This is a genomic window from Leucobacter sp. UCD-THU (assembly GCF_000349545.1).
In the GTDB taxonomy this organism is placed as follows: Bacteria; Actinomycetota; Actinomycetes; order Actinomycetales; family Microbacteriaceae; genus Leucobacter; species Leucobacter muris.
Genome location: NZ_KB714600.1, coordinates 1 through 54,829 on the forward strand (window position 1 = coordinate 1; position 54,829 = coordinate 54,829).

The following is a 54,829-nucleotide window of genomic DNA, read 5'->3' on the forward strand; positions in this document are numbered from 1 at the left end:
TCTCGTTATCCAAAAAAGGAATCTCCAACACCAACCAAAACAGCCGATGCCGGGGATAAATAATTGGCATATGACAATCAAGTGCACACTATTGAGTTCTCAAAGACCAGACACCACCCGTACCAGCCAAAGCCTTCCGAACAGCAACCTGTCTAAGCTAGCACATGTTCTGTGCCCGCTGCGCATTAGTTTGAACCGAACCGCTCTGCGGCCCGGCTTCGTTGCGCTGACAAGGGAATACATTACGCAGATCCGGGAGCCCCCGCAACACGCGACCGTTTCCCGGGCGTGTCGCCGCATGATTCCGCGGATTCACCTCTTCGCCACCTGCTCGACACCTGGCACCGCTACGTCCCGCAGCGGCCCGATATCGGCTGTTTCCCGTTCACCGCGCCGGTTTCCCGGGCGCGCCGCGACGCCCACCCAAAGGCGGTCTACAGGTTCACCGGCGCGCGCACCCGTGCTCGCGCGCTCCTCGATCCTCGGCACCGGCCGCGAGCACTCGCCCCTTCCTCGCCATAACCCGCTCCTCGCCAGAACTCCCGGCTCATCGTGTTCCAATCCCCCTGTCACCGCTCCCCTGCTTAGATGGACTCCGTGACTGAGCAGACCGCATCGCCCCTTCCCCCCTCCCCTGCAGACTTCGGGTTCGCCGTCGAGCATCGACTCGACCAGGGCGGGGATCACGGCGGCGACGGCCGGCCGCTCGGCCGGGCCGGCACGATCCGCACCCCCCACGGCGACATCCAGACCCCCGCCTTCATCCCCGTGGGCACGAAGGCGACGGTGAAGGCTCTGCTGCCCGAGACCGTCGGCCGACTCGGCGGCCAGGCCGTGCTCGCGAACGCCTACCACCTGTTCCTGCAGCCCGGCAGCGACATCGTCGACGAGGCCGGCGGCTTCGGCAGCTTCATGAACTGGCACGGCCCCACCTTCACCGACTCGGGCGGCTTCCAGGTGATGTCGCTCGGCGTCGGCTTCAAGAAGGTCATCTCGATGACCGAGGGCATGCACCAGAGCGACGACGTCATCGCGAAGAACAAGGAGCGCCTCGCGCACGTCGACGAGGACGGCGTCACCTTCAAGTCCTTCCTCAACGGAGATCGCCACCGCTTCACCCCCGAGGTGTCGATGCGCATCCAGCACCAGCTGGGCGCCGACATCATCTTCGCCTTCGACGAGTGCACGACCCTGTTCAACACCCGCGCCTACCAGGAGGATTCCGTCGACCGCACCGCCCGCTGGGCCGTGCGGTGCCTCGACGAGCACGCCCGGCAGACGGCCGAGCGCTCGCACCGCCCCTACCAGGCCCTCTTCGGCGTGGTGCAGGGCGCCCAGTACGAGGATCTGCGCCGCAAGGCGGCCCGCGGGCTCGCCGAGATGAGCGGCGCCGACGCCCCCGAGCAGCAGTTCGACGGATTCGGCATCGGCGGCGCGCTCGAGAAGGCGGAGCTCGGCACGATCTGCGGCTGGGTGAGCGACGAACTGCCCGAGAACAAGCCCCGCCATCTGCTCGGCATCTCCGAACCCGACGACCTCTTCGCGGGCATCGCGGCCGGCGCCGACACGTTCGACTGCGTCGCCCCGTCACGGCAGGCGCGCGGCGGCACCATGTACTCGAGCACGGGCCGCATCAACGCGAAGGCGGCGACCCAGCGCCGTCGTTTCGAGCCGCTCGACCCCGAGTGCGACTGCTACACGTGCGAGAACTACACCGCCGCCTACCTGCACCACCTCTTCAAGGCGAAGGAGATGCTGTCGTCGACCCTCGCGACGATCCACAACGAGCGCTTCATCGTGCGTCTCGTGGAACGCATCCGGGCATCGATCATCGACGGCACCTTCGTGGAGCTGCGCGAAGAGGTGCTGGGCCGCCAGTACGGGATGGAGTTCGCGCGGAAGGCCGCGGCGCGCTACGCCCGCTGACCGAACCGACCCCCGCTATTGCCGCGGCGGCGGAGCGGAGCGGCACGCGGGGTCGCCGACGACGACGACCAGGGCCCCGAGCGCGCCGACCCGGCGGCTCGTCCGGCAGTGCGTCCGTTACGCGGCGGTGCCGCGTTCCTCGGCGGCGCGAACGGCGCGGATCACGCGCGTCGTCACCGGCAGCAGCACGATCTCGGCGAGCACCTTCACCACGTAGCCGAGCACGATGTACATCACGAAGTCGAGGCCGGTGATGATGCCGGCGAACGCGATGGTGCAGAACAGCAGCGTGTCGATCAGCTGACCGACGAGGGTCGAGCCGATGAGGCGGGTGCGCAGGAACCGGCCCGAGGTGCGCCGGCGCATGCGATCCAGCACCCACGCGTTCATGAGCTGGCCCGCGAGGAACGCGACCAGGCTCGCGGCCACGATGCGCGGCACGAAGCCGAGCACCGCGGCGAAGGCCTCCTGGTTCTCCCAGCCGGCGGCCGGCGGCGACACCTGCACGGCGAGGATCGTGAGCGACGCGACCATGGCGAGCCCGAACGCGGTGAGGATCGCGCGGCGCGAGGCCTTCAGCCCGTAGACCTCGGCGAGCACGTCGCCCAGGATGTAGGCGAGCGGGAAGAGGAACACGCCGCCGTCGAACACGAGCGGCAGCGAGAACTCGCCGAAGGGGATCGCGCCGAACGCGATCGGCTTGACCGCGACCACGTTCGAGATGAGCAGGATGCCCACGAAGATCGCCGAGATCAGCGCGTAGCGCCCTCCCGCCGAGGCGGCGCGTGCGCCGGGCGTGAGGTACTTCGACGGATCCTCGGTTCCCTGTACGGCGTTCATCTGCTGCGTCTCACTCATCGATCATTCCCACCCCGAGCATGCCTCGGATCATATCCATGTTCAACTTGGCCGCCACGCGGGCGCCGTTGCCGGCCGCGATGATCAGCTGCTGCGGCCCGGGCGGCACGATGTCGCCCACCGCGTACACGCCGCGCACCGAGGTCTCGCCGCGCTCGTCGACTACCACGAGCCCCCAGTCGTCGCGCTCGATCTCGAGCTCGCCCATGAACTCGACCGGGGCGTGCCAGCGCGGCCGCACGAAACCGCCGACGCGGGGAACGACCTCGCCGTCGGCGAGCCGCACCCCCGTCATCTCGGCCTTCTCGCCCACGATGTCGTCGATCGTGCGTCGTTCGACCCGCACCCCGATGGAGGCGAGCTGCGCCTCCTGCTCGGTGCGCAGAGTGTCGGCGCCGTTCGTGAAGACGATCAGATCTGAGCTGAATCGGCTGATGAGCAGGGCGCGGGCGAAGAGATCGCTCGTCTCGCCGATCAGCACGAGCGGTTTGTCGGTCTTCTCGAAGCCGTCGCACTCGACGCAGCTGTGCAGGGCCGTGCCGTAGTAGGCGCGGATCATGGGAAGCGCCGGCAGATCCTCGGTGAGCCCCGCGGCGATGAGCACGCGACGCGCGACGTACTCGACATCGGCGGCGCCGCGGATGCCGGTGCCCCTCACGCGGAAGCCGATGCCGTCGGGGAATCCCGCCGTGATCGCCTCGTCGGCGGAGAGCGGGATCACCTCGCGCGTCATCGCCTGCGAGAAGACGGCCGTGGGGTACGCCTCGAACTCCTCGCGGCCGAGCCGACGCAGTTCGAGCGGCGACGCGCCGTCACGGGTGAGGAAGCCGTGGGACTGCAGCGTGGCCGAGTGGCGCGGGCGGTTCGAGTCGAGGATCGCGATGCGCCGATTGGCGCGTACGAGCTGCAGCCCGGCCGAGAGCCCTGCGGGGCCGCCACCGATGATCGCGACGCCGACGCGGTTCACCCCGTCGTCGGGCTCGTCGGCGAGCTCGCCCGTTCGGGAGCCCGTCGGCTCGAAAGGCTTCGACTGCTGGCCGGCCGACACTGCTACCCCCGATCCGCGAGCTGCGCCTCGAGCCGCAGCAGGCGCGCGAGCGACTCGTCGCGGCCCAGCAGCTCGAACGACTCGAAGAGCGGCGGGGAGACTCGGCGGCCCGACGCAGCGACGCGCAGCGGCCCGAAGGCGAGGCGCGGTTTGAGGCCGAGCCCGTCGATGAGGGCGGCCTGCAGCGCGGCCTGGATGCGCTCGGTCTGCCACTCGGTCTCGGGCACGGCCTCGAGCGCCGAGATGCTCGCGGCGAGCACCTGCGGGGCGTCGTCCTTGAGCGACTTCAGCGCGTCGTCCTCGTAGACGAGGGCGTCGGCGGAGGTGAACAGGAAGCCCATGAGGCCCACCACGTCGGAGAGCACGGTGATGCGGCTCTGCACGAGCGGCACCGCGCGGCGCACCACGTCGAGCTGCTGCTCACCGGGCTCGACCGGCAGCGCGCCGCCCGCGATCAGGTAGGGCAGGATGCGCGACTCGAAGTCGCTCTCGGAGAGGAGACGGATGTGGTCGGCGTTGATCGCGTCGGCCTTCTTCTGGTCGAAGCGGGCCGGGTTCGGGTTGACGTCTGCGACGTCGAACGCCGCCACCATCTCGTCGCGCGAGAACACGTCGCGATCCGGGGCCAGCGACCAGCCGAGCAGCGACAGGTAGTTGAGCAGCCCCTCGGGGATGAAGCCGCGCGAGCGGTGATGGAGCAGGTTCGACTCGGGGTCGCGCTTCGACAGCTTCTTGTTGCCCTCCCCCATGACGTAGGGCAGGTGGCCGAACTGCGGGATCGCCTGTTCGATGCCGAGGTCGACGAGCGCGCCGTGCAGCGCGATCTGACGCGGTGTCGACGAGAGCAGATCTTCGCCGCGCAGCACGTGGGTGATGCCCATGAGCGCGTCGTCGACCGGGTTGACGAGCGTGTACAGCGGAGCTCCGTTGGGGCGCACGACCACGAAGTCGATCGTCGACCCGGCGGGGAACGAGATGTCGCCGCGCACGAGGTCGGTGAACGAGAGGTCGGTGTCGGGCACGCGGAAGCGCAGCGCGGGCTGGCGGCCCTCGGCGCGGAACGCCTCGCGCTGCTCGACGGTGAGGTCGCGATCGTAGTTGTCGTAGCCGAGCTGCTTCGGGCGGCCGGCGGCCTCGTTGCGGGCGTCGATCTCGTCGGCGGTCGAGTAGCTCTCGTAGAGGTAGCCGACCTCGGTGAGGCGGGCGATCACGTCCTGGTAGATCTCACCGCGCTGCGACTGGCGGTAGGGCCCGTGGGGGCCGCCCACGTCGATGCCCTCGTCCCAGTCGAGGCCGAGCCAGCGCAGGGAGTCGAGGATCTGCGCGTAGCTCTCCTCGCTGTCGCGCGCCGCGTCGGTGTCTTCGATGCGGAACACGAAGGTGCCGCCCGTGTGCCGGGCGTACGCCCAGTTGAAGAGGGCGGTGCGCACCATGCCGACGTGCGGGGTGCCCGTCGGGGACGGGCAGAAGCGCACGCGCACGTCGCTGCCGGTTGCGGTGGAGAACTGGGAAACGCTGCTCGTAGACATCGTCTCCATTCTAGTGCCCGAGCGGCGGCGAAGAGGCGATCGCGCGCGCCCTCGTCGCGCTCCCGCACCGATCGACGTGAGAGCACCCCGATTCCGAGAGCATCGGTGCTTGAGCGTCGATCGGTGCGGTTACGGTGTTGCGGAACCACGGGGAGACGGCGGAACGGCGGCCCGACGGGAGCAGGGCGGAACGGAGGGAGAGCGGGCAGCGCCGGGGCTCAGCGGCGCACCCACAGCATCGCGAGCGCGCCGAGCGCCAGCAGGCCCCCGCTCACGAGCGCGAGGAACGAGAAGTCGCCGATCGCGAACACGACGCCCGAGAGGGCTCCGGCGATCGCGCCCGCGGCGCTCATGATCGTGTCGGATCGCCCCTGCCAGCGGGGACGGTCGGCCGACGGCGTGACCTCGGTGAGCAGCGCTGCGCCCGCCACCGTGATGGCGCCCCAGCCGAGACCGAGCAGCACGAGCGCGATCTGCACGAGCGCGTGCGACGGCCCCGCGAAGTAGGCGAGGGCGACTGCGCCGAGCAGCATGGCCCAGCCGATCCCGATCACCTGCAGTCGCCCGATGCGGCCCGCGAGCACCCCGAACACCGGCGAGAGGGCGTACATGCCGGCGATGTGCAGGCTGAGGGTCACGCCCACGAGGTGCGGTGTGCCCTCGTGGTGCATGAGGTGCAGCGGCGTCATCGCCATGATCGCCACCATGATGGCCTGGGCCATCGCGATCATGAAGACGGTGAGCACCTGGGGACGGTTGGAGCGCGGGGCGGATCGGGATCCGGATCCAGCCCGTCGCGATCCGGCCCGGGACGCTCCGTCGACGACCGCGGTCGCGCCGCCGCTCTCGACGGGCGCGGCCGGCACCGTCGGCACGCTGTCGGTCTCGGGCGGCAGCCGGCGCGCGGTGAGCAGCGGATCCGGCCGCAGGCCGAACCAGTTGACGAGCACCGCGAGGATCTGCGCGACGAACGGGAACGCGAACACCCCCGCGAGCGGGGTGACGCCGAGCGCCTCCCCCACGACCGCGCCCGGGCCCATCAGGTTCGGGCCCACGACGGCCCCGACGGTGATGGCCCACGCCACGAGCGACAGGTCGCGCGCGCGGTTCTTCGGCAGCGCCAGATCGGTCGCGGCGAAGCGCGACATCAGCTGTACCGAGCTCGCGACGCCGAGCATGGCGATGCCCACCGCGAGCAGCCACCACTGGACGACCACCGTCGAGTAGATCGCGACGACCGCCCCCAGCATCGCGATCGCGCTGCCGGTGACGAGCGCGCGGCGACGGCCGTGGCGGGCCGCCACCCGGGCGAGCGGGATGCCGGCGACGGCGGCGCCCGCGTTGAACATGGCCGAGCCGAGCCCCGAGATCGCGTCGTTGCCGCTCACCTCCGCGAGCAGCAGCGCACCCACGGAGAGCGAGGCGCCGACTCCGAGCCCGCCGAGGATCGTGGCCGCCGCCAGCACGGCGACGGTGCGGCGCTGCAGGCGCCCTCCCCGCTGCAACTCGTCGGTTTCGAGGGTCGGAGCGGCGGCGTTCACGCGACGGGCTCCAGCCCCCAGCACGAGCCGTCGACGCTCGCGAGCAGCCGCTTCGCGAGGCGCACCTGGGGGCTCTCGTTCGCGGTGACCATGGAGACGATGCCGATCGTGCGGTAGCGGGGCGGGTCGAGCCGCAGCGCGTGCGCGTCGTCGGGCAGGGTGCGGGCCGCGGCGAGTGCGAGCCCCGGCACGAGGGCGACGGCGCCGCCCGCCGCGGCCATCGCGAGCATCGCGGGCACGTTGTCGGTCTCCTGGATGATGTCGGGCTCGAAGCCGGCCTCGCCAGCCGCGCTCAGCAGGTGGCCGCGGCACTTCTCGCAGCCGGCGATCCAGTGGTCGGCCGCGAACTCGCCGAGCCTCACCTCGTCGCTGCCGGCGGCACGGTCGTCGGACGCCACGAGTCGCACCTCCTCGCGCCACAGCGGCAGGAAGGCGCTGCCCGCGGGAAGCTCGGCGGCTCCCTCGTAGTCGAAGATGAGGGCGCAGTCGACCTCGCCGTCGCGCAGCATCGCGGTCGCGGCGGGGGGCTCGGCCTCGCGGTACTGCAGGGCGACGTCGGGGGCCTCGACCGCGAGCTCGCGCATCAGCGCCGGCACGAGCGTGGCGCTCGCGCTCGGGAAGCCGACCATGCGCAGCGTGCCAGCCCGCTCCCCGCGCAGGTCGTCGATCGCGGCGAGCGCGGCGTCGATCTCGGCCACCACGGTGCGACCGTGGTCGGCGAGGATGCGGCCCGCCGGGGTGAGGCGGATGCCGCGCCCGCTGCGCTCGATGAGCGGCACGGCGAGACGCGTCTCGACGCGCTTGATGCGCTGGCTCACGGCCGGCTGGCTCAGGCCGAGGCTCGCGGCCGCCGCCGTGAGCGAGCCCGTCGTCGCGAGCGCGTGCAGGATGCGCAGCTCGGTCGAGTCGATCGAGCCGAGGGGGTCGGTGGTGCGGAGCGTGGTCATGCCATCGATGATACGCCAGCCATAACCGGGAATGAAGCAAAATATAAGAATGATTCTGTTTCATTATGCATCGCGGTCTCCTAATCTGGCGGCATGACCGCCGACGAGGCCCGTAGCTCCCGCACCGACCACTCGGCTCTGCCCATCGCGGAGCTCGGATTCTGCGCCGGCGCCGGTTACCTCTCCGCGTGCACGGCGGGGCTGCCGACCGCCGCCACCGCACGCGCGATGCGGGTGTTCGTCGACGAGTGGGCTGCGGGGCGCGCCGACGCCGGCGCGCTCGGCGAGCAGGCCGACCGCTGCCGCGAGCTCTTCGCCGGCCTCGCCGGTGTCGCCTCCGACCGCGTGGCACTCGGCTCGCAGGTCTCTCAGCTCGTCGCCGTCGTCGCGAGCTCGGTGCCCGATGGCGCGGAGGTGATCTGCGCGACGGGCGACTTCTCCTCGCTCACCCACCCCTTCGAACAGCTCGCCCATCGCGGGGTGCGGGTGCGCTACGCGCCAGTGGCGCGGCTCGCCGACGAGGTGGGGCCGGACACGGCGCTCGTCGCGTTCTCGCTCGTGCAGTCGGCCTCGGGCGAGGTGGCCGACGCCGAGGCGATCAGGATCTCCGCCGAGCGCGTCGGGGCGCGCACCCTCGTCGACCTCACCCAGTCGCTCGGCTGGCTGCCCGTCGGCGCCGCGGCCTTCGACTTCACCGTCTGCCACGCCTACAAGTGGCTGTGCGCGCCCCGCGGCACGGCCTTCCTCACCGTGCGTGCCGGGCTCGAAGACGAGCTCGTGCCGATGGCGGCCGGCTGGTACTCGGCCGACGACGTCTGGAGCTCCTGCTACGCGGGGCACACGCCCCTCGCCGCGGGCGCCGGGCGCTTCGACGTCTCCCCCGCCTGGCCGGTGCTCGGCGGCACCGAGGCTGCGCTGCGCGATCTCGCGTCGCTCGATCCGACCGCCGTGCACGCGCACGACCTCGGACTCGCGAACACCGCGCGCCGGGTGCTCGGGCTGCCGGCCGGCGACTCCGCCATCGTCACCTGGGCCGATCCCGACGGCCGAGACCTCGCCGCGCTCACGGCCGGCGGCATCACGGCCTCGGGTCGGGCGGGCAACGCGCGCATCGCGTTCCACCTCTGGAACACGACCGACGACGTCGAGCTGCTGGTACGCGCGCTCGGGCGCTGAGCACCCGGGGCCGCGGCGAGCGCGGTCCAGCAGTCGCCCGGGTGCCGAGCGCAGGGAGAAGCCTCAGCTCGCGGCGAAAGCCGCGGCCTCCTCCTTGTCCTGCTCGGTCGCGACCAGCTGACCGCAGGCGCCGTCGATCTCCTTGCCCCGGGTATCCCGCAGCGTCGTCGGCACACCGGCCGCGTTGAGACGGTCGACGAACTCGCGGGTGACCTCGCGCGTCGAGGAGGTCCAGATCGAGCCGGGCGTCGGGTTGAGCGGGATCGGATTCACGTGCACCCAGCCGCGCCCGCGCTGGTTCAGCTTGTCGGCCAGCAGATCGGCGCGCCAGGCGTGATCGTTCATGTCCTTGATGAGGGCGTACTCGATCGAGACGCGGCGGCCCGTCTTCTCGTAGTAGTGGTAGGCCGCGTCGAGCACCTCCTCGACCTTCCACCGGCTGTTGACCGGGATCAGGTCGTCGCGCAGCTCGTCATCGGGCGCGTGCAGCGACAGCGCGAAGGTGATCGGGATCTCCTCGTCGGCGAGCTTGCGGATGGCGGGCGCGAGCCCCACGGTCGACACCGTGATGCCTCGCGCCGACATGCCGAGCCCCTCGGGCGACGGAGCGATCATGCGGTGCACCGCGTTCATGACGCGCTTGTAGTTGGCGAGCGGCTCGCCCATGCCCATGAAGACGATGTTGTTGACGCGCTCGGGTTCGGCGCCGTTGCCCGACTCGCGCTTGCGGCCGAGCCCGCCCTCGGCGATGACGCGGTTGGCCTGCACCACTTGGTCGAGGATCTCGGCGGTCGACATGTTGCGGGTGAGGCCGGCCTGTCCGGTCGCGCAGAACGGACAGTTCATGCCGCAGCCGCACTGGCTCGACACGCACAGGGTGATGCGGCCCGGGTAGCGCATCAGCACAGATTCGACGAGCGCGCCGTCGAACAGGCGCCACAGGAACTTGATCGTGGCCCCGTCGTCGGTGACGAGCCGCTTCACCTCGGTGAGCAACGGCGGGAAGAACGCCTCGACCAGCTCGTCGCGGCGATCCTTCGGCAGATCGGTCATCTGCTCCGGGTCGGTGGTGCGGTGCTCGAAGTAGTGCTTCGAGAGCTGCTTGGCGCGGAACTTCGGCAGCCCGATCTCGACCACCTTGGCCTCGCGCTCGGCGAGCGTGAGGTCGGCGAGATGCGTGGCGGGCTGCTTGACGCGCGGCGACGCGAACTGCAGCGTCGGGCGGCCGTCGGGGCTGGTGATCTGCGTCCAGCCCTCGGCCTTGGGCTTGACCTGCGGGCGCGCGCCGTCAGCACCGGCGCGCGGGCGGGTCTTGATCAGTTTGCCCTCTGCGGGCTGCGCGTCATGGTTGAGCTTGTTGGGATCCATCGCCCCCATTGTCTCATCCGCGAGCTGGACGCGCCCGGGCGCGTCGGATCCGCGGGTCAGAACTCCTCGTAGACCGCTGGATCCTGCCCCGCAAGGCGGCCGTCGGGCCGGCCGAGCGCGGTGATCGCGTCGATCTCGGCGTCGCTGAGCCGGATCTCGGCGGCCGCGAGGTTCTCCCGCTGGCGATCGGGGTTCTGCGACTTCGGGAGCGGCACGACACCGCGGGCCACGTGCCACGCGAGGATCGCCTGCACCGGGCTGATGCCGCGCGCTGCGGCGATCTCCGCCACGGCCTCCGCGTGCATCGGCTCGCGGCCGCGGCCCACCGGGCTCCACGCCTCGGTGATGATGCCGCGCTCGCGGTGGTAGTCGAGCGCCTCCTGCTGGGGGAAGAACGGATGCACCTCGATCTGGTTCACGACCGGCAGCACGCCCGTCTCGCGTTCGAGGCGCTCGATGTGCTCGGGCAGGAAGTTCGAGACGCCGACCTGCCTCACGAGCCCGCGCTCGCGCGCCTCGAGGAGCGCTCCCCAGGCCTCGACGTAGCGGTCGGTGATCGGATTGGGCCAGTGGATCAGGTAGAGGTCGATCGCGTCGAGACCCGTGCGGTACACGCTCTCCTCGATCGTGCGCAGGGCGGCGTCGTGCTCGTGATGCCGGCCGGGCAGCTTGCTCGTCACGATCAGCGACGCCCGATCCGCCCCCGAGTCGCGGGCGCCCCGGCCCACGGCGCCCTCGTTCTCGTAGCGGAACGCGGAGTCGAGCAGGCGGTAGCCGCCGCGCACGGCCTCGCTCACCGCGGCGGCGCCCGCCGAGCCGTTCAGCTGATAGGTGCCGAGTCCGATCGCGGGAAGGCTGAATCCGTTGTGGGCGCGCTGTGCGGTCATGCCCCCACCCTACGCGCCGGCCTCGGAGGCGTCACGGTAGAGATCGAGCAGCGCGCCGATGCCGCCCGCGCTCCAGGCTCGCAGCTGGAGCGCCGCGGCGCCCCCGTCGCCGCGGCGACGCTCCACGAGGCGCTGCACATGCCCGAGATCGCCCGCGGCGTCGAGCGAGTCGGCGACGTGCTCGACGAGGTCGTCGATCACGTCGAAGGCGGGCTTCGGGCTGCCGCTCGCGGGATCCATCAGGTCGCTGCTCAGGCCGTTGCGGGCGGCGAGCCAGTGCGCGCCGCGCAGCACGTCGCGCTGCTGCTCGGGAACCGGAACTCCGGCCTCTCGCTCGCGCAGGGCGCGATCCACGAGGGCTCGGAACACGAGCGCGAACCCGACGGCGTCTCCGCTCTCGAGCTGGGCGTCGGCGGTGCGCAGCTCGATCGTGGGAAACCGCTCGGAGAGCCGGATCGACCAGTTCACGAGTGCCGTGTCGAGTAGAGCGCCGGCGCGCACGAGCTGCTGCACGACGTCATCGTAGGCCGCGGCGTCGGCGAAGTGCGGCGGGTAGCCGGAGCTCGGCCACTGCTGCAGCTGCAGGTAGCGCCAGCTCGCATAGCCCGAGTCGTCTCCGAGCCACAGCGGCGAGTTGCTGGTCAGGGCGACGAGGGCCGGCGACCATCGGGCGATGCGCGCGAACACCTCGACGCCCGCGTCGCGGGAGGGCACCTCGACGTGCACGTGCGTGCCCGTCGAATAGTAGCGGTGCACCATCCCCCGCATGGTGCGGTCGATGTCTCGATAGCGCTCGTTGTCGGTGACGCGACCGGCAGCATCGCCTCCGAGGGGCGGCAGACCGGTTCCGGCCAGCACGAGCCCCTGCTCGGTGGCCGCCCGCGAGGCCGCGGTGCGGAACTCGGCGAGCGAGTCGAAGGCCTCGGCTGCGGCCGAGCAGGGCGGCGTCGCGGTCTCGAGCTGACTGTGGAAGTACTCGTGCTCGGCCCGCAGCCCGGGCAGCGCCGCGATCATGCCGTCGGCGCCGTCGCGGGGCAGGCCGGTCTGGGCGTCGAGCAGCAGATACTCCTCTTCCACTCCGAACCGGGGCGGGGCGGGGGTGTCGGCTGCCATCTCAGGACCGTCCGTTCGAGGTGGGGTGCAGCGCGGCGGATTCGCCGTCGCCCGTCGCGTCATGCTACACCGATCGAGCAGTGCTCGTCACGCCGCCCGGCAGGCCTCTGCAACGTCGCGTAAGAGTGGGTGCGGGCCCGCCGAGGCGTCTGTTTCGGGGTGCGGGCGGGCGGACCGGCCGCACCCCGGGAGGCCGACCCCGTCTCTGACTCGCATGATCCATCGTGAGTCGCGGTTCGGCAAGCGGATCCGTCGTCTCCGTTCGGGGTCAGGCCCCGACTCCGAAGAGGCCCTGCCCGTACTTCTGCAGCATCGCGTAGGCGTCGGCGAAGGTCTGCGGCGGTTTCGCGCGCTCGGCAGCCGTTCCGTAGCGGGAGATGAGCAGGCCGAGCAGCCCCTTCGCGGGCGGGCTCAGCGGGCGGTCGGGGTGGGCGTCGGCCGGGTGCGGCCCGCCCTCGGGGTTCGGCGGTACGAACGCGGGTGAGGGCTGGGGCCAGTCGGCCACGTGCCTCGGCACCTTGCGGTTGAAGGAGTCGGCGATCGAGCGGGCTCCGGCGTCGCGCGCGGTGAGCGGTTCGAGCCCGAAGCGGTCGCTGAGCGTGGCGGCGAGCGACCCATGGTGCATGGTGTCGGTGAAGACGCTGCCGCGCTCGATGTGGGCCGACACGAGCACCGCAGGCACGCGGCAGCCGAGTCGGTCGAAGGTGAAGCCCATCTCTCCCGCACCCGGCACCGGGGGCTCGGCGGCGGGCGGTGCGACGTGGTCGTAGGTGCCGCCGTGCTCGTCGAAGGTGAGCAGCATGGCCGTGTTGAGGTAGTTCGACCCCTGCTCGGACATGGAGGTGCGGATCGCGGTGTAGACGCGGTGCACGAGGGCGTCGCCGGCGCGCACGTCGGAGAGGGCTCCGTTGTAGACGTTCTCGCCGTCGACGGCGCTCTCGCGCGCGACGCCCACGGGCGGGTGGAAGTCGTTGTGGTTGAACACCATGCGGGGCTCGATGAACGCGTACTCGGGCAGGTCGCCGTTCTTCGCGTCGGTCTCGAACTGCTCCATCGTGGCGAAGCGCTCGGTCTTCCAGAACCGCTCGAGCACGGGTGCGTGGATCATGCCGGTGAACGAGATCAGCTGCAGTTCGTCGAAGTAGACGCGCCAGCTCAGCCCGGCCTCTTCGAGCCGGTTGAACACGGTGGGCGCAGGGGCGGCCCGCAGCCACTTGTCGTAACCGTCGCCCAGCGAGTTGGTGACGTAGCCGTGCGAGGTCGAGGCGTGGAAGAAGCTGCGGTTGCAGAACGTCTGACTGGGTACGGCGCAGAACCAGTGGTCGTAGACGCCGAATTCGCGCGCGAGGGTCGATGTGACGGGAAGCATGTCGGGGCTGAACGACCCCATGATCTGGTTTCGCTCGGCGGCCGAGGGCTCGCGGCCGGTGCGCCCGCGGAAGTCGGTCTCGTAGTCGAGCACGAACCCCTCCATCGTGGCCTGCTGCCCGGGGGCCGGCGCGTTGTAGGGTTCGCGCATGTCGGCCACGTGCTTGCCGCGGTTGTGCTCGTCGAGCGTGCCGAAGAGCTGGGTGTTGACGTGCGGATACTCTTCGCCCGGGTCCGGATCTGGCTGGCGCATGATGCGGTCGGTCGGCCCGGTGTAGACGTGGGCCGGCACCGAAGTGCCGTCTGATGCGCGGTTCGACTGTTCGCGGAAGGCGAGCCCCTCGAAGGACGCGCCGTCCGGGAGCGTGTCGGGTGCGTAGAGGTAGCCGAGCAGGTTGTCGAAGGATCGGTTCTCGCCCATGAGCACGACGAGGTGGTCGAAGCCCGGCGTCTTGCGGGCCTTCGGCGCGGCGAACTCCTCGGGGATGTAGGGCTGACCGACCTGACCCTGTTCGCTCATGCCGCGCGCGACGGCGGCGCCGCCGATGCCCACCGCGGCTCCCGCGGCGAGAAGGCCGCCGCCGCGCAGGATCGACCTGCGGGTGGTGCCCCCGGGAGTGCGCTCTTCACGTTCGTCGCTGCTCATGCCGCTCCCCCTCGCGCGCGTCACACGACGGTGTTGCGCAGGATTCCGATGCCGTCGATCTCGACCTCGACCGTGTCGCCCGCCTCGAGCCTGCCCACCCCCGCGGGGGTGCCGGTGAGGATCACGTCGCCGGGCAGCAGGGTGAACGCCTGGGAGGCGTGCGCGACGATGCGGGCGAGCGAGAAGATGAGCTGCGAGGTGCGACCGTCTTGCCTGATCTGGCCGTTGACCCGGGTGACGACGCGCGCGTCCTCGAGGTCGGGATCGGTCTCGATGACCGGGCCGAGCGGGCAGAACGTGTCGAAGCCCTTGCCCCGGGTCCACTGCCCGTCTGCGATCTGCAGGTCGCGGGCGGTCACATCGTTGGCGCAGGTGAAGCCGAACACGTACTTGAGCGCCTCGTCTTCGGGCACGTTCTTCGCGACCGCGCCGATCACCATCGCGAGTTCGCCCTCGTGCTCGACGCGATCCGAGATCTCGGGGCGCACGATGCGGTCGCCCGGCCCGATCACGGAGGTGTTCGGCTTGAGGAACAGCAGCGGCTCCTCGGGCGTCTCGCCGCCGGTCTCGGACCGCATCTCCTCGACGTGGTCGGCGTAGTTCTTGCCCACGCAGACGACCTTGGAGCGCGGGATCACGGGGGCGAGCAGGCGCACGTCTTCGAGGCGGAGGCGGCGCCCCGTGGTGTCGAAGCCGGCGACGAGCGGATCGGCGGCGAGCTCGACGATCTCGATGCCGCCGCCGTCGGCCTCATCGAGGATCCCGAACGAGATCTCTCCCGCTGTCTCGAAGCGTACGACCTTCATGTGCCTTCCCTCTGGGTTCGTGTGACTGGTGCGGAGCGGATGGAGCGGATCCGCCGGGCGGACTCTCAGCCCTCGGCGGTGACGATGCGCTCGACCCAGCCGAAGCGATCCGCGACGGTGCCGAACTGGATGCCCGTGAGCTCGTCTCGCAGCGACATGGTGAGTTCGCCCGGGGCGCGATCGCCGAAATCGACGAGCACCCCCTGCTCGCTCTTCAGCTGCCCGATGGGGGTGATCACGGCCGCGGTGCCGCACGCGAAGGCCTCGGTGATCGAGCCGTCGGCCGCGCCGGCGCGCCACTCGCCGACGGTGACCTTGCGCTCCTCGACCGTGAGCCCGCGATCCTGCGCGAGGCGGATGAGGCTCTTGCGGGTGATGCCGTCGAGGATGTTGCCGTTGAGCTCGGGGGTGACGAGCCTGCCGTCGCGGTGCACGAGGAACAGGTTCATGCCGCCGAGCTCGTCGATGGTGTCTTCGGTGGCCGAGTCGGTGAAGAGCACCTGGGCGCAGCCGTGCTGGGCGGCGATGCGGGTGGGCAGCAGCGACGAGGCGTAGTTGCCGCCGCACTTGGCCGCCCCGGTGCCGCCGCGGCCGGCGCGGGCGTGCTCGCCCGACAGCCAGATCGAGACGGGCTTCACGCCGCCCGTGAAGTACGGACCGGCCGGGCTGGCGATCACCATGAAGCGCGCCCGCTCGGCCGCGCGCACCCCGAGGAAGCTCTCGTCGGCGATCATGAAGGGGCGCAGGTAGAGGCTCTGATCGTGACCGCTCGGCACCCAGTCGGCGTCGACGGTCACGAGCTCGCGGATGGCCTGCACGAACAGCTCGACCGGCAGTTCGGGCAGCGCGAGGCGCGCGGCGCTCTCGTTGAGCCGCTGCGCGTTGGCCTCGGGGCGGAAGGTGACGATGTCGCCGTTCGGGTGGCGGTACGCCTTGAGCCCCTCGAAGATCTCTTGACCGTAGTGCAGCACCGACGAGGCCGGATCCATGGGGATCGGGCCGTAGGGCAGCACCTCGGCGTCGTGCCAGCCCTGCTCGCGGTCCCAGACGATCGAGATCATGTGATCGGTGAATCGCTTGCCGAAACCGGGGTCGGCGAGGACGGCCTCGCGCTCGGCGTCGGGGAGGCGGGTTGCCGGGGTGCGGGTGAAGGTGAGCTCGGTCATGGAGTTGCTTTCTGTCGCCCGAACGGGCGGCCGTGAGAGGGGTTCGGGAGGGGCCGGCCGGTGCTAGCGCGCGGCGATGCGATCGATGATCGCGCTGCCCACCTCGGTGGTGGAGCGGGTCGACGCCCCGCGGACGGCGAGGTCCGCGCGCACGGCGTCGCGCACGCGGTCGCCCTCTGCGGAGAGCCCCAGGTGGTCGAGCATGAGGGCTGCGGACAGGATCGCCGCGGTCGGATCCGCCTTCTGCTGCCCCGCGATGTCGGGCGCAGAACCGTGAACGGGTTCGAACATGCTCGGGAACGTGCCGTCGGGATTGATGTTGCCGCTGGCTGCGAGCCCGATGCCGCCGCCGATGGCGCCGGCCAGGTCTGTGAGGATGTCACCGAACAGGTTATCAGTGACGATCACGTCGAAGCGCGACGGATCTTGCACCATGAAGATGGTGGCGGCGTCGACGTGCATGTAGTCGACGGCGATGTCGGGGTACTCGGCGGCGACGGCTTGCACGATGCGCTGCCAGGTGGCGCCGGCGTGCACCAGCACGTTGGTCTTGTGCACCCAGGTAACCTTCTGGCGCGGGCGCTTGCTCGCCACTTCGAAGGCGTAGCGCACCACCCGCTCGATGCCGAACGCGGTGTTGACCGAGACCTCGGTCGCGACCTCGGCCGGGGTGCCGGCGCGCAGACGCCCGCCGTTGCCAGCGTAGGGGCCCTCGGTGCCCTCGCGCACGACGAGGAAGTCGACGTCGCCGGGGTGCTTCAGAGTGGACTCGACTCCAGGGAAGAGCGTGCAGGGGCGCACGTTGGCGTAGTGGTCGAAGTCGAAGCGCAGCTTGAGCAGCAGACCCCGCTCGATGTTGGCGTCTTTCAGGCGCGGGTCGCCGGGAACCCCGCCCACCGCGCCGAAGAGGATCGCGTCGTGCTGCGCGATCTCGGCCTGCTCGGCCTCGGGCAGGGTCTCCCCCGTGGCGAGGAAGCGCTCGGCGCCCAGTTTGAACTCCGTGCGGTCGAGCACCACGTCGCCGCCGGCGAGCACGGCGTCGAGCACGCGGTTGGCCTGCTCGATCACCTCGGGTCCGATACCGTCGCCCGGAAGGACGGCGAGCTTGATGGTGCGGGTCACTGAACGCTCCTCTTCGTGCCTGAACAGAACGTGACCAGCTTACTCGCGACCGCGGACATTGATCCCCAAGCGGGCGCCTGCAATACGCAAGGGATATCCCGCGGTTCCCAGGCGCCGGGACGACGGCACCGGTTCCGCCGCACCGATCGACGTTCACGCACCGCAGCACTCGGAATCGAGGTGCGTGAACGTCCATCGGTGCTCGAATGGTGGTACTGCAGGGCGGATCCGGTCACGGTTCGAGGCGCAGTCACCAGGCACGGCGGACAGAGGCCCGCAGGCCTCCCGCCTCTGAGCGTGTCGCAGGGAGCGGGAGGCCCGAGAGCGCGGCGGGGGTCAGGCCGCGCTGGTGGTGCCCGCTGCCCGCTCCTGCTGCTTGCGGCGTCCGAACACCGCGAAGAGCACACCGCCGGCGATGAGGATCGCGCCCGCGACCCCGATCGCTCATGCCGGCGCCGCCGAGCACGGGCAGAGCGCCTGCTTCGTGCTGCGCGTTCGCGACGTTGACGGCGGAGCCCGTTCCGGCCAGCTCGGTGCCCGGATACGCCGTGATCTCGGGGGGGGGCGCGGCCGCAGCATCACTCCATGGAGACTGCGCTGCCACTGTCAGAATCACGCCCAGGGAAGACTTGTTCAGCCGAGGATCGAGCTGCCGTGCCGGCGGAGCCTCCGAGAGGCGTCCCATGAAGCAAACGCCGGGCCGGGAAACGCAGAAAGCCCCACCCGAAGGTGAGGCTTTCTTTCCGTGACCCCAGCGGGATTCGAACCCGCGTTACCGCCGTGAGAGGGCGGCGTACTAGGCCGCTATACGATGGGGCCGGACACTGTCGCAGCTCTTCGGGCTTCCCCGCCGCGCTGGCAACTCATATATATTGGCACACCTTCGAGCCACTCGGCAAATCGAGCCGCGTATCCCGGGTGTGTCCCGCATGATCACGCGGGCTACGAGCCGGCGGTGCGTGCCGCAGTGCTCTGTGTCACCGCCCTCAGCCTCCTGGCCTGCCGAGCCGCACCCGCGCCCAGAGCAGTACCGCCGCCAGCCCGACGCCGCTCACGACCAACGCGGTGATCGGGGGGATCCCCCCGCCTTGCGCCAGAGCCCACACGAGCGCGAGGCCCGCACCGACGAACACCGAGGCGATGGGCCCGTCGAGCGTCCAGAGCAGCACGTTGATCCCCGAGGCGTCCCCGACCGGCGTGGGCACCGGCGCGAGCAAGCGCATCGGGATCGTGCCCTTCAACGCGGCGACCGCGCGCAGGGCGACCGCCGCGCAGCCGACGAGCGCGGCTGACAGCACCGCCCACGCCGTCCCGTCTCCGGCACCGCCGCCGGCACCGGAGCCGAGCAGCGACCTGATCGCCTCACCTCCGATCGCCCCCGCGACCATCGCGATCACGGCGAGCCCGACCGGCGCGAAGAGGTGCCGCGCCATGAGCCCCGCGGGCGACGCCGGCAGCAGCGAGGGCGAACCGGTCGCCTGGGCCGCCGCCGCGAGCCCGCGGCACCACGCCGAGCTCGACAGGTAGGCGAGCAGCAGGGCCGCGGCGCCCCACAGGGCGGCCGAGCCGAACGGCAGCAGACCGTCCCCTGTCGGACTCACTGCGGCGAACCGATCAACGGCGCCGCCAGAACCGAGTGCGGCTGCCCACATCGAACCGGCCCCGAGCACCCCGCCGAGGCCCACCAGGCTGCGGCCCGGCGTTCGGGCGATGCCGAGCAGGTCGCGCTGCACGATCGACGCGGTGAAACCCCCGCGCGGCTGGAGCCTCAGGCGCCGCCCCCACCGAACCGGGGAGCCCAGCCGGGCGAGCCCGGCGCTGGGATCGCCCGCGACGACGAGCGTCTGCACGGTGTCCCAGCGCAGCGCCTGCGCTCGCAGATCCTCCCACCGCAGCCGTGAGGCGAGCAGCGGCGCGCACGCGGCCGCTGCGATCGCGCACCCCATCGGCGCGAGTGCGAGCAGCGGGGAGGCGGCGCCGTCGACGAGCAGGCGCGCGGCGCACGACCAGGGATCGATCGGCGCGCTCCAGGCCGCCGCACCCAGCAGTTGCGCGCACACGAGCGCGGCGAGCACCGCTGCGGCGCCCGCCCGCGTGCGGCGCCCGAGCTGCCCCAGGAGCGGAGCGACCGCGGCGAGCAGCCCGACCGCCGCGCCCGCCAGGGGAAGCGCGACGGCGAGACCCGGGTCGAACTCTGCCCGCATCGCGCGCGCCGCCACGACGATGCCGGCTGCGACCGCCCCCGCGAACGCCCCGAGAACGAGACCGCGGGCGAGCGGGCCGCCGAGCAGGCGCCACCTCGGCACCGGTGCGGTGAGCAGCAGGTCGACCTGCGGCAGGTCGGCACGGGCCGGGCCGAACTGCGCGCCGGCCAGCACGAGCAGCGCCGTGACGGCGGTGAGGGCGGCTGCGACGAGACCGACGGTTCCGTCACCCGCCGCGGCCGACTGCGGCAGCTCGTGCTGCAGCCACAGCAGAGCGACGCGCACCACGGGTGCCACCACGATGATGACCAGCATGATCGCGGCGTAGACGCGGAACGCCATCTCCCCCGCGTCGACGCGGTCTGCGCGACGGCGCAGCACACCCCGGATCGCGCGCAGCGTCGCCCGCGTCGATCCGGGCGCCGACGTCGTCACCGAAACCGCGGCACCCGTGCGCGCCTCACCCATCGGAGCCTCTTCCTCGGCTCACCCCTGGGTCACCTCGAGCTGCGCGTCGGCGACCCGTTCGACCAGCTCGGCGTCGTGGGAGGCGAATGCCACCGCGGCACCCGACCCGCTCGCCCGTCGCAGCACCGCGGCGACGAGCGCACGACGGTCGGGATCGAGGCGCTGCTCCGGCTCGTCGAGCAGCAGCACCGAGCAGGGCCGAGCGCAGGTCACCGCGAGCGATACGAGTTGCCGCTGGCCGCTCGAGAGCTCGTGGGGAAAACGGTCCGCCAGCGGCTCGAGGCCGAACGCGTCGAGCGCGTCCGCTCCCATCCCGCTCCAGGACGCCCAACGCTCACCCGACCACGCGGCCTCGATGAGCGCGAGGTGATCGCGCAGCGTCAGATCGGGGTAGAGCGTCGGAGGCTCGATGAGGGCGGCGATGTGCCGCCTCGCCTCACGGTCGCGCTCATCGAAGCGACGATCGTGCAGCCGCACCGATCCCGAACTCGGGCGCAGTCGCCCCGCGAGTACGCGCAGCAGCGTCGTCTTCCCCGCCCCGTTCGGCCCGCGCACCGCCACGCAGGCGCCCGCCTCGAGCCGGAGCGAGGTGGGGTGCAGCAGGATCGCTCCGTCGCGCTCCACCGCCGCGTCTTCGGCCGTCAGCAGCGTGCCGCCGCCGCTCGCACCGCCGCCGGCCGTCACGGTTTGCTGCGCCGCAGCGCTTTCTCGGTCGCCCGCGCCCTCAGCCGTTTGTCGACGAAGAAGGCCATGAAGATCCACCCGCCGAGCGCGGTGACCACCCAGACGATGATCGGCGCGAGCACCCAGGTCTCGACGCCGTGGATGCGGATGCCGCCCTGAAAGAGCGATGCGATCCAGAGCGCGAGCAGCGTGGCCACCAGACCGACCCCGCCGGCGAGGGGGGCCGCGTAGCGCTGGGCGATGTTCAGCACGAACGGGCCGAGCACGGCGTGCGCGATGGTGAACACGCCGAGCGCCACCAGGAACCCGCCGAGGTGCAGCACGAAGCCCGGCAGCACGAAGTGGCAGAGGATCATGGCGATCGCGGCCAGCACGACCTGGGAGACGATCTGAAACAGCAGCCGCATCGCGCGTTCCCTTCACTCGGCGGAGCCCCGCTCCGCGCCTGTGCTCTCAGCCTAGCGCGGTGCGCGAGCCCGGCGAGCCCCGGTGATCGAGGCCCCGCCGAGTGCAGCCGCACCGAGCACGAACAGCCCGAGCCCCGCAGCACCCGGCAGGAACGGATCAAGCCCACCGCTGCGCGCGAGAGACGCAGCAGGCTTCGGCGACGACCCGCCGGTCGGCGCTTCGTCGGCCGATACGTCGACTGCGACAACCGCGGAGCTGTCCAGCACGCCGGGCACGCCCGAGGTGAAGCGCAGTTCGACGCGGTGGGAACCCACACCGAGACCCTCGAGCGTAAGGCTTGCGCGCCCGCCATCGAGCATCACCGCCTCACCCAGCGGGGCGCCGTCTGCGAAAGCCTGCAGGGAGCCCGTCACCGGCTGCGCACGGGGCGCGGCCGGCGCAGCGAGCACCCCCTGTCTGCCCTGCGCACCAGGATCGCCCATCACCGGCTCGACCCCGACCTCCACGACCGCGGGGCGAGAGGGGGTGGCCCGCAGCAGCTCGGCGCTCACCGCGAGACGGGTCTGCCGGCTGAGCACATCGAGCGCCACGGTGGCGCTGCGCGAGTCGAGGAAGCCGGTCTGCGGCACGAAACGGGCCGACACCTCGTGCTCCCCGAACGGGAGCTGCGCGGTGTCGACGCTGAACCGCGCCTCACCGTCGCCCGTCTCGGGATCGAGATCGTCGGCGGCCGGGATCGTGAACGCCACGACTCCGTCGACCAGCAGCTCGACGTCACCCCGGGGGTCGGTGGGTACTGACCGGTCGACATTGCTCACCACGACTGCAAACTCGACAGTGTCGCCCACGTGGGCTGCGGTGGGCGACAGGGTGAGCGTCGTCGTAGTCGCGTGCGGAACGACCACCAGCGGCGCCGCCGCCGACTGCGATGGCGCGAAGTTGCCCGCAGCGTCGCCGAGATAGGCGACGGTGAGTTCGGCAGTCGCCGCGGGTGCGGCGACGTCGGCGAACACCACCGCACCGTTCGGCTGCAGTTCGGCCGAGGCCAGTTCGACGCCGTCTGCGAGCAGTGCGGCCCGGCCGCTCAACCCGACCGTCGGCGAGGTCACCTGCGCCGCGACATCGATCGGGGCGAATGCTCCCGCCCAGGCGGGAGAACTCGTGATCGCGGTGCTGCTCGGGGCCTGGGCCACCGTGACGGGGAGCGCCGCACTCTCGGAGGGCAGAGCGCGCGCCGGGAACGAAGCGTCGCCGGCCTTGCCCGCGAAACGCGCGATCAGATCGTGGTCGCCGGCGGCAAGATCCAGCACTGCGACGAGCGCTAGGAACTCACCGCTCCCCGCGTAGCCGAGCGTCCCGGTCCCCACGACGACGCCACCGGCCTCGATCACCACTGGTTCGCCGCTGAGCATCGCGGGGCCGGAGAGCGACACCGTTACCGTGAAGAAGGACGGGTTGCCGTAGGTCGTCGGCGCCAGGATCGTGGCGATGCTGGTCGAGGTCGATACATCAGGCACGGGATCGGCCTGCGCAGCGGCGGGCTGAGCCAGCACCGCGGCACCGAGCAGCGCTGCGGTGGCGAGCAGCAGACCGAGACCTCTGCGCAGCGTCGAATGAAACGGTGTCTGAACTTGAACCATGTACAGATATTAGCACCCCGCTGTACCTCGGCTTCCCCTCTGCAGTACGCGGCAGACCGCGGGAACGCCCGGCGATCGCCTCTCCGCTCACACCTCGCCGGGTTTAGGCCTGAACGCCTTCGCGGGCAGGTCGGGCCCGTCCCACACCTGGATGATGCCCCAGGCCACCGCAGCGATCGGCACCGCGAGCACCGCACCCAGGATGCCGCTCAGCACCGTGCCGATGGTCAGGGCCAGCAGGATGACGAGCGGGTGAAGCTTGAGCGCACGCCCCATGAGCACCGGTTGCAGGAAGTTGCCCTCCAACTGGTTGACGAGCACCACGACACCGACGACCAGCACCGCACTGAGCGGGCCGTTCGCGACGAGCGCTACGAGCGCGGCGAGGATCCCCGCCAGCGTGGCACCGACGAGGGGGATGAAGGAGAGCACGAAGACGAGCACCGCGAGCGGCAGCGCGAGCGGCACCTGCAGCACGACGAGCCCGATTCCGATGCCGATCGCGTCGACCGCGGCGACGCCAGCCGTGCCGCGCACGTAGTGGCCCAGCGTCTGCACCGTCTTATCGCCAGCCCGCTCGGCGCGCGCCAGCGCTTCGCCCTCGAAGGGGCGCAGCAGGAAGCGCCAGATCCGCGGACCGTCCTTCAGGAAGAAGAACAGCACGACGATCATGAGGACGAGGCCCGTCACGAAGTTCGTGACCACGCCGACGCCCGCGAGCGCTCCCGAGCCGAACTGGGCACTCGTAAGGAAGTCGGCGATCTGATCCCACCACTCGTGCAGCTGCGCGTCGTCGGGCATGAACGGCAGTGTGCGCAGCCAATCGAGCACCTGCGCGAAACCGTCCTGGGCTTGGGCCGAAAGTTCGTCCCACTGATCGCGCACCGCCCACACGATGAGCCAGCCGATCCCGGTGAGCAGGAGCACGATCGTCAGCAGCACGAGCACCGTCGCGAGCGCCGAGGGTACGCGATGGGCCCGCAACCAGGTCATTACTGGAGAGAAGGTGCTCGCGAAGATCAGCGCGAGCAGGATCGGGATCACGACCGTCGATAGGGTGCGCATGCCGATCACGACACCCGCGGTGAGCACGAGCACGATGATGATCTGCAGCGACCGCGTCGCGAGCAGCCCGAAGCTGTCGCCCCAAGCCCCGCCCGCGCGCGCCAGCTGCTTCGCCCGCGCGACCGGGCTCTCGGGTGCTCCGGCGCTGCGCTCGAGCCTCGCGACCCGATGCTCCAGCTCTCGCCGCGATCGTCCACCGAACATGTCAGCCTCCCGCCGTCTGGTCCGTGCCCTCCACCTTACGGGGTGCCTCCGACATCACGGGATCGCACCGCGGCCCACGCGGGAGGCCGGTGCGGGATCCGCCGCCCGCGCTCAGCGCTCGACAGCGTGCTCGGCGATGAAGGCGCGCAGCTCGTCCTCGTCGCCGCTCATCTCGGTGACGCGCTGCGGCAGCGAGAGCAGGTCGGCGAGGTGCTCGGGCATGCCGATGCGCTGCCCCGTCGCCTCGAGCACGATCTCGGGGAACTTCGCCGGTTTCGCGGTCTCGAGCACGAGCATCGGCACGCCCGGCTCGACGAACTCTCGGGCGACCTTCACACCGTCGGCGGTGTGCGGGTCGATCACCGTTCCGCTCGCGTCGAAGACCGACTTGATCGTCGCCACGCGATCCGCGTGCGTGCTCGTGCCGCTCTGGAAACCGAACTCCGCCTCGAAGCGGGCCAGCTCGGCGGTGAGGTCGATGCGCCCCGTCTCGGCGAGCTCCTGCCAGGCCGCCGCGAGACGCTCGGGGTCGCGGCCGACCACCTCGAACACGAAGCGCTCGAGGTTCGACGCCTTCGAGATGTCCATCGAGGGGCTCGAGGTGGCGTGGGTGTCGGCGGCGCCGCGCGGCGCGTAGACACCGGTGCGGAAGAACTCGTCGAGCACGTTGTTCTCGTTGGCGGCGAGCACGAGCCGGCGGATCGGCACGCCCATCGCCTTCGCGAGGTATCCCGAGAAGATGTTGCCGAAGTTGCCCGACGGCACCGTGACCGAGACCTCGAACGAGGCGCGATCCTCGGCGGCCGCGCCGTCGCTCGCGCGCAGCCACGCCCAGAAGTAGTAGACGACCTGTGCGCTGATGCGGCCCAAGTTGATCGAGTTGACGGTGCCGAGCTCGTGGGCTCGCTTGAACTCGAGGTCGCCCGAGAGCGCCTTCACGAGGTTCTGGCAGTCGTCGAACACGCCCTTCACCGCGATGTTGTGGATGTTGTCGTCGGCGAGCGAGTACATCTGCGCGCGCTGGAAATCGCTCATGCGACCCTGGGGAGAGAGCATGAACACCGCGATGCCGTCTTTGCCGCGCAGCGCGTACTCGGCGGCCGATCCGGTATCGCCCGAGGTGGCGCCGATGATGTTGAGCGCGCGATCGGTCTTGGCGAGCACGTACTCGAGCGACTGGCCGAGGAACTGCATCGCCATGTCCTTGAACGCGAGCGTGGGGCCCTCGGAGAGACCGACGAGCGAGATGCCCGCCTCGAGCTGCGTGACGGGCACGATCTCTTCGGCCACGAAGTTCTCGGGGTTGTAGGCCGCGCGGCACATGCGCGCGAGGTCTTCGCGGGGGATGTCGGTGGCGAAGATGCCGAGCACCTCGGTCGCGAGCTCGGGGTAGCTGAGCGAGCGCCACGCCTCGAGCTGCTCGGCGGTGAGCCGCGGCACCGTCTGGGGCACGACCAGGCCGCCGTCGGTGGCGAGCCCCTCCAGCAGGATCGCGCTGTAGGGTGCCGGCTCCATGCCGCCGCGGGTCGAGATGTACTTCACCGGTGCTCCTCGTGTCGTGATCGGTGTCGCGGTCGGCGGTGCGCGCCGACTCCCCCATCCTATTCGGCGGTGCTGCGAGCCCGGTGCGATCGCATCCCGAGCCCTACCAAGAGACCGGCAGCGCCTTGCCCTCCTCGTAGCCCGCGGCCGACTGCAGACCGACCCGGGCGCGCACGTGGAACTCGCGCAGCGAGTCCGCTCCGGCGTAGGTGAACGAGGAGCGCACGCCCGAGGTGATCATGTCGATCAGATCTTCGACGCTCGGACGCAGCGGATCGAGGTAGATCTTCGACGACGAGATGCCCTCGGCGAAGAGCTCCTTGCGCGCCCGCTCGTAGGCGTCGAGCCCGCCGAACCGGCCCTGCACGGCCTTCGTCGACGCCATGCCCCACGACTCCTTGTACTGGCGGCCCTCGGGATCGGTGCGCAGCTCGCCCGGCGACTCGGCGGTGCCCGCGAACCAGGACCCGATCATCACCGATGCCGCGCCGGCCGCGAGCGCGAGCGCGACGTCGCGCGGGTAGCGCACGCCGCCGTCCGCCCAGACGTGCGCGCCGAGCTCACGGGCGGCCTGCGCCGTCTCGAGCACGGCCGAGAACTGCGGGCGGCCCACGGCCGTCATCATGCGGGTGGTGCACATCGCGCCGGGGCCGACGCCTACCTTCAGGATCGTGGCACCGGCCGAGACGAGGTCGTTCACCCCGTCGGCGGTGACGACGTTGCCCGCCACGATCGGCAGCCCGAGTCCGAGATCGGCCACGGTGCGGATGGCGCGGATCATGCCCGCCTGGTGCCCGTGCGCGGTGTCGATCACGAGCACGTCGGCACCGGCGGCGGCGAGGGCGCGGGCCTTCGCGGCGACGTCGCCGTTGATCCCCACGGCCACCGCGACGGCGAGCCGCCCGTCGCGGTCGAGCGCGGGGCGGTAGATGGTGCGCCGCAGCGCGGAACGGCGCGAGAGGGTGCCGATGAGCGACGCGCCGCTCACCACGCACACCGCCTCGGCGGGGTGCGGCTCGACCCCGTGCAGGTCGACGCCGTGCGGGTCCTCGCCCGACGCCGCAGCCCCTCCCTCGATCGCCGACGAGACCGCGTCGAATGCCGCACGTGGATCCTCCAGGTCGTCGGCCTCGAGCAGCGGTGCGGGGGCGATCACCAGGTCGCCCAGCTGCGCATCGGACGGCACCGACGCGAGCCTGGCGGCAGAGAGGACGCCGCGGATCCCCGATGCCCGCACCGCAGAGTGCTCGTCGGGGCGATCCGCCACGACCACCGCCTGGCCCTCGGCGCGCGGGATCAGCCGCAGCGCGGCGGCGGCCGTCGCCTGCGGGGGCAGCACGATCGGGGTGTCGGTGGCGACCGGCTGGCGCTTCACCCAGCGGATCGCGCGCTCGGTGTCGTCGGGCGCGAGATCCTGCGGAAGCACGGCCAGACCGCCGCGACGGGCGAGCACCGCCGCGAGCCGCGGGCCCGCGACCGAGTTCATGTTCGCCGCGACGAGCGGCAGCGTCGCCGGGGTGCCGTCGGTCGGGGTGAGGTCGACGCCCAGCCGGCTGCCGACGTCCGAGTGCCGCGGCACCAGAAAGACGTCGGAGTAGGTGAGGTCGACCGTGGGCATCGCGCCGATAAACTCCATGCCCCCAACGCTACCCCCTCGACCCCCAGCCGGGCCCGTGCGATGCCGCACCTCGGGAACACCTGTCGCACGCTCCGCATAGGATGGTCTGCGTGGGGGTCGGCCTCGGCTCGCGCGCGATTGACACAGCGGATCCGCGATCCAGCCGCCGCCGGCGGCCGCACCCGGGTCTCCGCGAAAGATTGAAGGAGCTGTAGCGGCCATGTCTGAAACGAACGATCCCGGAAAGCCGACCCCGCCCGAGACCCCGGCACCGCCGGTACCCCCCGTGCCCCCGGCTCCCCCTGCACCGCCGGTTCCGCCGGCGCAGCCCGAGCAGCCGAGCTTCTCCGACGCCGATGCGCAGCCGACGACGGTGACGCCGCAGGCCGACGGCGGTCAGCAGCCCACCACGGCCCTGCCCCAGTTCGAAGGCGGGCAGAGCGCCGACCAGCAGCCCACCACGGCGCTGCCGCAGAGCCAGCCGCAGCGGTTCGACGCCGCGCCGCCGGCTCCGCCGCTGCCGCCTCAGCAGCCCGCACCCGGCGCCGGCTACCCGACCGCGCCGCAGGCGCCCATGAACACGCTCGCGATCGTCGCGTTCATCGCCTCGTTCTTCGTGAGCCTCGCCGGCATCATCTGCGGCCACATCGCGCTCGGTCAGATCAAGAAGACCGGTGAGCGCGGTCGCGGCTTCGCACTCGCGGGCACCATCATCGGCTATGTGAGCCTCGCGATCACCGTCATCGCCGTGATCTTCTCGATCATCATCGCCGCCACGGCCGTGTCGGTCGCGAACGAGTCGCTCTCTCAGCTCGAGCAGACCACCCAGGAGCTCGAGGATTCGACCGACTTCGACGCGCTCACCGAGGAACCCGGCGTCGAGGAGTCGCCCGGCGCCACCGCGGGCGACCGCTCCCCCGAGTTCTGCGCCGCGATCGACGCGGTCGCCACGGCGAGCGAGGGCGCGACCGGCGCAGAGGTGCCGCCGGAGCTGCTCGACGCCTACCGCCAGCTCTCCGAGATCGACAGCCCCAACCGTGCGGTCTACGAGCGCTTCTACCTCTTCGCCACCGACCCCACGAGCGCCGCGGGCGAGGACATGAGCGCGCTCATGGAGGAGTACTTCGACGCCGCGATGGATGACGCGATGGCCTGCATGTAACCCTGTCATTCAGCCGGGTCACCAACTTCGGAGCCCGGCGCACCCGGATCCCGCGCGACCGTCGTCGCGCGGGATCCGGCCGTTCCGGGCCGCCGTGCACTAACGTTTTTCTCGAAGCATCGGCATCATCGAGTGGGGAAGGGCTTATGTTCAAGGGTTTCAAGGAGTTCCTGCTGCGGGGCAACGTGATCGACCTCGCGGTCGCCGTGGTCATCGGCGCGGCGTTCAACACCGTCGTGGAGCGGGTCGTCGACTCGCTCATCAATCCGATCATCGGAGTCGTGTTCAAGGCCGACTCGCTCGACAACGCCATGCAGGTCGGCTTGCCGGGCGGAGGCACGATCGCGTTCGGCGCGCTGATCGGTGCGCTCATCAACTTCGTGATCGTCGCGGCGGTGGTCTACTTCGTGTTCGTGCTGCCCATGAACAAGCTGCGTCGGCCCGAGCCCGAGCAGCCTCCGGTGGCGCCCACCGAGACCGAGCTGCTCACCGAGATCCGCGACCTGCTGCGGGCGCAGGGCGGTCCGCGCACCGACGAGGTGCCCGTAGCCGGCGAGGAGCCGCCGGGCGGCCCCCAGCACAAGCACTGAGCGCTTCGCAGCGAGACGGCCGTGGCCCCCGATCGTGATGATCGGGGGCCACGCTCGTCTTGACGCGGGGCGGGTCAGCCCGCGCGCGCGTCGAGCCGAGCGAGGAACAGCGCCTCGGTGAGCAGCGACCTGCGGAACGACTCGATGTGCAGCGACTCGTTGGGGCTGTGGGCTCGCCCGTCGGGATCCTCGACCCCGGTGACGAGGATCTGCGCGGCCGGGAACTCCTCGACGAGCTCGGCGATGAACGGGATCGACCCGCCCACCCCGATGTCGACGGGCTCGCGCTGCCAGGCGTCGGCCATCGCGCCGCGCACCTCGGACACCGCCCAGCCGCTCGTGTCGACGAGGAACGCCTGGCCGAGGTCGCCGCCCTCGAACTCGACGCGGGCGCCGTACGGCGCGCGATCCGCGAGGTGCTTCGTGATGGCCGCGTAGGCGGCCGCGGGATCCTGCCCCGGGGCGATGCGGGCGCTCACCCGCACGCGCACGCTCGGGATCAGGGTGTTGGAGGCGTTCGCCACGTCGGGTGCGTCGATGCCGGTGATCGTGATCGCGGGCTGCGCCCAGACGCGGCTGAGGATCTCGCCGCGTCCGATGGGGCTCACCCCGTCGAGCAGGCCCGACTCCTCGCGCAGGCGCGCCTCGTCGTACTCGGGGGTGTCGATGTCGGCTCTGATGAGGCCGTCGACCGCGACGGAGCCGTCGGCGTTCCAGAGGGTGTCGAGCAGGCGCACGGTCGCGAGCATCGCGTCGGGCACGGCCCCGCCGTGCATGCCGGAGTGGAGGGCGTGGTCGAGGGTGCGCACGCTCATGTTGAAGGCGACCGCGCCGCGCAGGGCGACGGTGAGCGCGGGCGTCTCGGTGTCCCAGTTGCTCGAGTCGGCGACGATGATCGCGTCGGCGGCGAGCAGCTCGCGGTTCTCGCGCAGGAAGTTGCCGAACGACTGCGAGGCCCACTCCTCCTCGCCCTCGGTGAAGATCGCGATGCCGAGATCGAGGTCGCGCCCCTCGGCCTCGGCCGCGGCGGCGAGCGCGCGGATCGCGCCGATGTGGGCCATCACGCCGGCCTTGTCGTCGGCGGCGCCGCGCCCGAAGAGGCGGCCGTCGCGCTCGGTCGGTTCGAAGGGCGGCGTGAGCCAGTCGTCGTCGCGGCCGGGCGGCTGCACGTCGTGGTGGGCGTAGAGCAGCACGGTCGGGCGGCCGTTGCGGGCTTCGCGCCAGGCGACGACGGCGGGCTGGCCGAGCTCGGGATCGGCGCCCTCGACGCCCTCGCCGTCCGCGACGGGCGCGCGGCGGATGTCGACCACGTCGAACACTCCGGTGTCGCGCAGCAGTTCGGCGATGGCCTCCGCGCTCTGCGCCACGTGGGCCGGGTCGAAGGCCGGCCACGAGACCGATGGGACGCGCACGAGGCGCCGCAGATCCTCCATCGTGCGCGCGAACTGCGCCTCGACCGTGGTGCGCAGCGCCGCCTCGAGCGCCGCCTGCTCGGGTCGCTGCCCCGCCTGATCCGTCATGTGTGCTTCCTCCAGCGTCTCGCGTGTGAGCGGAGCCGAGCGGGCTCCGTCTCCGCGCTCAGCCTATCGGCGCGGGCGAGGAGAACTCCGGACGCGGAGCGCCGGACGACCGCTGCGGCGCCGGGGCGGCGGTTCGGCGCCCCGCGTTCGGAGGGACGCCTCAGAAGAGGGTCGGGGCGGCGGATCGCGGGTACTCTCCCGCGGCATCGGAGGCCTCGACGGAGGCGGCGGCATCGGCGGCATTGACAGCACCGACGGCACCGACGGCACCGACGGCACCGACGGGAGCCTGCCCGACGGGCGGCTCGGGATCCGCCCAGCCCCGCTCCCCGATCGCCCGCACCGCGAGCGACAGCTCCTCGGACCCCGCCACGGCCGCCCCGAGGAGGGCGGCGTCACCGGGGCGCCAGGGATCGAGCCACTCGTCGTGCATGCCGCGCGGCAGCAGCAGCGGCATGCGCGGGTGGGTGTCGGCCGCCGCCCCGACCGCGTCGCGGGTGACGAGCGAGTAGCTCATGAACGCGTGCCCATCGCCGCGGTGAACGGGGGTGACGATCGCGGCGATCCCGAACAGCTCGTCGCCGGGCAGCGCGAACGGCGTGCCGCGCTCGATGTACCAGTGCGCGGGCACGATCGCCCGTCGCTGGAACGGCGACCGCCACTTGCGCAGCAGGGTGTCGTCCCGGGAGTTGAACGCGCTGTAGGGCGCCGGCTCCCCGCCGCTGTGGAGCCACCACCAGCCGAGCTCGACGGTGCGCTCGCCGTACCCGCGGTGGATGATCGGGTTGAGGTTGCGGGCTCGGCGCCCGGTGATGCGGGCCCGGCCCCGCTGCTCGCGCGCCCACGCCTCGAGCAGCAGGCGGCTGTCGGGCTCGTGCATGGGCGGCAGGTCGAAGGTGAGCCCGAGCCCGTGGGGGCCGCCTCCGAATCCGTAGCTCGAGCACATGCCCTCAACTGTAGGCGTCGCGGCGCCGCACGCGTAGCATGAGCGCATGGCACTGCAGATCGACACCACGCTCGAGCCCCGGGGGCCGGCCACCGCGATCGAGCTCGACGACGAGCAGGTGGCGGCGCTCGGCGGCGGCAGACGGGCGGCCGTGCGCGTCACCATCGGAGGCCGCTCCGCCAGGCTGCGACTCGCGTCGATGGGCGGCAAGAACCTCATCGGCCTGTCGAAGGCCGCCCGCGCCGAGCTCGGCGTGGAGATCGGCGACACCGTCACCGCCCTCGTCGAGCTCGACACCGTCGAGCGCGCCGTCGAGCTGCCCGACGATCTCGCGGTGGCGCTCGACGCGCAGCCGGGACTGCGCGCCGCCTTCGACGCACTCGCCCCGTCGCGTCGCAAGGAGCACGCGCGCTCCGTCGTCGAGGCGAAGCGCGCCGAGACCCGCGACCGCCGCATCGCCGCGATCCTGGATCGGCTGCGCGACGCGCGGGGCTGATCGCCCGCCCGATCCGGGTGCCGGCTGCGGCTCAGCGCAGCTGGGGGCGCAGCAGAGAGCAGCGGAGGGCGCAGCGGGGCAAGACCGCCGCGGACCCCCGATGGTGCGCGCCCCGATTCGGGTCAGCGCAGCGGGGGCGAATCGGCGGCGGATCCCGCCCCGGGGTCGGGATCGCGGCCGGCCTCCTCGCGCTCGGCCGCGCGGGCCGCGCGCAGTTCGCGGGTCGCGGCCTGCAGCGCGTCCTCCGCCCGCTGCCGTCGGCGCTGCGCGAGCGTGCTCGCGCCGTACTTGACGCGCACCCGGTCACGGGCCTCGTCGGCGCCCGTGATGATGTAGCTGCTGGCGATGAGGATCACCTGCGCCGACAGGTTGAACCACAGCAGCAGGGCGATGAGGGCCGCGAACGAGGCGAGCAGCGGGTTCGAGGTGGCCCCGCGCACGAAGAGGCCCGAGAGCTCCTGCAGCACGGTCAGCCCGACACCGCCGATCATACCGCCGACCCAGAGCGCCCGAGCGGGGGCCCGCACCCCGGAGAGCAGCCGGAAGACCACCACGATCGCGACGGTGTCGATCACGAACACCACGATCACGCCGACGACGCGGGTGAGCGCACCCGAGACGGCGTCGCCGTCGGAGAGGCCGAACCACGAGGCGACCGCGTCGATGCCGACGGAGGCGACCATGCTCATCACCGCGGCGGCCACCAGCAGGCCGCCGAACACGATGCCGACCAGCAGGTTGCGCAGCAGCACCCACAGGAAGAAGCCGTCGTCGTGCAGCTGATCCGCGAGCACCCGCAGCGCGGTGCGCAGACTCGCGATGGCGCTGATCGCCGCGCCCACGAGGCCGAGCAGCGAGATCACACCCACCACCGTGAAGCCTGCCGGCGCGTCGATGCTCTCCGGGTCGACGACGTCGGTCAGGCCCGGCAGGAAGTTCTCGAGCGCCCCGGTGAGGGCGTTCATGGCGTCGGGGTTGCCCCCGAGCCACAGCGCCGCGAGCGAGAAGCCCAGCAGCACCGCCGCGAAGACGCTGAACAGGGCGCGGTAGGTGATGCTGTCGGCCAGCATCGTGCCGCGGTGCTCGCTGTAGAGCAGATAGGATCTCACGATCCTGAGCCGCAGCGCCCCAGCGATCGCCCGCTGCGCGAGGCCTGCGATACCGCCCTTGCGCGCATCCTCCGTGCCGTGTTGCCGCCCCTGCTTCGCCATGGGTTCAGCCTATCCAGAGCCGACGGGCGCGCCAGGGCCTTCCCCCAGCGCGCGGCGATGCGCTATAAGCGAGGGGCGGAGCGAGGCCGTCCTCGCTCCGCGCACCGCTCTCCGCGTTCCTCTCGCGCGCCCGGCTCACGGCGCCGCCCCTGCGACGCTACTGCTCGGCGCCCGTCTCTTCCGGCTCGTCGTCGAGCGGCACCGCTCGCTGCTGCTCCACCCAGTCGACCTCGCTCACCGGCTCGGCGGCGGTCGAGAGCGGTTCGGGATCCGGCTCCTCATCGCTCGGGTCGACCGGCGCGAGCTGATCGAGCAGGTCGGCCTCGGGCACATCGGCGGGGGTCTCGAAGGGATCGGGGGTCATGATGGTTCCTCCTGGGTTTCTCTTCGGTCAGCGATCGGTCTGCCGGGCGAGCTGCTCATCGGTGACGCGGGCGCCCGACTGCTCGGGGCGTATCCAGCGACCGAGGTCGAAGCCCTGCCGTCGAGCCTCTGCGAGCAGCTCCCGCTCCGTCGACTCGTCGACGCGGGGCTCGCGCGCGAGCAGCCAGAGGTGCTTGCGATCGGGCGTGCCGACGAGCGCGTGGCGATAGTCGGGGTCGACGCGCAGCACCCAGTAGTCGGCGCGAGTGAAGGGGATCCACCGCAGCCCCTCGGGCAGGAAGCTGACCCGCAGCCGGCCGGCGTGGTCCTCGTCGGGCTCGGCCTGCCCGAGGGCCTGCGTCGGCGCACCCTCGGCGTCGATGCAGCGGTTGTCGACGCGCACCGTGCCGTCGTCGCGCAGCGAGTACTCGGCGGTCACGTCGCGCGCGCCGTCGTCCTCGAAGCGCAGCGGCAGCCGCCCCAACTCGTACCAGAGGCCCAGATACCGCTGCAGGTCGAGATCCTCGACCGACCGCACGTCGCCGTGTTCCTGCTCGCCCATCGCTGCTCCCTCCATCGCAGATATCTCCACCAGTCTGCAGAAGATCGCACCGCGGGGCCAGGCCTTGACACCCGCGCGCCGGCCCCCGTCCACCGCCCCACCGCCCCGCCCGGCGCACCGCCCGGCGCACCGACCCTCCGCCCGCCGCCACGCCCCCAGCGCACCGCCCAGCGCACCGACCCTCCGCCCGCCGCCACGCCCCCAGCGCACCGATCGACGTTCGAGCACCCCGATCCGTCGGATCGGGGTGCTCGAACGTCGATCGGTGTGCGAAGCAGCGCAGCCGCCTAGGATCGAGCCATGAACGGCACGGGGGGTCCAGGCGAGTGCATCGGCGCGGTCGGCGCTGCGACCAACAACCTTCGCGACGTGAGCCTCGAGGTGCCCAAGAAGGCGCTGACCGTGTTCACGGGCGTCTCGGGCTCGGGCAAGTCGTCGCTCGTGCTCGACACGATCGCGGCCGAGGCGCAGCGCCTCGTGAACGACTCCTACCCGAGCTTCGTGCGCAACCGGCTGCCGCAGCTCGCCGCGCCCGAGGTGCAGTCGATGAGCGGCCTCACCTTCACGGCGCTCATCGACCAGCGCCGGTTCACGGGCAACGCGCGGTCGACCGTGTCGACCGCCTCGGACACCGCACCCCTGCTGCGCCTCGTCTTCTCGCGGATCGGCGAGCCGAACGCGGGTTACTCCCCCGCCTACTCGTTCAACGACCCGAGCGGCATGTGCCCGGTCTGCGAGGGCCTCGGCACGGTGGTCGACATCGACATCGACGAGCTCATCGACCCCGAGAAGAGCATCGACGAGGGGCCGGTGCGTTTCAGCCAGTTCAGGCCCGGCGTCTACCGGTGGAAGCGCTTCGCCTACTGCGGCCTGTTCGACCGCGAGAAACCGCTGAAGGACTACACCGACGACGAGATGGATCTCTTCCTCTACGCCGACCAGCTGAAGCTGCCGAACCCGGATCCGCGATTCCCGAAGACCGCGCGCTTCGACGGCGTCGTCACCCGCATGCGCGACGTGTACGTGAAGAACCGCCCATCGAAGATCTCGAAGCCGGTGCGGGAGGAGCTCGATCGGCTCACCGCCCAGCGGGTGTGCCCCGAGTGCGGCGGCGCCCGCGTCAACGCGGCGGCGCGCGCGAGCCTCATCGACGGGCGTTCGATCGTCGACTGGACCGCGATGTCGGTCGCCGAGCTGCGCCGCCTGCTCGACGGCTTCTCCGACGCCCGCGTGGAACCCGCGCTGGCCGGCATCCGCCGCACGCTCGACGCGCTAGTCTCGGTCGGCCTCGGCTATCTGTCGCTCGACCGCGAATCGTCGACCCTCTCGGGCGGCGAGGCGCAGCGCGTGAAGATCGTGCGCCACCTGGGCAGCGCCCTCACCGACGTCACCTACGTGTTCGACGAGCCGTCGACGGGGCTGCACCCGGCCGATGTGCAGCGCCTCAATCAGCTGCTCATCCGCCTGCGCGACGCGGGCAACACGGTGCTGGTGGTGGAGCACCACCCGCAGGTGATCCGCGTCGCCGACCACGTGGTCGACATGGGCCCCGGCGCGGGATCCCGCGGCGGCGAGGTGCAGTTCGAGGGCACCCCCGCCGAGCTGCGGCAGAGCGACACTCTCACCGGCCGGTTGCTCGCGCGTCCGCTGCGCCTCGCCCACGCGCCGCGCCGCCCCTCCGGCGAGGTGCTCGTCGAGCGGGCGAGCGCCCACAACCTCGCCGGCTTCGACGCCGCGGTGCCGCTCGGGGTGCTGACCGCGGTGACGGGCGTCGCGGGGTCGGGCAAGAGCTCGTTCGCCACCGATGAGCTGCCGCGGCAGCACCCCGAGTTCGCGGTGGTGGGTCAGGATCCGCTGCGGGGCGGTGTGCGATCCACCTCGCTCAGCGTGCTGGGCGTCGCCGACGACGCGCGGCGGGTGTTCTCGGACGAGTCGGGGCTCGCGCCCGCGTGGTTCAGCTTCAACTCGAAGGGCGCCTGCCCGGCATGTCGCGGCAAGGGCTACATCACCACCGAGCTCGCGTTCCTCGACGACGTGGCCACCCCCTGCGACGAGTGCGGCGGGGAGCGGTTCAACGAGCGGGCGCTGTCGGTGCGCGTCGAAGGGCGCACGATCGCCGACGTGCTGACGATGACCGCGGAAGAGGTCGCCCGGCTGTTCGGCGACCGCGACGAGATCGCCGCGAAGATGCGCTGGCTCGACCGGGTGGGCCTCGGCTACGTCGCGGTCGGTCAGTCGCTCGACACGCTCTCGGGCGGCGAGAAGCAGCGACTGCTGCTCGCGAAGCACCTCAGCGGCGTGACGGATCTCTCTCGTGAGCGCATCGTGCTCGACGAGCCGACGACGGGCCTGCACCCGGGCGACGTGGATCGCATCAACGCGCTCTTCGCCGAGCTCGTGGAGGGCGGCGCGACGCTCGTGGTGGTGGAGCACAATCTGCGCGTGGTCGCCGAGGCCGATCACGTGATCGACATCGGGCCGGGCGCCGGTGTCGACGGCGGGCGCCTCGTCTTCGCCGGCACCCCCGCGGAGTTGGCCGCGCACCCCGATTCGCTCACGGGGCTGGCGCTGCGGATCGCCTCGGGCGCGGCCGAGTGACGGAGCCTCGCGCGCGCCGGCCGCTCAGCCCTTCCGCAGATCCTGCGCGAGCATCACGAGGATGCCGCTGGGACCGCGCAGGTAGGTGAGCCGGTAGACGCCCTCGTAGTCCGCGACGCCGCGCAGCGGGCGGCAGCCGTGTTTCGCCGCGACGGCGAGGGCCTCGTCGATGTCGTCGACCGAGAAGGCGACCCGGTGCATGCCGATCTCGTTGGGCTGCGCGGGCGGGGTCTCGACCGCCTCGGGGTGGAGGTATTCGAAGAGCTCGAGTCGCCCGAGGCCGTCGGGAGTCTGCAGCAGGGCGATCTTCGCGCGGTTGCCGTCGAGGCCGACCGCGGTGTCCGCCCATTCGCCGCTGATCGTGTCCCGGCCGACGAGCGCGAGGCCGAGATCGGTGAAGAACGCGACCGCGGCCTCGATGTCGCGAACCGCGATGCCGACGTTCTCGAGTGCGATGCCCATGGGGGCATGCTAACAAGCGGAACCGAACCGGTGCCGCGACTGCGGAGCTGCGGGGGCGACGGACCGGGGCCGAGTGTCTCGCGGATCGGTGCGGTGCGAACGCGGATCAGCGCCCCGTGCCCTCGCGTGCGCCGTCGACGGCCTCGATGATGGCGGTGAGTTCGTCGCGCAGGGCGAGCAGGCGCTCGACCGGCAGGCCGAGCCGCTCGACGACCGCGGGCGGCACGGAGAGCGCCTGCTCGCGGAGCGCACGACCTCGCTCGGTGGGCACGATCTCGAAGGTGCGCTCGTCGCCCTCGACGGGCACGCGCTCGATGAGCCCGGAGTGCTCGAGCCGCTTGATGATCGGCGAGAGGGTGGCGGGATCGAGGCGCAGCATCTCGGCGATCGCGCCGAAGCGCAGGGGGGCGTCGCCCCAGAGCGCCAGCATCACGAGGTACTGCGGGTGCGTGAGCCCGAGCGGCTCGAGGATCGGTCGGTAGACGCCGATCACGCTTCGACTGGCGACCGCGAGCGCGAAGCAGACCTGCCGGTCGAGTTCGAGCGCGTCGTCGGGAAGATCCTGCATGCCGCCATCCTACCTCGTTCGTGCACGAATGAACCTGCTAGCATTTCGTTCGTGGGCGAACAAAAACGCAAGAAGCGTCACCTCTGGCACCAGACCCCCTACGACGGGGTGCCGGGCGCGTACGCGGCGATCCAGCGGTTCCTCTACCAGTTCGAGGGGCCGGCGCAGCTCGGCGACCGCAACGAGCCGCCGTATGTGCCGCCGGCCGATCCGAAGTGCCCCATCTGCGGGCGATCGATGAAGCAGCACCGCATCGACCGAGGCGGGCCGGGCAAGCCGACGCACCTGACGTGCCCGCCGCCCGAGCCGCAGGAGCCCCGCGACCGCGTCGCAGACACCGAGGCAGAGGCCTGACGAGCCGGGCACGAGGCACTGGCCCCGGCGCCCGCGTGCGGGCATCGCCGTGCCGCGCTACTCCTCGGTGATGACGATCTTGCCCGTGGTGCGGCCGGTCTCGCCGAGGCGGTGCGCCTCGGCGATCCGCTCGAGGGGGAAGGTCTCGGCGACCGCGGGGCGCAGTCGACCGGTCTCGACCAGCGCGACGATCGAGCCCAGGTCGGCGCGTGACGAGTCGACGAGCATCCGCACCGCTCGCACCCCCAGCCGCTCCGCCTCACGATCGAAGTCGTCGGAGCCCATCGGCAGCGTCGAGACGACCGTGCCGCCGGGGCGGAGGGTCTGCACGGACCGGATCGAGGTGTCGCCGCCGACGGTGTCGAAGACGACATCAGCACCCCGGGCGACCTCGGCGAAATCCTGTGCGCGGTAATCGATGGTCTCGTCGACGCCCAAGCCCCGCAAGAAGTCGTGTTTGGCCGCGCTGGCCGTGCCGAGCACGAACGCCCCTCGCGCCTTGGCGATCTGAACGGCGACGTGCCCCACTCCTCCGGCGGCGGCGTGGATCAGCACGCGGTGCCCGGGCTGCAGATCCGCATAGTCGATGAGCGCCTGCCACGCGGTCAGCGCGACCAGCGGCAGCGCCGCCGCTTCGACGTGACTGAGCGGGGCGGGCTTCTTCACGAACACCCGTGCGGGTGCTGCGACATACTCGGCGTGGGAGCCGTGGTCGAACGGGTAGGACAGCATGCCGAACACCTCATCGCCCGGCCGGAAGCGCGCGACCCCGATGCCGACGGCTTCGACCACGCCCGACAGGTCCCACCCGAGCACGAACGGCGGGTCGCCGATGAAACCCTCGGCCGATCGGTGCTTCCAGTCGGTGGGGTTGAGGCTCGCAGCGCGAACGCGCACGAGGATCTCGTTCGGTCGCGGCTCAGGGCGGGGCACATCGACGACCTCGAGGACCTCGGGGCCCCCGAAGGAGCTCTGGACGGCGGCTCGCATCGTGGCATTCGCGCTCATGGCCACCACGATGCCAGATCCGCTGCTTTCTCGAAACCGTCGACGCCCGGCGACGCCGACGCGGCGCGGCGACGGCCGTCGTAGTCGACCGACACGCCCCGGCGCGCGCATGAATGTCGGTGGCGGGCCGTAGGCTCTGCGCTCAGAACCCGTCTTCGAGAAATGAGGATCCATGCGCATCCGCGAGGGAACGGTGCTCGACAGCAGCACGGCGGTCACGGCACACGAACTGGTGCTCGAGGCGATCCGAGAGCTCGAGCAGCAGCGCGAGCGGGGGGAGATCGAGAACGCCGCCTACTTCATGAAGAGCGCTCGCTCGTGAAGATGCTCTGAACAGGCTGGATCGCCGGGCTCCCGCGAACAGCGGAGCGCCCTCCCTCCGGCCTCGTCTCCTCGGCGTCGCAGAGGCACGGCTTCTCAACGCTCGACAGCCCGATCGCGATCGCCCCGCAGCGCGTGAGCGCCCGAGCGCTTCGAGCCGTGATCGCCTCACCGGGCTCCGGCGCTGCCCCGCTCGCCCGCGATTTCGTCAGCGGGTTCAGCCTCCTCCTCGACCCCGCCCATGGGAACGAAGATCCACAGCACGATGCTCAGCAGCAGCGCCGCGGCCAGAGCGGTGAGCCCCGCCCCCCGGCTCACCGCGAAGTCGAAGATCAGCCCGGTCACGCCGGCGATGAGCAGTGCGACGACCACGAGGTTCGCCATCAACAGACCGTTGCCCACGCGCACGATGCGCCCCTTCTGGCGCTTGCCGAAGAACCGGCGGTGCACCACGACGAGCGACAGCCCGAGCAGCGTCGACGCGCCGGCGAGCGAGACCAGCGTCAGGTAGAGCACCAGCTGGATGTCGTCGAGCTCCGTGAAGCGGGGCTGGAAGGCGACGGCGAGCAGGAAGCCGCCGAGGATCTGCGTGCACGTCTGCGTGACGCGCACCTCCTGCAGGATCTCGTTCCAGTTGCGATCGGCGCGCTCATTGGCGCTCTCGCCCCTGCCGTCGTCGAGCACACCCCGGGAATGGGCCGCCATCGACTACCGCCCGGGATCCTCGAGATCCTCGTGGCCCCGACGCGCGGCAGACGACGACACGTCCTCGCCGAGCTCGTCGAGCGCGGCCCGGGGATCCTCCTCGGTGGTCTGCACGGCCTGCTCCTCGTCGGGGTCGACGGCGGGCTCGGAGTCGTCGCGATGCTCGGTGACGACGAGCTCGTCGTCTTGGTCCTTCTCCTCGTTCTGCTCCCAGATCTGCGCCATGGCGTCCTCCTTCGTCGCGAGCCTCACGTCGGTCGCGGCCCGCCCGCCCGTCAGACCGGATGCGCGCCGCGATGCTCTCAGCCTAGAAGCGGCGGGGCGGGGCGTCAGCGGGGTTGACGCGGGGGCCGCGATGCGAGTAGCGACTCAGCCGAGCGTCTCGATCGCGAGATCGGCGCGATCGGTGACGATGCCGTCGACGCCGCGTTCGATGAGCGCCATCATGCGAGCGGGCTCGTTGACCGTCCAGACGTGCACCTCCACGCCCGCGCGGTGGGCGGCGTCGATGAGCCTCGGCCCGAGCACGCGGATCGGCCCCTGCCGCTCGGGGATCTGCAGCGCATCGAGCCCGTCGAGCGCGCGCGCCTCCGCGCGGCGCGATCGCGACGCGACGGCGGCGAGCAGCGTCGCGATGCCGCGCTGGCCGGGCGAGGTCGCCGGGCGGGCCCCGGCGGCCGCGGCCGAACGAAGGGTGCGCAGCCGGTGCGCGTCCGAGAAGCTCGTGATGAGCACCCGGTGCGCGTGAGGTGCGACGATGCGGCCCGCGGGGTCGGCCGCCTCGCGGGCTTTGACGTCGACGTTGAAGCGCGCGCGGGGGAACTCGTCGAGGGCCTGCTCGAGTGTGAGCAGCCCGCCGCGTTCGGACATGAGGGCGGAGAGTTCGCGCAGCGTGATCTGCGAGACCTGCCGGGGATCCCCGGTCACGCGCCGCAGCTCGGCATCGTGGAACAGCACGACCTCGCCATCGGCCGTGAGGCGGCAATCCGATTCCAGGTAGACGGCGCCCGCGTCGACCGCCGCGTCGAAGGCCGCACGGGTGTTCTCCGCCACACCCGCGGCGGCGGCGCGCGGCGCCACGAGCCCGCGGTGGGCGAGCACGCGCGGCGGGAGCACCCGCCGCTGCCCGGGCACCGCAGCCGAGAGGTAGGGGTGCTGCTCGCTACGTGGCGGCACGCGCGCTCCCGCTCGACGCGGCGGATGGGCTCTCGGACACGGTGACAGTATGCCACCGCGGCGGCTCGGAACGGCCAAAGTAGCCCACCCCACCCGGTTTGTCGACCCCCTGAACCGGCGCCCTGCTCAGGTGTTAGCTTCGCACCAGAGGCGCGGCGCCGAACTGCGCCGTGCCCGGGTCTTCGAGAGGAGCCGATGATGGACGCGAACGACCGACCGCAGGACCAGCCCCCGTTTGGCGGCAGGGACCGAACCTCACCCGCTCACGGAGCCTCGCCAGAGGCGGAAGCGCCGGCGGCGGAAGCGCCGGCAGGGCCGGCTTCGGATACGCCGCGCGCACCCGACCCCGAGCCGCAGCCCGATCCCGGGCCCGATCCCGCGCCGCAACCCGACCCGCTGCCGCAACCCGATCCGGCACCGGACCCCGCGCCCGCGCCGACACCCGGTCCCGGGCCGGCCCCCGGTCCGGGACCGGGTCCTGAGCCACCGCTCGACCCCGTGCCCGAACCGGCTCCCCAGCCGCCGCTCGACCCCGTACCCGAACCGGCTTCCCAGCCGCCGCTCGACCCCGTGCCCGAACCGACTCCCCAGCCGCCGCTCGAGCCGGATCCCGAGCCGCCGCTCGACCCCGACAGCAAGGAACGCCTGCTCGAGGAGTCCCCCGACGCCCCGCACTCGGCGTCGCGCTTCGACGCGGGCAACGGGCAAGGCACCGTGTCGGGCCCCTCGTGGGGTCAGTCGACGCAGGATCGGCCGATCCTCGACGGCTCGACCCAGGATCCGTCGGCGGAGGCCTCCGTACCGAACCCTCACCGCGGCCAGAGCGACCCGGCGACGATCGGGCGCCAGCCGGCGCTCAACAGCACGAAGACCGACCGCTGGCTGATCTCCTCGACCGTGGCGGCAGCCCTCGTGACGGCCGTGCTGCTGATCCTCGCCCAGTTCGATCCGGTGTGGAGCGGTGTCGGCATCGTGGTCGCCCTCGTCGGTCTGCTCGCGATGCTCGTGGTGCGGATCAGCAAGCTCGGCCGCCGTCCGCGACTGCGGGTGATGGCGGTGCTGCTCGCCGTGACCTGGCTCGTGCCGCTCGCGGTGATCATCTCGATCATGATCGGCCGATCCGGCCAGATCTGGGGGTGAGCGCGCCGCCTCAGTGGTTGCGGAGCTTCTCGATGAGCTGGGGCTTGCGCAGCTTCGAATAGCCCGTGATGCCGAGCTCCTTCGCGCGGCGCTTCAGCTCGTCGACGGTGCGATCCTCGTAATCCTCCGCCTCGCCCCCTCGACGGCCCACCTTCGAGCGGCCCTCCTTCGCGGCGGCGTTCGAGATGCGCGCCGCCTTCTCCTCGGAGTTGCCCTCCTTGCGCAGGCGATCGTAGAGCTCGGGATCCTTCAGCTGCGGGGTCTTCGACTTCGGCACGACGCTCACATCCTTTCCGACATCGAGCCGCGTCCGTGCGCGCTCGACAACCATCCGTTCGTCTCGAAGCTAAGCCGCCGGGGCGGTGCTCGACAGGCCCTCGACAGCCGTGCCGCGAGCGGGTACGCTGTCGCGCCGCCGCCTGCAGCGGTGGCACACCCGAAGGGCGCTCCGCAAGGCCCTACCGCCGTGGATCGGGCCGGCCTTACGATCACCACTATGAAGGCGATGTTCTGGTTATGGATGGGACTGGTGCTGGTCGGGCTGCTCGCGATGTTCGCGATCGTGATGGTGGGCCGCTGACATGAGGATCAAGGATCACGCCCTCTCGCTCTGCTTCGCAGCGGCGTTCGTCATCACGCTGGCCGCCCAGTCGCTGGCCGGGCTCTCGGTCTACAACGAGGAGCAGCTCTCGCACGGCGGGCAGCCGAGCGGCTGGCTTGAGTTCGTCACGTCGTCCGACTTCGTGGTGGATGTCGCCGAGAACTGGCAGTCGGAGTTCCTGCAGTTCCTGCTGTTCATCATGGCGACGGTGTGGCTCGTGCAGCGCGGCTCACCCGAGTCGAAGAAGGTCGGCGACGAGGGTCTCGGCACCGACGAGGATCAGCTCGTCGGCGAGCACGCGAGGCCCGACTCGCCGAAGTGGGCGCGCGCCCGCGGGTGGCGGCGCCGCATCTACAGCAACTCGCTCGCGCTCACCATGGGCGCCATCTTCATCGCCTCCTGGCTGCTGCAGGGACTCGCGGGCTCGGTCGTGTACAGCTCGGAGCAGCAGCAGCACGGTCTTCCGCCGGTCTCGTTCGGCGAGTACCTGCTGACCGCAGACTTCTGGAACCGCACGCTGCAGAACTGGCAGTCGGAGTTGCTCGCGGTGGGCTGCATGGTGGCGTTCTCGATCTTCCTGCGCCAGCGCGGGTCGTCGGAGTCGAAACCTGTCGGCGCTCCGCACGGCCTCTCGGCCGTCGAATCGGAGTAGGGGCCGCTCACATCGGGCTCGCGGAAGCGGGCCCCGCATCGTCGAGGCGATCGAGATCCCGCACCGCAGGCCCCTCGAGCAGGCGCCCGTCGGCCGCGAAGCGCGAACCGTGCAGGGGGCAGTCCCACGACTGCTCGGCGGCGTTCCAGTTCAGCACGCCGCCGAGGTGCGTGCACACCCCGGATACCCGGCAGACCTCGCCGTCGACCTTCGCCATGCCCACGGGCGAGGCGCCGTCGCGCGCGACCACTCCCTCGCCCTCGACCGGCACGCCGACCTCGTCGCTCGATCGCAGCTGGGCGGAGGCCCACCCCGAGACGAGGTGCCCGGCGACCGCCGCGTTGGCTCCGATCGCGTCGCGCATCTCGGGCAGTCGCGCGGCGTGCCGTCGCAGCTCCAGCGCCCACTCGAGGTGGCCGCCGAGCACGTCGGCGGCGATCGTCAGCGCGGCCGCGACGGCGTTCGTCATGCCCCACTTGTTGTACCCCGTGGCCGCGTAGATGCGCCCGCCACCCCGGGGCAGCGGGCCGGCGAAGGGGATGCGGGAGTGCGCGCGGTAGTCCTGCGCCGCCCACCAGCACTCGCGATCCCGCACCCCGAAATTCTGCTGCGCCCACGCGTCGATCGCGCGCAGTTCGTCGTCGGTGCGCTCGGCGCGGCCGGTCACGTGCGCTCCTCCGCCCACGAGCAGCAGCTGCTCGCCGTCGCGGCCCGCCGCGGTGCGCAGCGAACGATCGGGGGCGCCGGCCGAGACGTACATGCCGGACGGCAGGGGCGACGATGTCGGACCCGGGCGGTAAGCGCCCACGAACGACCGCGATGGTTCCAGCTTCGCGAAGAACAGGCCGCGGTCGAGCACCGGCACCCCGCTCGCGAGCACGCAGACCCCGGTGTCGATGTCGCCGAGCACGCTGCGCACCCGCACACCCGCGTCGCGCCGGTCGACGTCGACCACCCGGCAGCGCTCCACGAGCCGGCCGCCGCGCTCGCGCAACTCGGCGGCCAGCGCCGCGAGCACGATCATCGGCTGCAGCTGGGCCTGCTCGGCGAGCGCGAGCGCGCCCGCGGTCTCGAAGGGCAGCCCGGTCTCCGTCGTGTCGAAGGCCGCCACGCCGGCCGAGCGGGCGGCGTCGAGCTCGCGCTCGAGCGACTCGAGCTGCGCGGGCTCGGCGGCGTACGTGTACGCGGTGCGCCGCTCGGCTTCGAGGCCCCAGCTCTCGAGCTGCCGCAGCAGCCAGGCCTGCCCCTCCCGGTTCGCCTCGGCGTACGCCTGCAGCGCCCCGTCGCCCGCGTGCGAGCGCAGCTCGGAGAGCACGGTGCCCTGCAGCAGGCTGAGCTTGCCGGTCGTGTTGCCCGTGGTGACCGCGCCGGCTCTGCGGGCCTCGAGCACGGTCACGCGCTGCCCCGCGCGAGCCAGCAGCACGGCGGTCGTCAGGCCGGTGAGCCCGGCCCCGACGACCACGGCGTCGCAGGGATCGGGCGAGAACGTCTCCGACTCGATGCTCGGGCCCGTCAACCGCCACAGTGAGGTCGTCTGCCATCGGTGCGTCATATCGGCGACTGTATGCGAGCCGTCACCGCACGGCGACCCCGTTGACAAGCGGGCTGCGAGCTGCGCGAGCAGCGGAACGGCGCGATCCCGCCCCTGCCCGATTCACGCCCGCGCGCATTCGGTCGGGGCCGCCTCCGCTTCGACGCGGCGGGCGGGCGGCGACGGCGCGCCGTGCACCGGCGGCTCGGGGGCACCGGCCACCGCCCCTCGTCGCGGATCCGCTGCGATCTCGGCCAGCTCGGCGAGCGGCAGTACGGAGAGCAGTTGCAGGGTGTCAGTTCGCACGGTCCAAACCTCCTCGGGCAGGGGCGGGATCGCGCCGTTCCGCTGCTCGCGCAGCTCGAGGGCGGCCCAGTCATCATCGTGGCCTTCCGCCGCACGGCTACCCAGGCCTTGACAGATGTCACGGCAACATATATTTACGCGCTAGCCGATCCCGGGGAGAAGTGCAAGCCCTCGAACGCTCGAGAGCTGCGTGGTTACGGTCGGTGAGCCGGGTGATCCGAATCCGGAGACGCACGAGAGGAGCGCAGTCATGAGCATCAACGACCCCCAGACCTCGAAGCCGGGAGAGCCGCGCAAGCACGAGTCGGAGGAGCGGGAGCTGCGTTCGAGCACGGTGCCCACCGAGCACGGCTCGGACGCGCCGGAGTCCGAGGAGGACGTGCTGAGCGATCCCGCGCGCGATGACCGCCTCGGCTCGGACTGGGCCGACGAGGGCGGTGCGGTGCCCGCGGGCCCCGCCACGGATGCGCCGGCGCCGGACGGCGCCGAGGACGAGGATCCGAAGCGCACGACGGGCGCGCCCGGCGAGCGCGACTCCGAGGAGTGACATCATGCGTGCCGCTCTTGTCGACTCCACCGCCTCGGCGGGGTCGGGCGCGCTCACCGCGGAGCGCCGGACGCGTGCTACCGTCGCCGAGGTCGATCGGACCGCACGGGTGCGGGCGCAGGAGGCCCACGATGCGCGCGCCGCAGCGGCCCTCGACTCGGCGCGTGAGTTCTCGGCCGAAGGCCGGAGGGAACTCGAACAGCGAGTGGTGCTCGAGTACCTCGGACTCGCGAATGCGATAGCCCAGCGCTTTCAGAGCTCGGGCGTCGAGCTGAACGAGCTGCGGCAGGTGGCCTACGTGGGGCTCACCAAAGCGGTGCGACGGTTCGACGCCCAGTGCGGCAGCGGTGTCGCCGCCTTCGCGGTGCCGACGATCTCGGGCGAGATCAAGCGCTACCTGCGCGATGCGACCTGGGCCGTGCGCCCGCCACGCGCCCTGCAGGAGCTGGCGCTCGAACTGCGCGGGCTCGTCCCCGCGCTCGCCCAGCGTCTGGGCCGCGAACCGACGGTCGAGGAGCTCGCCGCCGAGGTGGGGCGGTCGCCGTCGCGCGTCTCCGAGGCTCTCGAGTGCGGGCGGGGACGGCAGGCGCTGTCCCTCGACGCGCCGGTCGGTTCGACGGGCGGCGGCGGAGATGCCGAGACCGTCTCGCTCGGAGACGCCATGCCGGCGCCCGAGGGCGAGATGGAGGAGCGCGCCGATCTGACGCTCACCCTCACCTCGGCCCTTCGCACGATCCCGCTCGCGGAGCGCCGCGCCGTGCACCTGCGCTACTTCCGGGACATGACTCAGACCGAGATCGCCGCGGAGATCGGGGTGAGCCAGATGCAGGTCTCCCGCCTGCTGCGGCGCGGCCTCGACGCGCTACGCCGAGAGCTCTTCGCACGCGGCGCGCACGAGTGAGCGCGCCGCGGCGACGACCTCGTCGGCGGTGACCGCGAGCAGAGCGGGATCGGGATCGTCGGCGAACGCCGCCCCGCGGCGCAGTCGAGCATCGGTCAGCACGACGTGGGGACCGTCGGCCGGCGGTCCCCACACCTCCGGCGGCGCCGGCCCGAAGAGCACCACGGACGGTGTGCCGTAAGCGGAGGCGAGGTGGGCCGCGCCCGTATCGACTGTCACGAGCACCGCCGCAGCGGCGACGACCGCGGCGAAGGCGGTGAGGTCGGCCGCGCCCGCGAGCACGTCGTTCTCGGGCAGCCCCGCCGCGCGCGCGACTTCGAGCGCCCGGGCCCGATCCTGCTCCCCTCCCGTCAGCACCACCCGCAGCCCGCTCTCCGCGAGTCGGCGCGCCACCTGCGCGAACCGCTCGGACGGCCACTCGCGCGACCGGTAGAACGCCCCCACGTGCACCACGGCGGCCCCCGCTGCCCCAGGAGCCTCGTACGGCGCGGCGATCGCGACGTCGGAGACATCGGCCTCGATCCCGTGGGCGGAGACGAGCCGCACCCAGCGTTCGCGTTCGTGCATGCCGTCGACCCACTGCAGCCCATCGGGGCGCCCGGGGGTGCTGTGCACGATCGACAGGCGCGCTCCCAGCTCGTCGATGCGGCGGCGGCTCTCCTCCCCGCAGCCGTGCAGATTCACCGCCACATCGACCTGACCGGGGGTGAAGGGCAGCGGCTCGTCGAGCCCCGGTGTGGGCAGCAGCTCGTCCACGGCGTCGATGAGCCGCACGACTGGCGCGAGCCACCCCGGCGCGGCGAGCACGATGCGGTGGTCGGGAAATCCGCGTCGAAGCCCCTTCAGGGCGGGCACCGCCACGAGCAGGTCGCCGAGCTTCAGCGCCCGCAGCACGAGCAGGACGGGCGGGACGGGCGGGTCGGTGCGGGCTGTCATGCCCCACCCATTACCACAGCCGGCGAGGTCTAAACAAGGCCGTAAACCGGTGTTTACTGCTTCTGCTTCGGGGAACCGGAGGGGTATGAGCAGCAGTGACGCCCCGATCGCGGCGGTCTTCTTCGACCGCGACGGCACCCTCGTCGAGGACGTGCCCTACAACGCCGAACCCGAGCGAGTGCGGTCGCTGCCCACCGTGGCCGACACGCTCGACGAGCTGCGCGAGCTCGGTATCCGGGTGGGCGTCATCAGCAACCAGTCGGGCATCGGCCGAGGACTGCTCACCTCCGATCAGGTGCGCGAGGTCGACCGGCGCGTCAACGCGCTGCTCGGACCCTTCGACGTGTGGCGCATCTGCCCCCACGCCCCGGATGACGGCTGCGCCTGCCGCAAGCCGCAGCCCGGCATGATCCTCTCGGCCGCCGAGCAGCTGGGCATCGACCCGAGCCGCATCGTGATGATCGGCGACATCGGCGCCGACATCGAGGCGGCCCGGGCGGCGGGAGCGCGCGCGGTGCTCGTCCCCACGCCCCAGACCCTGCCCGAGGAGGTCGCCGCCGCCCCGCTCGTCGCGCGCACGGTGCGGGAGGCCGTGGCGCTGCTCGTGCCCGAGTTCGCGGAGGCGCGCGCATGAAGCCCCGGGTGCTCGTGGCGAGGCTCGACAGTCTCGGCGACGTGCTGCTCGCGGGCCCGGCCGTGCGGGCCGTCGCCGAGCGGGCCCAGGTGGTGATGCTCTGCGGCCCGCGCGGCGCCGCCGCCGCGCACCTGCTGCCGGGCGTCTCGGAGGTGATCGTCTGGGACGCCCCGTGGATCTCGGACCCCGCCCCGCCCGCCGACGCCGATCACCTCGACTCGCTCGTGGGGCGGCTGCGGGCGGCGCGCCTCTCGGAGGCGGTGATCCTCACCTCGTTCCACCAGTCCCCGCTGCCCCTTGCGATGCTGCTGCGCGTCGCGGGCGTCCCCCGCATCTCAGGCGCATCGGTGGACTACCCGGGCTCGCTGCTCGACGTGCGGCTGCGCCCGGGCGAGGATCTGCCCGAGGACATCCCGGAGCCCGAACGGGCCCTCGCGATCGCGGACGCCGCGGGATTCCCGTGCCGGGACGACGGGCGGCTGCGGATCCGACCGGTGCCCGAGGCCTCCGCGCTCACCGGATCCGCTCCCTACATCGTGCTGCACCCGGGCGCCGCGGTGCCGGCCAGGCAGTGGCCCGTCACAGGCTTCGCCGGGGCGGCCCGGCTGCTCACCGAGCAGGGGCGCCGAGTGGTGGTGACGGGCGGCAGCGACGAACGCCTGCTCACCCGCGCGGTGGTGCGGGAGGCGCCCGGTGCGGTGGACCTCGCGGGGGCGTGCACGCTGCCGCAACTCGCCGGGGTGCTCGCCGGGGCGAGCGTGGTGATCGTGGGGAACACCGGGCCCGCGCATCTCGCCGCAGCGGTCGGAACGCCCATCGTGAGCCTGTTCTCGCCGGTCGTGCCGGCCGAGCGGTGGCGCCCCTACGGCGTGCCGCAGCGACTGCTGGGCGACCAGACGGCGCCCTGCCGCGGCAGCCGGGCCCGTGTCTGCCCCGTGCCGGGGCACCCGTGCCTCGCCGGGGTGAGTGCGCAGGCCGTGGTGGCGGCGGCGCTCGATCTCGAGGCGGCGCGGGGCGGCGAGACGATCGCATCGAGCCCGACGAAAGGAGCACAGCGATGAGAATCCTGGTCTGGCACGTGCACGGCGGATGGATGGACGGCTTCCTGCGAGGCCGGCACGAGTACCTGATCCCCGCGGAGCCGCAGACGACGCTTCCGGAGCTGCCGCAGGGGGCGCGCCCGGTCGATCCGGCCTCGCTGCGCGACGAGGAGGTCGACGTCGTCGTACTGCAGCGCACCGAGGAGCTCGAGCTCGTCGAGCGCCTGCTCGGCCGGCGGCCCGGGCGCGACGTGCCCGCCGTGTTCGTCGAGCACAACACCCCCAAGCGCCTGCCCGTGACCGAGCGCCATCCGCTCGCCGAACAGCGCGAGATCCCGGTCGCTCACGTGACCCACTTCAACCGCCTCGCCTGGGACTGCGGGGAGGCGCCCACGGTGGTGATCGAGCACGGGGTGCCGGATCCTGGTCCCCTCTACGTCGGGGATCTGCCGACGCTCGGGGTCGTCATCAACGAGCCGGTGCGACGTGGACGGGTGACCGGCACCGATCTACTGCCGACGTTCGCGCGGGCCGCGACCCTCGACTGCTTCGGGATCGACGTCGACCTGCTGCCCGAGGCCCTCGGCCTGGGCGACCGTCTGCGGGCCGTGGGCGATCTCCCCACGGCGCAGCTGCACGCCGAGCTCGCGCGTCGACGTGCCTACCTGCACCCGCTGCGCTGGACCTCACTGGGCCTGTCGCTGCTCGAGGCCATGCACCTCGGCATGCCGGTGCTCGCGCTTGCAACGACCGAGGCACCGCGCGCCGTGCCCCCCGACGCGGGCGCCGTCTCGGCCGACCCGACAGAGCTGGCCGCCGTGGCCGGGCGCCTGATCGAGGATCCCGACGAGGCTCGCCGACGCGGGCGCGCGGCCCGCGCGTTCGCCCTCGAGCATTACGGCCTCGAGCGGTTCCTGCACGACTGGGACACTCTGCTCGCCGATCAGGTCGAGACCCGCGCAGCTCGCCGCGTCCGCACCCCGGCGGACACCGCGCACCGATCCCCCGACCCCGCGAACCCCGCGGCGCCCGGGCTTATGAAAGGAGCACTCCGATGAGAATCTCCATGGTCTCCGAACACGCCAGCCCCCTCGCGCCCCCCGGGAGCGTCGACTCGGGCGGGCAGAACGTGCACGTGGCGGCGCTCTCGCGCGCCCTCGCCGATCTCGGGCACACGGTCACCGTCTACACGCGCCGCGACGACGCGGCGCTCCCCACGAGGGTGGCGCTGTGCAAGGGCGTCGACGTGGTGCACCTCACCGCCGGCCCGCCGCGCAGGATCCCGAAGGACGAGCTGCTGCCCTACATGGGCGTGCTCGCCGAGGAGCTCGCCGCCTCGTGGCGCTACGATCCGCCGGACGTGGTGCACAGTCACTTCTGGATGTCGGGCATCGCCGCGCTCGAGGGGGCGCGGCTGCTGCCCGAGCACCAGCGCCCCGCGGTCGCACACACCTTCCACGCTCTCGGCGCCGTCAAGCGCCGCCACCAGGGGGCGTCCGACACGAGCCCCGCGGAGCGGGCCGATCTCGAACCCCGCGTGGGCCAGCAGGCCGACGCGGTCATCGCGACCTGCGACGACGAGGTCGACGAGTTGCGCGCCCTGGGCGTGCCCTCGCACCGCATCGAGATCGCCCCGTGCGGGGTCGACCCGGACGAGTTCGACACGGTGGGCACCGCCGAGCGGCGCGGCTCGCGGCACCGCCTGCTGAGCGTGGGCCGCATCGTGCCGCGCAAGGGCATGGATCTCGCGATCCGCGCGCTGCCGCTGCTGCGCGAGCTGGGCTTCGACGACGTCGAGCTCGAGATCGTGGGATCGGGCGACGTGGTCGACGGCCGCGACGCGGAGGTCGACCGGCTGGGCGAGCTCGCCCGGGAGCTCGGGGTCGCCGACCGGGTGCACCTGCGCGGCCAGGTGGGCCGGGACCGGATGCCGGCCCTGCTGCGTTCGGCCGACGCCGTGATCTGCACGCCCTGGTACGAGCCGTTCGGCATCGTGCCGCTCGAGAGCATGGCGTGCGGCACCCCCGTCATCGCGGCCGAGGTCGGCGGGCTGCGCGACAGCGTGATCGACGGGATCACCGGCCTGCACGTGCCACCGCACGACGCCCTCGCCATCGCCGAGGCGGCCGCCCGGATGCTCGGCGACGAGCCCTTCCGACGCGCGCTCGGCACGGCGGGCCGCGGGCGCGTCGAGGCCCGCTACACCTGGGCGGGAGTCGCCCGGCAGACGGAAAGCATCTACCAGCGGCTGCTCGCGCGCGAGCGTCAGCAGCCCGGACAGCTCTTGGAGATGGCGCAATGACGATCACCCACACCACCGCCCCATTCCGCTCCCGTCGGCGCGACGCCGTCGACGGCAACCGGGTCGCTGCTCACTTCGAAGACCTGCGAGACGCACTCACGTGCGCCTCGCGTCACGCCGAGCACCTCGAGGCGTGGGGCGTCGAACTCGCGGCCCGCCTGCGCTCGGGATCGCGACTGCTCGTCGCCGGCAACGGCGGTTCGGCCGCCGAGGCGCAGCACCTCGCCGCCGAACTCGTCGGCAGGTACCGCGGCGACCGCGACGCCTACTCGGCGATCGCGCTCTCGGCCGAGACCTCGAGTCTCACCGCGATCGGCAACGACTACGGCTTCGCCGAGGTGTTCGCTCGGCAGGTTCGCGCCCACGCCCGCGTGGGCGACATCGTGCTGCTGATCTCGACGAGCGGCGCGAGCCGCAACCTCATCGAGGCCGCACGCGCCGCCCGCAACGTGGGGGCCGTGACCTGGGCGCTCACCGGAGAGGGGCCGAACCCGCTCACCACGGTGTGCGATGACGCCGTCTGCATCGACGGCGCCGCCCCGCACGTGCAGGAGTGCCAGCTGGCGGCGATCCACGCGGTCTGCGAGGTCTTCGACTCCCAGGTGACCGACGCGTCGGCCGGGGGTGCGACATGAGGATCACGGTGGTCGGGGACACCCTGCTCGACGAGGACGTCGAGGGCACGATCGAGCGGCTCTGCCCCGACGCGCCCGTGCCCGTGGTCGACGTGTCGGCGCACCGGTTCCGCGCGGGCGGGGCGGGACTCGTCGCGGCCATGCTGCACCACGACGGTCACGAGGTCGAGCTGGTGACCGCGCTCGGCGACGACGAGGCGGCGCGGCGCATCCGCGAGCGACTGCCCGGCGTCTCGATCATCGCGTGCGATTCGGCGGCCCCCACCCCGGTGAAGCAACGCGTGCGCACGGCCGATCAGGCGGTGTGCCGCATCGACGAGGGATGCGGACCGCCGCCTGTGCCGCGCGTGGACGATCTCGCACTCGCCGCGGTCTCGCGGGCGGAGGCGATCGTCGTCTCCGACTACGGGCGGCGCCTCACCGAGCATCCCGAGCTGCGCGCGGCCCTGCAGCGGCGCGCTCTGCGGGTGCCGCTCGTGTGGGATCCGCACCCGCGCGGCACGGAGCCCGTCTCGGCCGCGCGGCTCGTCACCCCGAACATCGACGAGGCAGCCGCGGCGGCGGGCACGGGGCGCGGGGCCGCGCACGCGTCGGAGGCCGCCGAGCGGCTGCGCGAGCGCTACGGCTGCGCGGCGGTGCTCGTGACGCTCGGCGAACTCGGCGCGCTGCTGCACGAGGGCGAACGAGCGCCTGTCGAGATCACGACCGACCCCGTCGAGGCGGCCGATCCGTGCGGCGCCGGCGACCGGCTCATCTCGGCCGCGGCGGCCGCGCTCGGGCGCGGCGCCGGTCTCGAGGAGGCCGCCCGCGAGGCCGTCGCGTCGGCGCGGGCCTATCTCGCCGCGGGAGGCGTCGCCTCGCTGCCCGAGCCGGAGACGATCGAAGCGCCCGCCGGCGCGCCGACAGACGACCCGATCGCCCTCGCCCGCTCGGTGCACGAGCGCGGCGGCACCGTCGTCGCGGCCGGCGGCTGCTTCGATCTGCTGCACGCCGGGCACGTGCGCACCCTCGCGGCCGCGCGAGACATGGGCGACTGCCTCGTCGTCTGCCTGAACTCGGATGACTCGGTGAGGCGGTTGAAAGGGCCCGAGCGCCCGATCATCCGCGAGCACGACCGGGTCGAGATGCTGCTGGCGCTGAACTGCGTCGACGCGGTGCTCGTGTTCGACGAGGACGGTCCCGAGCGAGCACTCGAGCGGCTGCGCCCGCACGTCTGGGTGAAAGGAGGCGACTACACGGTCGAGGCGCTCCCCGAGACGCCGCTGCTGCGCAGCTGGGGCGGCACCACCGTCACCGTGCCCTACCACCTCGGCAGATCCACGACCCGGCTCGCGACCGCGCTCGCCCGCGTGGGCTGAGTCGCCCCGCCCATCCGACATCGACGAACGGAGATCCCATGCGCACCACACTCTTCCCCCGCCACCTCGGCCGCGTGATCGTGACGGGAGGCGCCTCCGGCCTCGGAGCCGCTGTCGCCGAGGCCGTCGCCGAGGGCGGGGGCAGCCCCGGCGTGATCGACCTCGATGTATCGTCGGTTCCCGATCGCTTCGCCGCGCGAGCGGCCGACGTCTCGGACCGCCCCGCGCTCGAGCGGGCGGTCGAGGAGCTCGCCGACGAACTCGGCGGGATCGACGCGATCGTCACGGCGGCGGGCATCGATCGGTGCGGACGGCTCGACGACGTGGCCGCCGACGAGTGGGAGCGCGTGATCGGCGTCAACCTGCTCGGCACGGTGTCGGCCGTGCGGGCCGCGCTGCCCCACATCACCCGGGCGCACGGCCGCGTGATCACCGTGGCATCGTCGCTCGCGCTGCGCGCGCTGCCCGACGCCACCGCATACTGCGCCTCCAAGTTCGGGGTGCTCGGCTTCTCCCGGGCACTCGCGGCCGAGACGCGGGGGCGCCTCGGCGTCACGACCCTCATCCCGGCGGGCATGCGCACGGGGTTCTTCGACGACCGGCCCGAGCAGTACCGCCCCGCTCCGGATGCGCAGCTCGTCGACCCCTCGGACGTGGCGCGGGCGGTGGTCTTCGCCCTGCAGCAGCCTCCGCACTGCGAGGTGCGAGAACTCGTGATCTGCCCGGAGGAGGAACCGTCGTGGCCGTGATCCTCACGCCGTCATCGCCCGGGACCGCGCCGCGCCGCGCCGGGGGCCGGCCCGAGCAGATCGCGCACATCTGCGAGCACCGCATCGACGGGCACATCGCCCACGAACGAGACGTCGTGCT

General features: G+C 72.0%; 55 protein-coding genes and 1 tRNA gene (1 of these 56 cut by a window edge). 20 read left to right on the forward strand and 36 right to left on the reverse strand.

The features are described from left to right. Nucleotides 1-588: 588 nt before the first annotated feature. Nucleotides 589-1,926 (forward strand): tRNA guanosine(34) transglycosylase Tgt, encoded by a 1,338-nt coding sequence (gene tgt, locus H490_RS19475; protein WP_017883092.1) that lies wholly within the window; start codon nt 589-591, stop codon nt 1,924-1,926. Nucleotides 1,927-2,043: 117 nt separating this feature from the next. On the opposite strand, the gene H490_RS19480 is transcribed toward tgt, so the two are convergent. From H490_RS19480 to H490_RS19500, 5 genes are all read right to left on the reverse strand, one after another. After that, on the reverse strand, nt 2,044-2,784 hold the full coding sequence (locus H490_RS19480; RefSeq protein WP_017883093.1) for a queuosine precursor transporter: 741 nt from the start codon (nt 2,782-2,784) through the stop codon (nt 2,044-2,046). Continuing rightward, a complete protein-coding gene (locus H490_RS19485) occupies nt 2,777-3,832 on the reverse strand; it encodes an NAD(P)/FAD-dependent oxidoreductase (protein WP_017883094.1) in 1,056 nt (351 codons plus the stop codon). Before H490_RS19485 ends, H490_RS19480 begins: the two co-directional genes overlap by 8 nt. Before the next feature lie 2 nt (nt 3,833-3,834). Beyond that, nucleotides 3,835-5,361, reverse strand: a complete 1,527-nt coding sequence (gene gltX, locus H490_RS19490; protein ID WP_017883095.1) for a glutamate--tRNA ligase — start codon at nt 5,359-5,361, stop codon at nt 3,835-3,837. 218 nt (nt 5,362-5,579) lie between these two features. Next, nucleotides 5,580-6,902: an MFS transporter gene (locus H490_RS19495; RefSeq protein WP_017883096.1), complete on the reverse strand. Its 1,323-nt coding sequence runs from the start codon at nt 6,900-6,902 to the stop codon at nt 5,580-5,582. Then, a complete protein-coding gene (locus H490_RS19500; protein ID WP_017883097.1) occupies nt 6,899-7,849 on the reverse strand; it encodes a LysR family transcriptional regulator in 951 nt (316 codons plus the stop codon). The genes H490_RS19495 and H490_RS19500 overlap by 4 nt, the downstream gene beginning before the upstream one ends. A gap of 93 nt (nt 7,850-7,942) precedes the next feature. Between H490_RS19500 and H490_RS19505 the strand changes: the two genes are divergently transcribed. Next, entirely contained in the window at nt 7,943-9,025 is a 1,083-nt protein-coding gene (locus tag H490_RS19505) for an aminotransferase class V-fold PLP-dependent enzyme (protein ID WP_017883098.1), read from the forward strand. Nucleotides 9,026-9,088: 63 nt separating this feature from the next. Here H490_RS19505 and rlmN read toward each other — a convergent pair whose 3' ends face one another. From rlmN to H490_RS19580, 15 genes are all read right to left on the reverse strand, one after another. Next, a complete protein-coding gene (rlmN, locus tag H490_RS19510; RefSeq protein ID WP_017883099.1) occupies nt 9,089-10,393 on the reverse strand; it encodes a 23S rRNA (adenine(2503)-C(2))-methyltransferase RlmN in 1,305 nt (434 codons plus the stop codon). Nucleotides 10,394-10,449: 56 nt separating this feature from the next. Then, the gene (locus H490_RS19515; RefSeq protein WP_017883100.1) at nt 10,450-11,280 is read right to left on the reverse strand and encodes an aldo/keto reductase; all 831 of its coding nucleotides are present in this window, start codon (nt 11,278-11,280) and stop codon (nt 10,450-10,452) included. Between the two features lie 9 nt (nt 11,281-11,289). Beyond that, on the reverse strand, nt 11,290-12,393 hold the full coding sequence (locus tag H490_RS19520) for a carboxylate-amine ligase (protein WP_017883101.1): 1,104 nt from the start codon (nt 12,391-12,393) through the stop codon (nt 11,290-11,292). Nucleotides 12,394-12,661: 268 nt separating this feature from the next. Next, nucleotides 12,662-14,407: an alkaline phosphatase family protein gene (locus H490_RS19525; RefSeq protein WP_031289687.1), complete on the reverse strand. Its 1,746-nt coding sequence runs from the start codon at nt 14,405-14,407 to the stop codon at nt 12,662-12,664. A 20-nt stretch (nt 14,408-14,427) separates the two neighbouring features. Continuing rightward, entirely contained in the window at nt 14,428-15,213 is a 786-nt protein-coding gene (locus tag H490_RS19530; protein WP_017883102.1) for a fumarylacetoacetate hydrolase family protein, read from the reverse strand. Between the two features lie 65 nt (nt 15,214-15,278). Continuing rightward, nucleotides 15,279-16,379 carry a branched-chain amino acid aminotransferase gene (locus H490_RS19535; RefSeq protein WP_017883103.1) on the reverse strand — a complete coding sequence of 367 codons (1,101 nt, stop codon included), beginning with the start codon at nt 16,377-16,379 and terminating at the stop codon, nt 15,279-15,281. Nucleotides 16,380-16,442: 63 nt separating this feature from the next. Continuing rightward, complete coding sequence (locus H490_RS19540) at nt 16,443-17,501, reverse strand: 3-isopropylmalate dehydrogenase (protein ID WP_017883104.1); 1,059 nt, start codon at nt 17,499-17,501, stop codon at nt 16,443-16,445. Between the two features lie 746 nt (nt 17,502-18,247). After that, nucleotides 18,248-18,320 (reverse strand) — tRNA-Glu (locus H490_RS19545). Nucleotides 18,321-18,487: 167 nt separating this feature from the next. Beyond that, the gene (locus tag H490_RS19550) at nt 18,488-20,173 is read right to left on the reverse strand and encodes a hypothetical protein (protein WP_017883105.1); all 1,686 of its coding nucleotides are present in this window, start codon (nt 20,171-20,173) and stop codon (nt 18,488-18,490) included. An 18-nt stretch (nt 20,174-20,191) separates the two neighbouring features. Then, nucleotides 20,192-20,935, reverse strand: coding sequence for an ABC transporter ATP-binding protein (locus H490_RS19555; protein ID WP_416371688.1), 744 nt, complete (start codon nt 20,933-20,935; stop codon nt 20,192-20,194). Beyond that, nucleotides 20,854-21,264 carry a phage holin family protein gene (locus H490_RS19560; protein WP_017883107.1) on the reverse strand — a complete coding sequence of 137 codons (411 nt, stop codon included), beginning with the start codon at nt 21,262-21,264 and terminating at the stop codon, nt 20,854-20,856. The genes H490_RS19555 and H490_RS19560 overlap by 82 nt, the downstream gene beginning before the upstream one ends. Nucleotides 21,265-21,315: 51 nt before the next feature. Next, nucleotides 21,316-22,905 (reverse strand): Ig-like domain-containing protein, encoded by a 1,590-nt coding sequence (locus H490_RS19565; protein WP_017883108.1) that lies wholly within the window; start codon nt 22,903-22,905, stop codon nt 21,316-21,318. Nucleotides 22,906-22,992: 87 nt separating this feature from the next. Then, on the reverse strand, nt 22,993-24,174 hold the full coding sequence (locus tag H490_RS19570) for an AI-2E family transporter (RefSeq protein WP_017883109.1): 1,182 nt from the start codon (nt 24,172-24,174) through the stop codon (nt 22,993-22,995). A 111-nt stretch (nt 24,175-24,285) separates the two neighbouring features. Next, a complete protein-coding gene (gene thrC, locus H490_RS19575; RefSeq protein ID WP_017883110.1) occupies nt 24,286-25,716 on the reverse strand; it encodes a threonine synthase in 1,431 nt (476 codons plus the stop codon). 103 nt (nt 25,717-25,819) lie between these two features. After that, nucleotides 25,820-27,352, reverse strand: a complete 1,533-nt coding sequence (locus tag H490_RS19580; RefSeq protein ID WP_017883111.1) for a GuaB1 family IMP dehydrogenase-related protein — start codon at nt 27,350-27,352, stop codon at nt 25,820-25,822. 202 nt (nt 27,353-27,554) lie between these two features. Here H490_RS19580 and H490_RS31305 point away from each other — a divergent pair, with 202 nt between their 5' ends. Further along, nucleotides 27,555-28,496, forward strand: a complete 942-nt coding sequence (locus tag H490_RS31305; protein WP_017883112.1) for a DUF4190 domain-containing protein — start codon at nt 27,555-27,557, stop codon at nt 28,494-28,496. A 146-nt stretch (nt 28,497-28,642) separates the two neighbouring features. After that, nucleotides 28,643-29,086, forward strand: a complete 444-nt coding sequence (mscL, locus tag H490_RS19590; RefSeq protein WP_017883113.1) for a large conductance mechanosensitive channel protein MscL — start codon at nt 28,643-28,645, stop codon at nt 29,084-29,086. 74 nt (nt 29,087-29,160) lie between these two features. Here the strand turns inward: mscL and H490_RS19595 are convergent, their stop codons facing one another. Both H490_RS19595 and H490_RS19600 read right to left on the reverse strand, forming a co-directional pair. Continuing rightward, entirely contained in the window at nt 29,161-30,606 is a 1,446-nt protein-coding gene (locus H490_RS19595) for a dipeptidase (RefSeq protein WP_017883114.1), read from the reverse strand. 160 nt (nt 30,607-30,766) lie between these two features. Continuing rightward, nucleotides 30,767-31,552 (reverse strand): SOS response-associated peptidase family protein, encoded by a 786-nt coding sequence (locus H490_RS19600; protein WP_017883115.1) that lies wholly within the window; start codon nt 31,550-31,552, stop codon nt 30,767-30,769. 46 nt (nt 31,553-31,598) lie between these two features. On the opposite strand from H490_RS19600, the gene H490_RS19605 reads away from it, so the two are divergent. Next, nucleotides 31,599-32,048: a YdeI/OmpD-associated family protein gene (locus tag H490_RS19605; protein ID WP_017883116.1), complete on the forward strand. Its 450-nt coding sequence runs from the start codon at nt 31,599-31,601 to the stop codon at nt 32,046-32,048. Nucleotides 32,049-32,170: 122 nt separating this feature from the next. Here the strand turns inward: H490_RS19605 and H490_RS19610 are convergent, their stop codons facing one another. The 3 genes from H490_RS19610 to H490_RS19620 form a co-directional block, all read right to left on the reverse strand. Then, entirely contained in the window at nt 32,171-33,259 is a 1,089-nt protein-coding gene (locus H490_RS19610; protein WP_017883117.1) for a YihY/virulence factor BrkB family protein, read from the reverse strand. Nucleotides 33,260-33,416: 157 nt separating this feature from the next. After that, nucleotides 33,417-33,623, reverse strand: a complete 207-nt coding sequence (locus H490_RS19615) for a hypothetical protein (RefSeq protein WP_017883118.1) — start codon at nt 33,621-33,623, stop codon at nt 33,417-33,419. 27 nt (nt 33,624-33,650) lie between these two features. Beyond that, nucleotides 33,651-34,184, reverse strand: coding sequence for a lipocalin family protein (locus H490_RS19620; RefSeq protein WP_017883119.1), 534 nt, complete (start codon nt 34,182-34,184; stop codon nt 33,651-33,653). Nucleotides 34,185-34,484: 300 nt separating this feature from the next. Between H490_RS19620 and H490_RS19625 the strand changes: the two genes are divergently transcribed. Beyond that, nucleotides 34,485-36,782, forward strand: coding sequence for an excinuclease ABC subunit UvrA (locus H490_RS19625; protein ID WP_017883120.1), 2,298 nt, complete (start codon nt 34,485-34,487; stop codon nt 36,780-36,782). A gap of 24 nt (nt 36,783-36,806) precedes the next feature. On the opposite strand, the gene H490_RS19630 is transcribed toward H490_RS19625, so the two are convergent. Both H490_RS19630 and H490_RS19635 read right to left on the reverse strand, forming a co-directional pair. Next, on the reverse strand, nt 36,807-37,244 hold the full coding sequence (locus tag H490_RS19630; protein ID WP_017883121.1) for a VOC family protein: 438 nt from the start codon (nt 37,242-37,244) through the stop codon (nt 36,807-36,809). A 106-nt stretch (nt 37,245-37,350) separates the two neighbouring features. Next, nucleotides 37,351-37,812, reverse strand: a complete 462-nt coding sequence (locus H490_RS19635; protein WP_017883122.1) for a MarR family winged helix-turn-helix transcriptional regulator — start codon at nt 37,810-37,812, stop codon at nt 37,351-37,353. 51 nt (nt 37,813-37,863) lie between these two features. On the opposite strand from H490_RS19635, the gene H490_RS19640 reads away from it, so the two are divergent. Then, nucleotides 37,864-38,166, forward strand: coding sequence for a hypothetical protein (locus tag H490_RS19640; RefSeq protein WP_017883123.1), 303 nt, complete (start codon nt 37,864-37,866; stop codon nt 38,164-38,166). Between the two features lie 57 nt (nt 38,167-38,223). Here H490_RS19640 and H490_RS19645 read toward each other — a convergent pair whose 3' ends face one another. Next, a complete protein-coding gene (locus tag H490_RS19645; protein ID WP_238560306.1) occupies nt 38,224-39,156 on the reverse strand; it encodes an NADP-dependent oxidoreductase in 933 nt (310 codons plus the stop codon). Nucleotides 39,157-39,346: 190 nt separating this feature from the next. Here H490_RS19645 and H490_RS32265 point away from each other — a divergent pair, with 190 nt between their 5' ends. Continuing rightward, a complete protein-coding gene (locus tag H490_RS32265; RefSeq protein ID WP_017883125.1) occupies nt 39,347-39,496 on the forward strand; it encodes a hypothetical protein in 150 nt (49 codons plus the stop codon). A 167-nt stretch (nt 39,497-39,663) separates the two neighbouring features. Here the strand turns inward: H490_RS32265 and H490_RS19650 are convergent, their stop codons facing one another. From H490_RS19650 to H490_RS19660, 3 genes are all read right to left on the reverse strand, one after another. Beyond that, nucleotides 39,664-40,200, reverse strand: a complete 537-nt coding sequence (locus H490_RS19650) for a DUF6328 family protein (protein ID WP_031289697.1) — start codon at nt 40,198-40,200, stop codon at nt 39,664-39,666. A gap of 3 nt (nt 40,201-40,203) precedes the next feature. Then, complete coding sequence (locus H490_RS19655) at nt 40,204-40,425, reverse strand: hypothetical protein (protein ID WP_017883127.1); 222 nt, start codon at nt 40,423-40,425, stop codon at nt 40,204-40,206. Between the two features lie 144 nt (nt 40,426-40,569). Beyond that, a complete protein-coding gene (locus H490_RS19660; protein ID WP_017883128.1) occupies nt 40,570-41,334 on the reverse strand; it encodes a glycerophosphodiester phosphodiesterase family protein in 765 nt (254 codons plus the stop codon). 540 nt (nt 41,335-41,874) lie between these two features. Here H490_RS19660 and H490_RS31015 point away from each other — a divergent pair. Continuing rightward, on the forward strand, nt 41,875-42,516 hold the full coding sequence (locus tag H490_RS31015) for a hypothetical protein (RefSeq protein WP_051066139.1): 642 nt from the start codon (nt 41,875-41,877) through the stop codon (nt 42,514-42,516). A 10-nt stretch (nt 42,517-42,526) separates the two neighbouring features. Here the strand turns inward: H490_RS31015 and H490_RS19670 are convergent, their stop codons facing one another. Continuing rightward, a complete protein-coding gene (locus H490_RS19670; protein WP_031289703.1) occupies nt 42,527-42,793 on the reverse strand; it encodes a Rho termination factor N-terminal domain-containing protein in 267 nt (88 codons plus the stop codon). A 150-nt stretch (nt 42,794-42,943) separates the two neighbouring features. On the opposite strand from H490_RS19670, the gene H490_RS32270 reads away from it, so the two are divergent. After that, nucleotides 42,944-43,096, forward strand: a complete 153-nt coding sequence (locus H490_RS32270; RefSeq protein WP_164884531.1) for a hypothetical protein — start codon at nt 42,944-42,946, stop codon at nt 43,094-43,096. A gap of 1 nt (nt 43,097) precedes the next feature. Next, nucleotides 43,098-43,769, forward strand: a complete 672-nt coding sequence (locus H490_RS19675; RefSeq protein WP_017883131.1) for a DUF6766 family protein — start codon at nt 43,098-43,100, stop codon at nt 43,767-43,769. A gap of 7 nt (nt 43,770-43,776) precedes the next feature. Here H490_RS19675 and H490_RS19680 read toward each other — a convergent pair whose 3' ends face one another. Continuing rightward, the gene (locus H490_RS19680) at nt 43,777-45,321 is read right to left on the reverse strand and encodes an FAD-dependent oxidoreductase (protein ID WP_031289706.1); all 1,545 of its coding nucleotides are present in this window, start codon (nt 45,319-45,321) and stop codon (nt 43,777-43,779) included. A 102-nt stretch (nt 45,322-45,423) separates the two neighbouring features. Next, entirely contained in the window at nt 45,424-45,606 is a 183-nt protein-coding gene (locus H490_RS19685; protein ID WP_017883133.1) for a hypothetical protein, read from the reverse strand. A 250-nt stretch (nt 45,607-45,856) separates the two neighbouring features. On the opposite strand from H490_RS19685, the gene H490_RS19690 reads away from it, so the two are divergent. Next, nucleotides 45,857-46,153 (forward strand): hypothetical protein, encoded by a 297-nt coding sequence (locus H490_RS19690; RefSeq protein ID WP_017883134.1) that lies wholly within the window; start codon nt 45,857-45,859, stop codon nt 46,151-46,153. 4 nt (nt 46,154-46,157) lie between these two features. After that, complete coding sequence (locus tag H490_RS19695; RefSeq protein WP_017883135.1) at nt 46,158-47,054, forward strand: sigma-70 family RNA polymerase sigma factor; 897 nt, start codon at nt 46,158-46,160, stop codon at nt 47,052-47,054. On the opposite strand, the gene H490_RS19700 is transcribed toward H490_RS19695, so the two are convergent. Further along, entirely contained in the window at nt 47,016-47,990 is a 975-nt protein-coding gene (locus H490_RS19700; protein WP_017883136.1) for a glycosyltransferase family 9 protein, read from the reverse strand. The two genes, H490_RS19695 and H490_RS19700, sit on opposite strands and share 39 nt — an antisense overlap. Before the next feature lie 85 nt (nt 47,991-48,075). Between H490_RS19700 and H490_RS19705 the strand changes: the two genes are divergently transcribed. From H490_RS19705 to H490_RS19735, 7 genes are read left to right on the forward strand one after another with little or no spacing between them, the layout of a single operon-like run. After that, entirely contained in the window at nt 48,076-48,624 is a 549-nt protein-coding gene (locus tag H490_RS19705) for a D-glycero-alpha-D-manno-heptose-1,7-bisphosphate 7-phosphatase (RefSeq protein ID WP_017883137.1), read from the forward strand. Next, complete coding sequence (locus H490_RS19710; RefSeq protein WP_017883138.1) at nt 48,621-49,685, forward strand: glycosyltransferase family 9 protein; 1,065 nt, start codon at nt 48,621-48,623, stop codon at nt 49,683-49,685. The genes H490_RS19705 and H490_RS19710 overlap by 4 nt, the downstream gene beginning before the upstream one ends. Next, nucleotides 49,682-50,722, forward strand: coding sequence for a glycosyltransferase (locus H490_RS19715; RefSeq protein WP_017883139.1), 1,041 nt, complete (start codon nt 49,682-49,684; stop codon nt 50,720-50,722). The genes H490_RS19710 and H490_RS19715 overlap by 4 nt, the downstream gene beginning before the upstream one ends. Next, nucleotides 50,719-51,966: a glycosyltransferase gene (locus tag H490_RS19720; protein WP_031289709.1), complete on the forward strand. Its 1,248-nt coding sequence runs from the start codon at nt 50,719-50,721 to the stop codon at nt 51,964-51,966. The genes H490_RS19715 and H490_RS19720 overlap by 4 nt, the downstream gene beginning before the upstream one ends. Continuing rightward, nucleotides 51,963-52,601 carry a D-sedoheptulose-7-phosphate isomerase gene (locus tag H490_RS19725; RefSeq protein WP_017883141.1) on the forward strand — a complete coding sequence of 213 codons (639 nt, stop codon included), beginning with the start codon at nt 51,963-51,965 and terminating at the stop codon, nt 52,599-52,601. The genes H490_RS19720 and H490_RS19725 overlap by 4 nt, the downstream gene beginning before the upstream one ends. Continuing rightward, entirely contained in the window at nt 52,598-53,959 is a 1,362-nt protein-coding gene (locus H490_RS19730; RefSeq protein WP_031289712.1) for a PfkB family carbohydrate kinase, read from the forward strand. The genes H490_RS19725 and H490_RS19730 overlap by 4 nt, the downstream gene beginning before the upstream one ends. A 38-nt stretch (nt 53,960-53,997) precedes the next feature. After that, complete coding sequence (locus H490_RS19735) at nt 53,998-54,708, forward strand: SDR family oxidoreductase (RefSeq protein WP_017883143.1); 711 nt, start codon at nt 53,998-54,000, stop codon at nt 54,706-54,708. Between the two features lie 11 nt (nt 54,709-54,719). Here the strand turns inward: H490_RS19735 and H490_RS19740 are convergent, their stop codons facing one another. Next, nucleotides 54,720-54,829, reverse strand: the 3' portion of a protein-coding gene (locus H490_RS19740) for a glycosyltransferase family 9 protein (RefSeq protein WP_017883144.1). It continues 1,075 nt past the right edge of the window; 110 of the gene's 1,185 nt are visible here — the last part of the coding sequence; its start codon lies beyond the right edge, outside the window; it ends in the stop codon at nt 54,720-54,722.

What these genes read in the sequence shown, in the direction of transcription:
- tgt (WP_017883092.1), top strand. Translation starts at nt 589, where the DNA reads ATGGACTCCGTGACTGAGCAGACCGCATCGCCCCTTCCCCCCTCCCCT.
- H490_RS19695 (WP_017883135.1), top strand. Translation starts at nt 46,158, where the DNA reads ATGCGTGCCGCTCTTGTCGACTCCACCGCCTCGGCGGGGTCGGGCGCG.
- H490_RS19480 (WP_017883093.1), bottom strand. Translation starts at nt 2,784, where the DNA reads ATGAGTGAGACGCAGCAGATGAACGCCGTACAGGGAACCGAGGATCCG.
- H490_RS31305 (WP_017883112.1), top strand. Translation starts at nt 27,555, where the DNA reads ATGTCTGAAACGAACGATCCCGGAAAGCCGACCCCGCCCGAGACCCCG.
- H490_RS19650 (WP_031289697.1), bottom strand. Translation starts at nt 40,200, where the DNA reads ATGGCGGCCCATTCCCGGGGTGTGCTCGACGACGGCAGGGGCGAGAGC.
- H490_RS19645 (WP_238560306.1), bottom strand. Translation starts at nt 39,156, where the DNA reads ATGCGAGCCGCCGTCCAGAGCTCCTTCGGGGGCCCCGAGGTCCTCGAG.
- H490_RS19500 (WP_017883097.1), bottom strand. Translation starts at nt 7,849, where the DNA reads ATGACCACGCTCCGCACCACCGACCCCCTCGGCTCGATCGACTCGACC.
- H490_RS19580 (WP_017883111.1), bottom strand. Translation starts at nt 27,352, where the DNA reads ATGGAGTTTATCGGCGCGATGCCCACGGTCGACCTCACCTACTCCGAC.
- H490_RS19690 (WP_017883134.1), top strand. Translation starts at nt 45,857, where the DNA reads ATGAGCATCAACGACCCCCAGACCTCGAAGCCGGGAGAGCCGCGCAAG.
- H490_RS19615 (WP_017883118.1), bottom strand. Translation starts at nt 33,623, where the DNA reads ATGACCCCCGATCCCTTCGAGACCCCCGCCGATGTGCCCGAGGCCGAC.
- H490_RS19600 (WP_017883115.1), bottom strand. Translation starts at nt 31,552, where the DNA reads ATGTGCTCGAGCTACGGATTCGGAGGCGGCCCCCACGGGCTCGGGCTC.
- H490_RS19505 (WP_017883098.1), top strand. Translation starts at nt 7,943, where the DNA reads ATGACCGCCGACGAGGCCCGTAGCTCCCGCACCGACCACTCGGCTCTG.
- H490_RS19735 (WP_017883143.1), top strand. Translation starts at nt 53,998, where the DNA reads ATGCGCACCACACTCTTCCCCCGCCACCTCGGCCGCGTGATCGTGACG.
- H490_RS19675 (WP_017883131.1), top strand. Translation starts at nt 43,098, where the DNA reads ATGAGGATCAAGGATCACGCCCTCTCGCTCTGCTTCGCAGCGGCGTTC.
- gltX (WP_017883095.1), bottom strand. Translation starts at nt 5,361, where the DNA reads ATGTCTACGAGCAGCGTTTCCCAGTTCTCCACCGCAACCGGCAGCGAC.
- H490_RS19635 (WP_017883122.1), bottom strand. Translation starts at nt 37,812, where the DNA reads ATGCAGGATCTTCCCGACGACGCGCTCGAACTCGACCGGCAGGTCTGC.
- H490_RS19655 (WP_017883127.1), bottom strand. Translation starts at nt 40,425, where the DNA reads ATGGCGCAGATCTGGGAGCAGAACGAGGAGAAGGACCAAGACGACGAG.
- H490_RS19680 (WP_031289706.1), bottom strand. Translation starts at nt 45,321, where the DNA reads ATGACGCACCGATGGCAGACGACCTCACTGTGGCGGTTGACGGGCCCG.
- H490_RS19715 (WP_017883139.1), top strand. Translation starts at nt 49,682, where the DNA reads ATGAGAATCCTGGTCTGGCACGTGCACGGCGGATGGATGGACGGCTTC.
- H490_RS19565 (WP_017883108.1), bottom strand. Translation starts at nt 22,905, where the DNA reads ATGGTTCAAGTTCAGACACCGTTTCATTCGACGCTGCGCAGAGGTCTC.
- H490_RS32265 (WP_017883125.1), top strand. Translation starts at nt 39,347, where the DNA reads ATGCGCATCCGCGAGGGAACGGTGCTCGACAGCAGCACGGCGGTCACG.
- H490_RS19625 (WP_017883120.1), top strand. Translation starts at nt 34,485, where the DNA reads ATGAACGGCACGGGGGGTCCAGGCGAGTGCATCGGCGCGGTCGGCGCT.
- H490_RS19705 (WP_017883137.1), top strand. Translation starts at nt 48,076, where the DNA reads ATGAGCAGCAGTGACGCCCCGATCGCGGCGGTCTTCTTCGACCGCGAC.
- rlmN (WP_017883099.1), bottom strand. Translation starts at nt 10,393, where the DNA reads ATGGATCCCAACAAGCTCAACCATGACGCGCAGCCCGCAGAGGGCAAA.
- H490_RS19550 (WP_017883105.1), bottom strand. Translation starts at nt 20,173, where the DNA reads ATGGGTGAGGCGCGCACGGGTGCCGCGGTTTCGGTGACGACGTCGGCG.
- H490_RS19570 (WP_017883109.1), bottom strand. Translation starts at nt 24,174, where the DNA reads ATGTTCGGTGGACGATCGCGGCGAGAGCTGGAGCATCGGGTCGCGAGG.
- H490_RS19605 (WP_017883116.1), top strand. Translation starts at nt 31,599, where the DNA reads ATGGCACTGCAGATCGACACCACGCTCGAGCCCCGGGGGCCGGCCACC.
- H490_RS19730 (WP_031289712.1), top strand. Translation starts at nt 52,598, where the DNA reads ATGAGGATCACGGTGGTCGGGGACACCCTGCTCGACGAGGACGTCGAG.
- H490_RS19630 (WP_017883121.1), bottom strand. Translation starts at nt 37,244, where the DNA reads ATGGGCATCGCACTCGAGAACGTCGGCATCGCGGTTCGCGACATCGAG.
- H490_RS19610 (WP_017883117.1), bottom strand. Translation starts at nt 33,259, where the DNA reads ATGGCGAAGCAGGGGCGGCAACACGGCACGGAGGATGCGCGCAAGGGC.
- H490_RS19620 (WP_017883119.1), bottom strand. Translation starts at nt 34,184, where the DNA reads ATGGGCGAGCAGGAACACGGCGACGTGCGGTCGGTCGAGGATCTCGAC.
- H490_RS19535 (WP_017883103.1), bottom strand. Translation starts at nt 16,379, where the DNA reads ATGACCGAGCTCACCTTCACCCGCACCCCGGCAACCCGCCTCCCCGAC.
- H490_RS19725 (WP_017883141.1), top strand. Translation starts at nt 51,963, where the DNA reads ATGACGATCACCCACACCACCGCCCCATTCCGCTCCCGTCGGCGCGAC.
- H490_RS19700 (WP_017883136.1), bottom strand. Translation starts at nt 47,990, where the DNA reads ATGACAGCCCGCACCGACCCGCCCGTCCCGCCCGTCCTGCTCGTGCTG.
- H490_RS19525 (WP_031289687.1), bottom strand. Translation starts at nt 14,407, where the DNA reads ATGAGCAGCGACGAACGTGAAGAGCGCACTCCCGGGGGCACCACCCGC.
- mscL (WP_017883113.1), top strand. Translation starts at nt 28,643, where the DNA reads ATGTTCAAGGGTTTCAAGGAGTTCCTGCTGCGGGGCAACGTGATCGAC.
- H490_RS19560 (WP_017883107.1), bottom strand. Translation starts at nt 21,264, where the DNA reads ATGCGGCTGCTGTTTCAGATCGTCTCCCAGGTCGTGCTGGCCGCGATC.
- H490_RS19720 (WP_031289709.1), top strand. Translation starts at nt 50,719, where the DNA reads ATGAGAATCTCCATGGTCTCCGAACACGCCAGCCCCCTCGCGCCCCCC.
- H490_RS19710 (WP_017883138.1), top strand. Translation starts at nt 48,621, where the DNA reads ATGAAGCCCCGGGTGCTCGTGGCGAGGCTCGACAGTCTCGGCGACGTG.
- H490_RS19520 (WP_017883101.1), bottom strand. Translation starts at nt 12,393, where the DNA reads ATGGCAGCCGACACCCCCGCCCCGCCCCGGTTCGGAGTGGAAGAGGAG.
- H490_RS19595 (WP_017883114.1), bottom strand. Translation starts at nt 30,606, where the DNA reads ATGACGGATCAGGCGGGGCAGCGACCCGAGCAGGCGGCGCTCGAGGCG.
- H490_RS19515 (WP_017883100.1), bottom strand. Translation starts at nt 11,280, where the DNA reads ATGACCGCACAGCGCGCCCACAACGGATTCAGCCTTCCCGCGATCGGA.
- H490_RS19530 (WP_017883102.1), bottom strand. Translation starts at nt 15,213, where the DNA reads ATGAAGGTCGTACGCTTCGAGACAGCGGGAGAGATCTCGTTCGGGATC.